General features: G+C 41.7%; 52 protein-coding genes and 3 tRNA genes (2 of these 55 running past the window's edge). 22 read left to right on the top strand and 33 right to left on the bottom strand.

The window, feature by feature from the left end; all coding sequences use genetic code 11:
- A protein-coding gene (locus PSH41_RS09460) for an SIMPL domain-containing protein (protein ID WP_004586831.1) crosses the window boundary here: on the bottom strand, positions 1-44 show its 5' end (the start). It extends 673 nt beyond the left edge of the window; only the first 44 of its 717 coding nucleotides appear in the window; the start codon lies at positions 42-44; its stop codon lies beyond the left edge, outside the window.
- A 114-nt stretch (positions 45-158) separates the two neighbouring features.
- Between PSH41_RS09460 and PSH41_RS09455 the strand changes: the two genes are divergently transcribed.
- Positions 159-2831, top strand: a complete 2673-nt coding sequence (locus PSH41_RS09455) for a bifunctional acetate--CoA ligase family protein/GNAT family N-acetyltransferase (protein WP_273588901.1) — start codon at positions 159-161, stop codon at positions 2829-2831.
- Positions 2828-3775 carry an ion transporter gene (locus PSH41_RS09450; protein WP_004586829.1) on the top strand — a complete coding sequence of 316 codons (948 nt, stop codon included), beginning with the start codon at positions 2828-2830 and terminating at the stop codon, positions 3773-3775. The genes PSH41_RS09455 and PSH41_RS09450 overlap by 4 nt, the downstream gene beginning before the upstream one ends.
- 8 nt (positions 3776-3783) lie before the next feature.
- Here PSH41_RS09450 and PSH41_RS09445 read toward each other — a convergent pair whose 3' ends face one another.
- Genes PSH41_RS09445 through PSH41_RS09435 form a run of 3 tightly spaced genes read right to left on the bottom strand, consistent with a single transcriptional unit; the run spans position 3784 to position 8918 of the window.
- Complete coding sequence (locus PSH41_RS09445; RefSeq protein ID WP_273588900.1) at positions 3784-8289, bottom strand: EAL domain-containing protein; 4506 nt, start codon at positions 8287-8289, stop codon at positions 3784-3786.
- A 20-nt stretch (positions 8290-8309) separates the two neighbouring features.
- Positions 8310-8711 (bottom strand): GNAT family N-acetyltransferase, encoded by a 402-nt coding sequence (locus PSH41_RS09440; protein WP_004586827.1) that lies wholly within the window; start codon positions 8709-8711, stop codon positions 8310-8312.
- 3 nt (positions 8712-8714) lie between these two features.
- Positions 8715-8918, bottom strand: coding sequence for a DUF3283 family protein (locus PSH41_RS09435; RefSeq protein WP_004586826.1), 204 nt, complete (start codon positions 8916-8918; stop codon positions 8715-8717).
- Between the two features lie 156 nt (positions 8919-9074).
- Here PSH41_RS09435 and PSH41_RS09430 point away from each other — a divergent pair, with 156 nt between their 5' ends.
- Positions 9075-9773, top strand: coding sequence for a substrate-binding periplasmic protein (locus tag PSH41_RS09430; protein WP_024031530.1), 699 nt, complete (start codon positions 9075-9077; stop codon positions 9771-9773).
- 15 nt (positions 9774-9788) lie between these two features.
- Here PSH41_RS09430 and PSH41_RS09425 read toward each other — a convergent pair whose 3' ends face one another.
- Entirely contained in the window at positions 9789-10034 is a 246-nt protein-coding gene (locus tag PSH41_RS09425) for a DUF1289 domain-containing protein (RefSeq protein ID WP_004586824.1), read from the bottom strand.
- A gap of 108 nt (positions 10035-10142) precedes the next feature.
- The gene (locus tag PSH41_RS09420) at positions 10143-11282 is read right to left on the bottom strand and encodes a 1-acyl-sn-glycerol-3-phosphate acyltransferase (protein ID WP_273588899.1); all 1140 of its coding nucleotides are present in this window, start codon (positions 11280-11282) and stop codon (positions 10143-10145) included.
- A gap of 430 nt (positions 11283-11712) precedes the next feature.
- On the opposite strand from PSH41_RS09420, the gene PSH41_RS09415 reads away from it, so the two are divergent.
- Positions 11713-12657: a D-2-hydroxyacid dehydrogenase gene (locus PSH41_RS09415; RefSeq protein WP_264390075.1), complete on the top strand. Its 945-nt coding sequence runs from the start codon at positions 11713-11715 to the stop codon at positions 12655-12657.
- Positions 12658-12951: 294 nt separating this feature from the next.
- Entirely contained in the window at positions 12952-13332 is a 381-nt protein-coding gene (locus PSH41_RS09410) for a DUF3192 domain-containing protein (protein ID WP_004585870.1), read from the top strand.
- An 88-nt stretch (positions 13333-13420) separates the two neighbouring features.
- On the opposite strand, the gene PSH41_RS09405 is transcribed toward PSH41_RS09410, so the two are convergent.
- The 3 genes from PSH41_RS09405 to PSH41_RS09395 form a co-directional block, all read right to left on the bottom strand.
- Positions 13421-14326: a diguanylate cyclase gene (locus tag PSH41_RS09405; protein ID WP_024031527.1), complete on the bottom strand. Its 906-nt coding sequence runs from the start codon at positions 14324-14326 to the stop codon at positions 13421-13423.
- Positions 14310-18101 (bottom strand): PAS domain-containing hybrid sensor histidine kinase/response regulator, encoded by a 3792-nt coding sequence (locus PSH41_RS09400; protein WP_064385726.1) that lies wholly within the window; start codon positions 18099-18101, stop codon positions 14310-14312. Before PSH41_RS09400 ends, PSH41_RS09405 begins: the two co-directional genes overlap by 17 nt.
- A 66-nt stretch (positions 18102-18167) precedes the next feature.
- Entirely contained in the window at positions 18168-19565 is a 1398-nt protein-coding gene (locus tag PSH41_RS09395; RefSeq protein ID WP_004585867.1) for a PhoH family protein, read from the bottom strand.
- A 306-nt stretch (positions 19566-19871) separates the two neighbouring features.
- Between PSH41_RS09395 and rapA the strand changes: the two genes are divergently transcribed.
- On the top strand, positions 19872-22766 hold the full coding sequence (gene rapA, locus PSH41_RS09390; RefSeq protein ID WP_096041176.1) for an RNA polymerase-associated protein RapA: 2895 nt from the start codon (positions 19872-19874) through the stop codon (positions 22764-22766).
- 116 nt (positions 22767-22882) lie between these two features.
- Here rapA and PSH41_RS09385 read toward each other — a convergent pair whose 3' ends face one another.
- Both PSH41_RS09385 and PSH41_RS09380 read right to left on the bottom strand, forming a co-directional pair.
- Positions 22883-23164: a type II toxin-antitoxin system RelE/ParE family toxin gene (locus PSH41_RS09385; RefSeq protein ID WP_273588898.1), complete on the bottom strand. Its 282-nt coding sequence runs from the start codon at positions 23162-23164 to the stop codon at positions 22883-22885.
- The gene (locus tag PSH41_RS09380) at positions 23164-23295 is read right to left on the bottom strand and encodes a hypothetical protein (protein WP_269083496.1); all 132 of its coding nucleotides are present in this window, start codon (positions 23293-23295) and stop codon (positions 23164-23166) included. Before PSH41_RS09380 ends, PSH41_RS09385 begins: the two co-directional genes overlap by 1 nt.
- 232 nt (positions 23296-23527) lie before the next feature.
- Here PSH41_RS09380 and rluA point away from each other — a divergent pair, with 232 nt between their 5' ends.
- Both rluA and PSH41_RS09370 read left to right on the top strand, forming a co-directional pair.
- Positions 23528-24181, top strand: coding sequence for a bifunctional tRNA pseudouridine(32) synthase/23S rRNA pseudouridine(746) synthase RluA (rluA, locus tag PSH41_RS09375; RefSeq protein WP_024031523.1), 654 nt, complete (start codon positions 23528-23530; stop codon positions 24179-24181).
- A gap of 81 nt (positions 24182-24262) precedes the next feature.
- Entirely contained in the window at positions 24263-25207 is a 945-nt protein-coding gene (locus PSH41_RS09370) for a DUF3530 family protein (RefSeq protein ID WP_273588897.1), read from the top strand.
- Here the strand turns inward: PSH41_RS09370 and djlA are convergent.
- From djlA to PSH41_RS09355, 3 genes are read right to left on the bottom strand one after another with little or no spacing between them, the layout of a single operon-like run.
- Positions 25190-26050 carry a co-chaperone DjlA gene (djlA, locus tag PSH41_RS09365; protein ID WP_029773301.1) on the bottom strand — a complete coding sequence of 287 codons (861 nt, stop codon included), beginning with the start codon at positions 26048-26050 and terminating at the stop codon, positions 25190-25192. The two genes, PSH41_RS09370 and djlA, sit on opposite strands and share 18 nt — an antisense overlap.
- Before the next feature lie 17 nt (positions 26051-26067).
- Positions 26068-26730 (bottom strand): N-acetylmuramate alpha-1-phosphate uridylyltransferase MurU, encoded by a 663-nt coding sequence (gene murU, locus PSH41_RS09360; RefSeq protein WP_273588896.1) that lies wholly within the window; start codon positions 26728-26730, stop codon positions 26068-26070.
- On the bottom strand, positions 26727-27728 hold the full coding sequence (locus tag PSH41_RS09355) for an aminoglycoside phosphotransferase family protein (RefSeq protein WP_273588895.1): 1002 nt from the start codon (positions 27726-27728) through the stop codon (positions 26727-26729). The genes murU and PSH41_RS09355 overlap by 4 nt, the downstream gene beginning before the upstream one ends.
- A 101-nt stretch (positions 27729-27829) precedes the next feature.
- Between PSH41_RS09355 and lptD the strand changes: the two genes are divergently transcribed.
- From lptD to PSH41_RS09320, 7 genes are all read left to right on the top strand, one after another.
- Complete coding sequence (lptD, locus tag PSH41_RS09350) at positions 27830-30082, top strand: LPS assembly protein LptD (protein ID WP_055254919.1); 2253 nt, start codon at positions 27830-27832, stop codon at positions 30080-30082.
- Between the two features lie 92 nt (positions 30083-30174).
- Positions 30175-31470 (top strand): peptidylprolyl isomerase SurA, encoded by a 1296-nt coding sequence (gene surA, locus PSH41_RS09345; protein ID WP_004585858.1) that lies wholly within the window; start codon positions 30175-30177, stop codon positions 31468-31470.
- Between the two features lie 2 nt (positions 31471-31472).
- Entirely contained in the window at positions 31473-32465 is a 993-nt protein-coding gene (pdxA, locus tag PSH41_RS09340; RefSeq protein ID WP_273588894.1) for a 4-hydroxythreonine-4-phosphate dehydrogenase PdxA, read from the top strand.
- Positions 32462-33268, top strand: a complete 807-nt coding sequence (rsmA, locus tag PSH41_RS09335) for a 16S rRNA (adenine(1518)-N(6)/adenine(1519)-N(6))-dimethyltransferase RsmA (RefSeq protein ID WP_004585856.1) — start codon at positions 32462-32464, stop codon at positions 33266-33268. Before pdxA ends, rsmA begins: the two co-directional genes overlap by 4 nt.
- Complete coding sequence (apaG, locus tag PSH41_RS09330; protein ID WP_004585855.1) at positions 33252-33641, top strand: Co2+/Mg2+ efflux protein ApaG; 390 nt, start codon at positions 33252-33254, stop codon at positions 33639-33641. The genes rsmA and apaG overlap by 17 nt, the downstream gene beginning before the upstream one ends.
- Before the next feature lie 11 nt (positions 33642-33652).
- Positions 33653-34471 (top strand): symmetrical bis(5'-nucleosyl)-tetraphosphatase, encoded by an 819-nt coding sequence (locus tag PSH41_RS09325; RefSeq protein ID WP_273588893.1) that lies wholly within the window; start codon positions 33653-33655, stop codon positions 34469-34471.
- Positions 34472-34583: 112 nt separating this feature from the next.
- Positions 34584-36599, top strand: coding sequence for a methyl-accepting chemotaxis protein (locus PSH41_RS09320; protein WP_273588892.1), 2016 nt, complete (start codon positions 34584-34586; stop codon positions 36597-36599).
- Positions 36600-36685: 86 nt separating this feature from the next.
- On the opposite strand, the gene PSH41_RS09315 is transcribed toward PSH41_RS09320, so the two are convergent.
- Together PSH41_RS09315 and PSH41_RS09310 are read right to left on the bottom strand one after the other, a co-directional pair.
- A complete protein-coding gene (locus PSH41_RS09315; protein ID WP_024031514.1) occupies positions 36686-38872 on the bottom strand; it encodes a YgiQ family radical SAM protein in 2187 nt (728 codons plus the stop codon).
- Between the two features lie 105 nt (positions 38873-38977).
- Positions 38978-41179, bottom strand: a complete 2202-nt coding sequence (locus tag PSH41_RS09310; protein WP_273588891.1) for a bifunctional diguanylate cyclase/phosphodiesterase — start codon at positions 41177-41179, stop codon at positions 38978-38980.
- 141 nt (positions 41180-41320) lie between these two features.
- Here PSH41_RS09310 and PSH41_RS09305 point away from each other — a divergent pair, with 141 nt between their 5' ends.
- Together PSH41_RS09305 and PSH41_RS09300 are read left to right on the top strand one after the other, a co-directional pair.
- Positions 41321-41902: an SRPBCC family protein gene (locus PSH41_RS09305; RefSeq protein ID WP_273588890.1), complete on the top strand. Its 582-nt coding sequence runs from the start codon at positions 41321-41323 to the stop codon at positions 41900-41902.
- Positions 41871-42758, top strand: a complete 888-nt coding sequence (locus tag PSH41_RS09300) for a TIGR03899 family protein (RefSeq protein WP_273588889.1) — start codon at positions 41871-41873, stop codon at positions 42756-42758. The genes PSH41_RS09305 and PSH41_RS09300 overlap by 32 nt, the downstream gene beginning before the upstream one ends.
- A gap of 24 nt (positions 42759-42782) precedes the next feature.
- Here the strand turns inward: PSH41_RS09300 and PSH41_RS09295 are convergent, their stop codons facing one another.
- From PSH41_RS09295 to PSH41_RS09260, 8 genes are all read right to left on the bottom strand, one after another.
- The gene (locus tag PSH41_RS09295) at positions 42783-43553 is read right to left on the bottom strand and encodes a TIGR04219 family outer membrane beta-barrel protein (RefSeq protein WP_004585848.1); all 771 of its coding nucleotides are present in this window, start codon (positions 43551-43553) and stop codon (positions 42783-42785) included.
- 3 nt (positions 43554-43556) lie between these two features.
- Positions 43557-44543 (bottom strand): DUF2333 family protein, encoded by a 987-nt coding sequence (locus PSH41_RS09290; RefSeq protein WP_004585847.1) that lies wholly within the window; start codon positions 44541-44543, stop codon positions 43557-43559.
- Between the two features lie 8 nt (positions 44544-44551).
- Positions 44552-45064, bottom strand: a complete 513-nt coding sequence (locus PSH41_RS09285) for a copper chaperone PCu(A)C (protein WP_029773289.1) — start codon at positions 45062-45064, stop codon at positions 44552-44554.
- Positions 45065-45143: 79 nt separating this feature from the next.
- The gene (locus PSH41_RS09280) at positions 45144-45470 is read right to left on the bottom strand and encodes a hypothetical protein (protein ID WP_024031509.1); all 327 of its coding nucleotides are present in this window, start codon (positions 45468-45470) and stop codon (positions 45144-45146) included.
- Between the two features lie 9 nt (positions 45471-45479).
- On the bottom strand, positions 45480-45686 hold the full coding sequence (locus PSH41_RS09275; RefSeq protein ID WP_024031508.1) for a PspC domain-containing protein: 207 nt from the start codon (positions 45684-45686) through the stop codon (positions 45480-45482).
- A gap of 10 nt (positions 45687-45696) precedes the next feature.
- Positions 45697-46389: a PspA/IM30 family protein gene (locus PSH41_RS09270; protein ID WP_273588888.1), complete on the bottom strand. Its 693-nt coding sequence runs from the start codon at positions 46387-46389 to the stop codon at positions 45697-45699.
- Positions 46390-46634: 245 nt separating this feature from the next.
- Entirely contained in the window at positions 46635-47624 is a 990-nt protein-coding gene (gene dusA, locus PSH41_RS09265) for a tRNA dihydrouridine(20/20a) synthase DusA (RefSeq protein ID WP_095206773.1), read from the bottom strand.
- Positions 47625-47705: 81 nt separating this feature from the next.
- Positions 47706-48326 carry a MarC family protein gene (locus PSH41_RS09260; protein ID WP_004589061.1) on the bottom strand — a complete coding sequence of 207 codons (621 nt, stop codon included), beginning with the start codon at positions 48324-48326 and terminating at the stop codon, positions 47706-47708.
- Positions 48327-48420: 94 nt separating this feature from the next.
- Here PSH41_RS09260 and PSH41_RS09255 point away from each other — a divergent pair, with 94 nt between their 5' ends.
- From PSH41_RS09255 to PSH41_RS09245, 3 genes are all read left to right on the top strand, one after another.
- On the top strand, positions 48421-48855 hold the full coding sequence (locus PSH41_RS09255) for a transcriptional repressor (protein ID WP_029773280.1): 435 nt from the start codon (positions 48421-48423) through the stop codon (positions 48853-48855).
- Positions 48856-48927: 72 nt separating this feature from the next.
- Positions 48928-49395 (top strand): chemotaxis protein CheX, encoded by a 468-nt coding sequence (locus PSH41_RS09250; protein WP_029773279.1) that lies wholly within the window; start codon positions 48928-48930, stop codon positions 49393-49395.
- Positions 49392-49820: a secondary thiamine-phosphate synthase enzyme YjbQ gene (locus PSH41_RS09245; RefSeq protein WP_054983902.1), complete on the top strand. Its 429-nt coding sequence runs from the start codon at positions 49392-49394 to the stop codon at positions 49818-49820. Before PSH41_RS09250 ends, PSH41_RS09245 begins: the two co-directional genes overlap by 4 nt.
- Before the next feature lie 183 nt (positions 49821-50003).
- Here PSH41_RS09245 and PSH41_RS09240 read toward each other — a convergent pair.
- The 4 genes from PSH41_RS09240 to orn all read right to left on the bottom strand — a co-directional run bounded on the left by PSH41_RS09240 (position 50004) and on the right by orn (position 51273).
- A tRNA-Gly gene (locus tag PSH41_RS09240) sits at positions 50004-50079 on the bottom strand.
- A 42-nt stretch (positions 50080-50121) separates the two neighbouring features.
- A tRNA-Gly gene (locus tag PSH41_RS09235) sits at positions 50122-50197 on the bottom strand.
- A gap of 195 nt (positions 50198-50392) precedes the next feature.
- Positions 50393-50468, bottom strand: a tRNA-Gly gene (locus tag PSH41_RS09230).
- A gap of 259 nt (positions 50469-50727) precedes the next feature.
- Positions 50728-51273 carry an oligoribonuclease gene (gene orn / locus PSH41_RS09225; RefSeq protein WP_004589057.1) on the bottom strand — a complete coding sequence of 182 codons (546 nt, stop codon included), beginning with the start codon at positions 51271-51273 and terminating at the stop codon, positions 50728-50730.
- 285 nt (positions 51274-51558) lie between these two features.
- On the opposite strand from orn, the gene rsgA reads away from it, so the two are divergent.
- Positions 51559-52617, top strand: coding sequence for a small ribosomal subunit biogenesis GTPase RsgA (rsgA, locus tag PSH41_RS09220; RefSeq protein ID WP_004589056.1), 1059 nt, complete (start codon positions 51559-51561; stop codon positions 52615-52617).
- A 15-nt stretch (positions 52618-52632) separates the two neighbouring features.
- Entirely contained in the window at positions 52633-53511 is an 879-nt protein-coding gene (asd, locus tag PSH41_RS09215) for an archaetidylserine decarboxylase (protein ID WP_273588887.1), read from the top strand.
- A 592-nt stretch (positions 53512-54103) separates the two neighbouring features.
- Here the strand turns inward: asd and PSH41_RS09210 are convergent.
- The 5 genes in view from PSH41_RS09210 to PSH41_RS09190 are tightly spaced (at most 13 nt apart) and all read right to left on the bottom strand, a layout consistent with a single transcriptional unit that may run on beyond the window.
- Positions 54104-54853, bottom strand: a complete 750-nt coding sequence (locus PSH41_RS09210) for a HesA/MoeB/ThiF family protein (protein ID WP_273588886.1) — start codon at positions 54851-54853, stop codon at positions 54104-54106.
- Entirely contained in the window at positions 54846-56372 is a 1527-nt protein-coding gene (thiE, locus tag PSH41_RS09205; RefSeq protein ID WP_273588885.1) for a thiamine phosphate synthase, read from the bottom strand. The genes PSH41_RS09210 and thiE overlap by 8 nt, the downstream gene beginning before the upstream one ends.
- A 13-nt stretch (positions 56373-56385) precedes the next feature.
- Complete coding sequence (locus PSH41_RS09200; protein ID WP_004589052.1) at positions 56386-57177, bottom strand: thiazole synthase; 792 nt, start codon at positions 57175-57177, stop codon at positions 56386-56388.
- Between the two features lie 4 nt (positions 57178-57181).
- Positions 57182-57376 (bottom strand): sulfur carrier protein ThiS, encoded by a 195-nt coding sequence (gene thiS, locus PSH41_RS09195; RefSeq protein WP_054982299.1) that lies wholly within the window; start codon positions 57374-57376, stop codon positions 57182-57184.
- 7 nt (positions 57377-57383) lie between these two features.
- Positions 57384-57671, bottom strand: partial view of an FAD-dependent oxidoreductase gene (locus PSH41_RS09190; RefSeq protein WP_273588884.1) — the 3' portion only. It continues 714 nt past the right edge of the window; the window shows 288 of its 1002 coding nt (coding positions 715-1002); its start codon lies beyond the right edge, outside the window; its stop codon occupies positions 57384-57386.

Here is a 57671-nt window from a genome sequence, read left to right as displayed (position 1 = left end):
CAAATTGCGGCTATAACGGTATAAAAACCGGGTGTTTTATTCACAAAAAACTCCTTGATTGATATCAATAATAAGTATCTATGCGCTCGAAATAACACAGCAAACAGGGTACATTGAGACTATGAATAACGCAAAATATAATCAGCCAAGGATATGCCATGAGCTTAAAGCGCATCAGCCAATTTTTTAATCCGGCCTCGGTAGCCGTTATTGGCGCCTCGAATACCCCCACACGCGCGGGGTTTGTGGTTATGCGCAATTTATTACAAGGTGGGTTTAAAGGGCCAATCATGCCCGTAACCCCTACCCATAGTGCGGTGCACGGCGTGCTTGCCTACCCTGATATTGCCGCGCTGCCCAAAGTGCCCGACTTAGCCGTTATTTGTACAAATAAAAATACCTTACTGAGCATTATCGAGCAGCTAGGTGAGCTTGGCTGTAAAAGTGCAATTGTGATTGCTGATGGGATCTCATTGAGCCAAAAAACAGCCTTAAAGCGCGCTGCAAATGCCCATCACGTTACTTTGCTTGGGCCTAATTGTTTAGGGCTGCTTATTCCGCATATTGGCCTTAATGCCAGCTTTTCTCACACAGTTGCAGCACCAGGGAAACTGGCATTTATATCGCAATCCGCAGCGGTGTGTTCCACTATTTTAGATTGGGCTAAAAATAAAGAAATTGGCTTTTCGTATTTTGTTTCGGTCGGTGATTGCCTAGATATCGATTTTGACGAGCTGCTCGATTTTTTAGGCCGCGATGCTAAAACCAAAGCGATTTTGCTCTACATAGATAATATTGAGGATATTCGCGGGTTTATTTCGGCAGCACGGGCAGCAGCCTTTAGTAAACCGGTTATTGCCATTAAAACGGGCAAAACCGGAGCAGGCGCACTGGCTGCTGAAATTCATACCGGTGGCAAGCAAAGTTCAGATGCAGTGTACGATGCGCTTTTTCAACGCGCCGGTATGCTGCGTGTTAGTGATCTGCGCGAACTTTTTGCAGCCACGCAAACACTTGCTATCCACCCTAAATTACTAAAAGTTGAGCAGTTAACCATTTTAACCAACGGCGGCGGCCCGGGGGTTATGGCGGTCGATGAGCTTATTTTAAATTCGGGTAAACTTACCCAGCTTAGCGAGCAAACGCGATCCGCACTCAATAAAGTTATTCCGCAGTCGGATACTACATCTAACCCTGTCGATATTTTTGGCGACTCTGCTCCGGCGCGTTACAAGCAAGCATTAGAAATTTTACTTCGCGCCGAAGAAGTTAAAAACTTACTTATTATTCATACCCCTTCGGCACTTGCACCAAGTGAAGACTACGCCGATATGATAGTGCAAACCTTACAAAAAATACCAAAGATGGCACGCCCTTATGTAATGACCAACTTTATGGGTGAAGATGCGGCTTATGCCGCGAGGCGTGTTTGCTCTAACCACACTATTCCAACCTATCGTACGCCTGAGGGTGCGGTTGGCGCATTTATGCATTTAGTTAGCTATCGTCGTAACCAAAAACATTTAACGCAAACACCCGAATCAAATACCGATGATGCAAAAATAAATAAATCAGCGGCCACTACGCTCATTAACGAATTTTTAGAAGAAGAGCAAAGCTACTTACCCACTCATCAAGCAAGCCAAATTCTTAGTCATTATGGTGTTGAGTGTATTCAAACAGAAGTAGCCTACACGCCCACAGAGGCGCGTGAGCAAGCAATTGAACTAGGTTTTCCGGTAGCGTTAAAGTTGATTAGCCCAAGTATTGCCTCAAAATCAGAAGTAGGGGGCGTGGTTCTTAACTTAAACGATGCAAACGAGGTTGAACAAACCGCCTTTGCCATGCTGATACGAATTAAAAACACCTATCCAGATGCTGTTATTGAAGGGTTTTCATTGCAAAAAATGGCGCCGCGCGCCGGCGCTAATGAACTGCGAATCGCCATTAAAACTGAGCCTAATTTTGGCCCTGTTATATTACTTGGTGAAGCGGGTAATGGGTTAGAGTATGCCCAAGCAGCCGTTGCTTTGCCGCCGCTTAATATGAACTTAGCTAAATACCTCATTGCAGCCGCAAACGATAAAGGCGTATTAAAAGATCGCATTTTGCCAGAAAAAGTCGATAAATATCGCTTGTGTGCCCTGCTCACACGTATATCTCAACTTGTTGTCGATCAGCCCGATATAAGTGCCATGGAACTTAATCCTATTTTAGCCAGTAATGGGCAATTTTTGGTGCTTGATGCCACTATTAGTGTAAATCGCTATCAGGCACGCAGCGATCGTAAACGTTTATGTATTCGCCCTTACCCTATTGATCTTGTAGAAGAAGTAACCCTTAAAAATAATACACGAGCTACATTAAGGCCTATTCGTCCAGAGGATGAAAAAGCCCACCAAGAGTTTGATCAATCACTCAATAAAGAAGATCGTTACAAACGCTTTTTTGGTGAGCTGCCCCAGTTTAACCACGACCAGCTCGCAAAAATGACGCAAATAGATTACGACCGAGAAATGGCCTTTATTGTATGCCAGCGCTTTGAAGGTAAAAGCCGCACCCTAGGTGTAGCACGCGTTATTATGGACCCTGATAATTTACATGCTGAGTTTGCAACCGTGGTTCGCTCTGACTACCAAGGCTTAGGTCTTGGCAGGCTGCTTATGAGCGCTGCAATAAATCATTGTAAGCGCCAAGGCGTAGAAGTAATTGAAGGCATAACACTGCCTGAGAACACCGGCATGATTGAGCTTGCCCGTAAGTTAGGTTTTACAATTAGCCGTGATTTTGAAGAAGGCAGTATTAATATGCTGTTAAAGCTAAACACATGAGCAGTACAGCAAGACAAACGTTAGCGCAGGTATTTGAAGGGACTGGCGATTACCGAAAAGCGGGGCATATACTCGACACCGCGCTGATTGCTTTAATTATGCTTAACGTTATTGCCATTGTGTTGGAATCAGTACCGAGTATAAACAAAGTATATTACCCGCAGTTTTTACTATTAGAGGTTATTTCGGTGGCTATTTTTAGCCTTGAATACCTTGCAAGGCTTTGGGCCTGTGTTGATAAAAGCAAATACGCAGCTATAAAAGGTTCAAACGCAAAACGCCGACTGCATTACTTTTTATCACCTTTGGCTCTCATCGATTTAATAGCCATTTTACCCAGCTTGTTAATGTTTGTGTTTCCTCTGGATTTGCGTTTTTTACGTGTATTAAGGCTTTTAAGAGTATTTAAACTTACTCGTTATTCACGTGCAATGCAGTTGTTATTACAAGCATTTAAAGACGAAGCGAGCTCGTTACTGGCCGCGTTTTTTATTATGTCGGTACTGCTAATACTTGCCTCCTGCGGTATTTATTTATTGGAGCACGATATTCAGCCAGATAAATTTGGCTCTATTCCTGCGGCTATGTGGTGGGCTATGGCGACCCTCACTACGGTTGGGTATGGTGATGTTGTACCGCTAACGCCACTTGGTAAACTATTTGGTGGTGTAGTTACTTTGGTGAGCATGGGAATGGTGGCAATTCCTACAGGCTTGCTTGCCTCAAGTTTTTCGGAGCAAATACGTAAACGCCGGCAATTTTTTGAAGATGCCGTACATGAGCAAATTCACCAAGGCAGTTTAGATGACTCACAGCGTTTGCACTTAGAGGAGCTGCGCTACAAGTTAGGTTTAAGTAAGCTTGAGGCCAATAAAGCAATTAAAACGCAGCTTAATCAACGCAACAGCCATTTATTTTGCCGCCACTGTGGTAAACGCCAATAAGCTTATTTTTACTGGTTAAATATGTTGCCCCAATCTTGTTTGATCAGTGCGGGAACAGCTTCTTTAGGTACTGGCTTACTAAATAAATAGCCCTGAAAATGCTTACACCCTAACTGCTTTAAAAACTGCAGCTGTTGTTTGTTTTCAATGCCCTCAGCCACGCACTCTTTACCTAAGCTATGAGCTAAGGTAAGCGTTGATTGAATAATGGCTTCATCATCCGAGTCCACGCCAATATCTTGCACAAAGCTTCTATCTATTTTTAGTACATCGATAGGAAAACGCTTTAAATACGTTAATGAGGCATAGCCTGTTCCAAAGTCATCCATGTAGAGCTTACAGCCAAGCTTTTTCAGCATTTCCATACTGTGCAGCGCATGTTTAGAGTCGCGCATTAAAATAGACTCGGTGATTTCAAACACTATGGCTTCTGAGGGCACATTAGCGTGGCTCAGCGCTTTATGTATGTCGGTTACAAGCTCTTCGTATTCAAAATCAAGTGCTGAGAGGTTTATCGACAAGTACAGCTGAGGTGAAATCTCACGCCATTGTTTAAGGGCTTGCAACGCACGGGCAAAGGTTTGCAGCATAATTTTTGTTATTAACCCTATGCTCTCAGCCGCTAAAGAAAACTCTTGCGTGGGCACTAAAGTGTTTTCTGGCCAGCGTAACAACACTTCAAAACCTTCGGTTTTTTGAGTGTGCGCATTCACTATAGGCTGGTAGTAATTGCAAAACTCTTGCTCTTGATACGCTTTAGTTAGCAAAGACTCTAAATGCAGGGCTTTTTGTACATGCTGATTCATCTCCTGCTTGTAAAACTTATAACTGCTTTCGAGCGACTCTTTTGCATGGTACAAAGCTATACTGGCAGCTTTTAACAGCGCAGCATGATCTGCGGCGTCATCAGGCGCTATTGCTACCCCGATACTTAAATTAACGTTTACCACCTGGCCATTAAATTCCATATTTTGGCTTACAGAGTCTATTAATTTAGAGCAAATAAGTAATACTTCTTCAATTTGCTGCACATCTTCCACCAGCACCACAAATTCATCGCCACCAAAGCGCGCAACACTTGCAGAAGGACGCAAAGAGCGCTTAATGCGCTTAGCCACTTGCTTTATTAGCTCATCAGCCGCTTCACGTCCAAATGAGTCGTTAAAGTATTTAAACCGCTTAATGTTTATGTGCAGCATAGCTACTTTACATTGATGATTTTGCGCTTGCTCAATCGCATGCTCAACCCTGTCGTTAAACAGCATACGGTTAGGCAAACCGGTTAATGAGTCATAGTTGGCTAAAATATGAAGCTCATTTTCAGCCAATTTTTGCGCATGAATGTCGGTTAAAATAATAACGTAGCTGCTTAAACGGTGTTCAGTGTCGGCCACTGCACTTATTTTTACTAACACATGACGCTGCTCACCATTGGCTAGGGTGACTAAGTCTTCACAGGAAAAATGCTCACCCACATTTAGCTTTTGCATTATCCGTAAGTAGTCAAAGCGATTACTTCGCGATATACCTAAATTAAGGGCGCGGCTAGAGCGTGGCTCACTAGGAAAGTTAAAGGCCGTTTGCAACGATTTGTTAGAGGCGCGAACCGTAAAGTTTTTATCAAGAATAAATACCCAATCACGGGTTTGCTCAAACGCAGCGGTAAATAAACGGGCATGCTCTTCAAACACCATTTCGCGGGTCATATTGGTGTAAGTACCCGCTACTTTTTTAGGAAGTTGTCCGCTCCATTCCACCACTTTGCCAAAGTCTTTATACCAACGCCAATAGCCTTTAGCATGGCGTAACCGATAAGTGCAATTAAAGTAGCCTTTATCGGTCGATAAAAATTCTAACCATTCTAATCTGAAAAGCGCTTTATCTTGCGGGTGAATTTTAGCTAGGTAGTCATCTAGGCTCACGCTTTCTTGATCATACCCCAGTTCATTACATAAGCGCGGCTGGTAAATACTACTCGATGTAGACTGCCAATCCCACATGCCCGACTCGCTGCCCTCTAAGGCTAGTTTTAATCGCGCTTCACTTTCTTTACTTTCCTTATTAGCGGCCAGTAATATGCGCTGAATTTTGTTACGGCGCATTACCCAAAAAGCAATAAATGCGATAAACAAAACACCATAAAGCACCATAAAATATGGCGCTCGCCACAGGGGATACTTAACACGAATTTTTAGCGCTGCTGGCGGCGTGTACTCGCCGGTTAACGGATCTTTAGCCCATACTTTGAGCTGGTAATTACCTGGATTTAATTTAGGGAATAACACCCGATTATTATTACGGGTGTAGGTTTTTTGGCCGTTATCAAGCTGGTACTCATAAATTATGCGCTCTTGATAGCTAAACGCCATCGCCGAAAACGCCACCTCTAAACCGATATCATCATGGTTGAGGACTATTTCATTTAATGGCTGTTTTAAATCGATAGATAAGTCGCGCGACATTAAATCAACTCGCGTTATATTTACATGATCAATTAATGAGTGGTAATTTTGATTTTCCATCGGATGAAAATATGTAATGCCCTTTAAGCTGCCATAGGCAATACGCCCATCGCTTAAATGCGCCATGGCACTGCTGTTAAACTCAGCAGAAAGCAGCCCCTCAGATGTAGTAAACTGCTGAAAATGAAGTGTTTCTGGGTTTAGTCGCCATATGCCTTTATGGCTACTCATCCAAATCATGCCATTATCATCAAGCACCATGTCATAAAGTAAGGTACCTAACTTATTTTTTTCTAAGTCAATCGTGTGTACCAATTTGTAACTGGCTGCATCAAGCCCAATCAAGCCAAAATTAGATAGTGAAATCCATAAAATATTGTTGTTATCGACCACGTAAGAAAGCACATTAATAGCCACGTTATCGTGCTGTTTTGGCACTTTATAAATGGTGTTTAACGCTAATGTGGTTGGGTTTACCTGGTATAAAATACCCGCATTAAAAAACAGGGGCATATCAGGCTTGGTTGCCAGCGCTGGCGAAAAACCATGCGCCAAAAACGGCTCTATTTTGCTAAAGGCCCCTTCTAATCGGGTGATCTGCTGAGTATCAATATTATATACAAACATACCGTGATCTGAGTGCACATAGTACAAATCACCGTTAGGCATTAAGGTTACGCCGTGTACCCAGCCTTCTATGTAGGCTCTATTGTTGGGGTTTGTTATTGTTGGCTCGTTAATTTGATGCGTTATGGGGTCAAACTCAAACAGCCCACGGTTTGTATGTAACCAAAGCTTTTGTTTATAAGGAATAATTTCATACACGCTAAATTCGGTAGTCAGTAAGTCTACTTTGTGGTTTTTTAAGTAAACTTGGCTGGTGTTAGTGGCTAAATCAATTTCGGTTAAGCCATTATGCGTTGCCAGCCATAGGCTGTTGCCATACTCCGTAATGCCCCAAACCGAAGGATGAGAAAGGCCATCGCCACCCAGTTTACTACCATCTATATTGCTAAAGTGATAGGTATTATTAGACAGATAAAATGCACCATCGGTTTTAGTAGCGAGCCAATACCCTCCCGATTTATCTTTTACCATGTCTATCATACTGGTATCAGATAGGCTGTATTTACTTTGTGTAATACGTGTGTTTTTTACCAACTCTTTGGTATTTAAATCAAATTTAAAGAGCCCTTTATTAGTCGCCAGATCTAGCTTTTCGCCTTCGTTAATGATGCGCCATACATTTAAATCGGCAATAACGGCTTGGTTTTTAAATGCTATGTCGGGGCGTTCAAACATGCCTGGCAAGTCGCTAATATCAACTTGATACAAGCCTTTAACGGTGCCTACTAACAACTGATTATTTTTAATGACCGAAAACGATTTAACGTTGTTTTGATAAATATGCTCAGCTTTGCTTTTTAAATGCTGCAGCGGCCTAATTTGCTCAGAGGCGATATCAAATACAAACGCCCCATGGCTTGTGCCTATAAAAATATACCCATTGTAATGAAAAAGCTCTCTGACTAAGGTGTTTTCGTATTCTTTAGGCAGCTCAAATAGGCTGGTTATTTTACCTGTTTCAATATCTAATTTAGCAAAGTCGCGACCACGCCCAATCCATAAGGTTTTGTCATCAACCGCTGCCATACTAAATACCGACTGGCTTAAAATTTGTTTTTCGCTGGTAGGTTGAGAAATAAATTGCTGGTAGGTGTCGGTACTTGGGTCGTATTTAAATAAGCCGGCAAGTAACGAGGCTATCCAAATATTGCCTGCGGGGTCTTGGTAAATACAATCAATTATGGCTTCTTCAAGCTCGCCATTAGGGCCATTAATTGAAACAACTTGATAACCATCATAACGGTTTAACCCCCCTTCGGTAGAGAGCCATAGGTAACCGTTATCATCAAGCAGCATAGTGTTCACATAGCTTTGCGACAGGCCTTCACTGGGGGATAAACGTTTAACCTGTGCGCCAACATGGCAACTAAATATAGCGATTAAAGCTATACAGCAACTAATGATCCAATGAACGCCTTTACTCATGGCTTGATCCGTTGTTTTTGTTATAAGTATTCGAGAGCGACTATATTTCGATGCGTATAAATATCAAAAAGTGCTTTTAAACCAGGAGTATATGTTAATACTTGGTTAAAACCAAGACTCGTATATAAAGCTGTAATATTTTTATAAGCAAAGGTGTAAAGCGGCATGCTTTGCTGTTTTATAGCGGCGCATACAAGTTGCTTTGCCAGCCCTTTCGCACGGTGCTGCGGGGCAACAAATACGGTCGATAAAAATAAAAAGTCGTGTTTATTTTGTATTCGACACGCCGCAACTATCTGCATTTCACTGTAAACAACCCAAACCTGATCTTGCTTATTAGCACGTCCTCTTACGCTATACAGTGCATAAAACTTATTAACTAAAGGAATCTTAAGTGTGTCTAACTTTTGTACTGTGTACATATATTAGCTTAGCATTAACGCCAAATACTGCTCAAACTGTTGCTTTAAAAACGTTTGCTCTGCCACTGGGCGGCTATGAATCGTGTTATAAACTTGCTCACGTGTCTTTTTATTACGTTTAATTTGATAAGCCCAAAATGAGGCTTCGTAATCTAATTGAATCTGGTATTTTTGCTCTCGGGGTAAAGCACATAAATTAAAACTCACAACCACTCCTAAGTACGGTTAGTTATCCGCATTTATTATACGTATATTTGAAACCATTTACTGTTTAAAAAGCAACAAACATGGGCAAAAACCAGACTATTTTGGTATTATTCGCTGCGTTCATTTGCCCTGTCCTCATTTTAAACGGAAGTAACCTTGCAGATACAGCTCAATGCTTTGTTTTTATTAGTCGTTTTATTTTTTAGTAAAATTACACTCGCCAATCACAATAGCGTTATATTTAACCGCCCGGCCGACTCAGCTCAAGCAAGCTATGCGCTCGCTTTACTCACATTAGCCTATAAAGAACTTAATTATGAAGTACACATAATTGATTTTAATCGCCAAAATGCCTTATTAGCAGCCAATAATGGGGTATTAGATGGCCAACTTGGCCGCGATATAAGTATAGAGGCGGACAATAAAAACCTGATCAGAATTAACTACCCACTGTTTGACTATAAGCTTTTACTGTTTAAAAACTGCCAACCCAATACACTCGATAAGCTCGATAGTATTGCGGTTTTATCAGGCTATCCAGTTCAGCACCATTACTTAAATGAGCATAAGTTTAACGGCAATATTATTGAAGTAAAAAATATTACGACCCAACTTAACTTACTAGCCCAGCATAAAGTTGATGGGGCAATTATGCTCGACTTTGTGCTTAAAGCCGATAACTTTTCCCTGCCAGAGACCTGTATGCAAACCCAGCTGCTAAGTACGTTTTCGCTCTATCACTATGTACATAAAAAGCACGCGGCTTTGGTAAGTAAATTATTGAATGCTTTAAATAAACTACACGATAACGGCACTAGCCGCGCATTGCGCGCAAAATACAATTTAAAACTCTAGCATGTACAACAAGGTTTAAAATTCAAAGCCTTGTTGTTTATCTAAAGTGGCTTGTGATTGCGCAGCTTGGCGCTTTTGTAAATACCGTTTGTAACGTTGCTGGCATAAGCTAAGTACTTTCTTTTTTTGCGCATTGCTTAACGCATTCCAATTAAAACGCTCATCCCGGCTTCGGTAGCAGCCTTTGCAATAACCTCGGTTGTTTACTTGGCAAATACTTTTACAGGGGCTTGGAATATCAAATATTTCAATTTGTTGCATTGCACCCCCTAAGTAGATTAATTGCTTTGTATGAGTATAGCGTTATTTATGCACAAAAAAAAAGCAGCGTTTACGCTGCTTTATTACGCTATTTGCCAACGCAGATGCCTAATGGCTTTGCTCACATACTTTGTTTGTGATTTCAGTTTTGCGTTGAAATGGCTTTGCATACATAGCTAAAACAAGTGGCTTTAGCTCTTCTGGCACTAAGGCTAAACGCTGCTCAAAAGTGGCGGTATCGGGCTCATCAATAACTGCTTGCTTGCACCCACCGGCAATGTAATTTCCTGGGTGTAAGTAAAAAGACTCAACAATGTGCTTATCAATTGTTTGCGCCAGCTCATCAGCATCATCGCAACCGCTTTCAACCGGTTGTCCAAATGCTAAATGCACATGCCCTTTAGCAGAGCTAAATCCTTCAACAATACTTGCTATGTCTTCGCCTGCTGATTTTACGTATTCACCGTGCTGCTGTTTATGATAAAGCTCTTTTGCTTTAGAAATTGCACAAGGCTCATACTGATAAGAAATAGACACCGGAACAATTTTTAACTCTTTAATGTACTCGCCAAATTCTTTCTTTTGTTTACGACCATTAAGTTGCAGCATTTTTAAAAGCGCCGGATCTGTTTGATCAAAGCCGTCTTTTGCACGCCCTTCTTTTTGCGCAATCCAAATAGAATTTCCTGCTGTTAACGAGTCATAAATATACGACGACAACTGCGTAAGCGCCTTAAGCATCTCTTTAGGTGCTTTGGCTGAGCGCTTAACGATAAAGCTTTTATTTAAACGCATCAGCTCGGTTATATACGGTATTTGCAATAAGTTATCACCAATTGCTATACGCACCGTCTTCATTTTATATTGATACAAACCCCAATTAACAAGTGCAGGGTCCAGCACTATGTCGCGGTGGTTTGATATAAATAAATACGCCTGCTGCGGGTCTAATTTGTCTAAACCCGAAAAGGTAACTTTTGAGGTAGTGCGTTTTATAAGTTTATCTAAATACTTTGCAACTTCGTTTTGTACATCTTCAACGCTCGTAAATTTACCCCATTTTTTTCGTAACTGGCTTCTCACCAGTGTACGAGCAATAAAAGGCATAGCGGATATAAAGCGCGGTAAGTTGTACTTTGCTATTACATCTATAAACGCATTATCGTTAATTAAACGCGCTAGCGAGGCCGCAACTTCATCGTCGTTGTAAGGTCTTATGTCTGCGTACTTATCTTCTAATTCACTCATTACTGCATCTACAATGTTAAAAAAACGGCACGCAAAACGTACCGTTTATATATAATTTTGATTATAACTCAGCCACTCTTAAATAAGAAATAGCCATTTGGTTATGCTTATTTGCGAGCCATTTCAGTCTATGACCACACAAAAAGGGGTTGGTGCATTGTTTTTTAGTTTTATCAACGTTAATAAGGCTTGTTGACCTTTCACAGGAAAGTGAGTTCAACCTCAATTGATAAACAGGCCCCAGCGATATAGCCCGCTAAAATATCATGTTATTTATATTTGAGTGGGCAGACCAGCCAATTTAAACTTTTATCAGCAACCTGACTTTTTGTACTAAGCATTTGGTAGTAATAGCATTAACAAAGGTGTGTATTCGTAGTACCTTAAACGCTCTTGCCATTTTACGGTACGCATTTAGATAGGACACACAATGAAAATCACCATTCTCGATAACGCTACTTTAGCTAAAACCTCGTTAACTTGCATTGAAGAACTAGGTGAGCTAACTACTTACGAACTTACGTCACCTGAGCAAGTTGTTGCTCACAGCCAAGGCGCGGACGTCCTTATTACCAACAAGGTTGTGCTAAATCGCGATACGATAAGCCAACTTAAAACGCTTAAGCTTATTTGTGTAAGTGCAACAGGCACTAATAATGTTGATTTAAACGCCGCTGAAGAATTTGGTATTGCCGTTACCAACGTAGCAGGCTACTCAACCCCTTCGGTTGTACAGCACACGTTTTCGTTAGTGACTAATTTATTAGGTAATACACACCGCTACCAGCGCGACTGCCAGCAAGGCGCTTGGCAAAAAAGTGAGATGTTTTGCAGATTAGATTACAGCTTTAATGATTTACAAGGTAAAACATTTGCCATTATAGGTGGCGGAACGCTAGGTAAAGGTGTGGCGACAGTAGCGCAAGCTTTTGGAGCCAATGTAGTGGTTGCAGAGCGTAAAGGCGCCTCTTGTAGAGAAGGCCGTACACCTTTTGAAGAAGTATTAAAAACCGCTGATATAATTAGCGTGCACTGCCCGCTTACTGATGAAACACGTGATTTAATTTCGTTAGATGAGCTAAAAATGATGAAACCCAGCAGTATTATTATCAATACCGCCCGTGGTGGCATTATAAATGAAGCCGACTTAGCCACAGCCCTAGAGCAAAATTTAATTGCCGGTGCGGGAGTGGATGTACTTACTAAAGAGCCGGCAGAGCCTTCTAACCCGCTAGCTAATTACACAGGCGAAAACTTGCTTCTTACACCTCACATTGCATGGGCCAGCACAGAGTCTATCGTGCGCTTAATTAATGAGGTAAGTCTAAATATTGCAGCCTTTACTAACGGCGAGTCTCGTAACCGCTTGGTATAATAGCAATTTGCAATAATAATTAGCGCATTGAGGCTAGGTTTTACCTGCCTCAAAGTCGCTCATCCTATTTAGTAAATAGCTGTAACGTGTTTTCGCTATGCTAAATAAACGCAGGCTAGCTTAATCGTTAAAAAACCTAAAAAGTGGCTGTTTTTGCTAATGATTTTTATAATTAATCACTTAAAAACAGCCATCACAATCTAACCCTATGAATTTTATAACTTTGTTATATTGGCCTATTACTTGCTCCTGATAAGTAAATAATTAAATTAAAACTCATCAAGGACTATAACAATGAAAAAATCACTTTTAGCTGCTGCACTTATTGCTCCGTTTTTAACAGGCTGTGTTATTGCCGTATCAGATGGCGAAGCAGAAACGCACTGGGCAGGTAACGACTCATCAAGCTGGCAACATCAGCATAAAAAAAACCGCGAAGCGATTGCAGATTTAACAATGGATAGCAGCTACCAATCTGTTTTAGCGCAATTAAAAACGCCAAACTTTACCGAGCTATTGAAAAAAGACGATGATGTGTATCAGGTACTGTTTTACGTGACTAACAGCATTCACTCTGATGGCAAAACAACAAAAGATGAATGCACGCCATTGGTATTTAAAAATGATAAATTGGTGGGTATTGGTGAAAGCGCACTGGGCATGATCACAAAATAATCGCTAGTAGCGTAAAGCAGCCCTACTTGGTAATAACATTAACGTGTGGGGCCGATTTAAATAACGCTTTAATATAAACACAGCCACATTATAAGTTAAGCGCAACCACCTGATCTCGCCCTGCATCTTTTGCGGCATATAGCCCTAGGTCAGCTTGTTCGAGTAAGGCTTGTTCGGCACTTGCATTGCCGTTTTCCATACTGGCAATGCCAATACTGATTGTTATGTGATCTGCATTTAACGAAGCTTTGTGCTCTATATTGAGGCTGTTTACTGCTTTTCTTAACTTTTGGGCAAATGCTAATGCCTGTTGTTTATTAACATCGGGTAATACCGCAGCAAACTCTTCCCCCCCGTAGCGGGCAATAAAGTCAGTACTACGCTCACATTGCGCTGCTAACGCCTGGGCAACCTGCTTTAAACACTCATCCCCCGCTCGGTGGCCATAGCAATCGTTGTAACGCTTAAAGTGATCTATATCCATTAATAAAACAGACAAACACGAGCCATTACGTTTACTTCTGCGCCATTCACGAGAGAGGTTTTCATCTAAATAACGCCTGTTGGGTATTTCCGTTAAACCATCAATTGAGGCAAGCATTTCTAACAAATCATTTTTTTGCTTGATCAGTAATTGGTTGCGTACCCTCACTTTGACTATAGACGCATTAAAGGGTTTAGTGATGTAATCCATTGCACCTAACTCAAGGCCTTTTGCTTCATCGGTGTGGCTATTATTAGCCGATATAAACACAATAGGAATAGACTGAGTAATAGGGTTTTCTTTAAGCTGTACAAGCACTTCATAACCATCAATGCCTGGCATCACCACATCTAAAATAATTAAATCGACCTGATTAGATTTAATAAAGGTGAGCGCTTTTTCGCCGCTTTCGACTAAAAATACGTCATGCTCCGTGCCCAGTGTTTTTTCAAGCACCAGCCGGTTAAGGGGATCATCATCCACAATCAGTATTTTAGCTTTTTTCGACATCCCGTCCCCCTAAGGTTTCAATAAATATAATCACTTGCTTTAGCTGAATGATTAGCTCTTTTAAAGTGTGCTGAAGCGGCTCGTTAGTTGTTTTAAGGTGCGTTTCACATTGTTTTGCACACAATGAAAGCCTAATAAAACCTAAGTTACCCGCCACGCCTTTAATGCTATGCACTAAGCGTACCACTTCATCTCGCTGGGTGTTTTCTTCAATTTGTTCTAACTGCGTTTCACACAGCTTCGCAAACTTTCCGACCATGGTTGCCAGTAAATTTTCATCAAAATTAAACTGGGTGAGCGCAAAGCTTTGGTCATAAAACTTAGGTTTTATAAAGTCTACGTCTCTAATTGCATCTAACAGCACAGCTGCAACCACAGGTTTAGTTAAATGCTTATTCATGCCGCTACTAAGTGAGCGCTCAACATCTGCAGGTTCACAATGTGCTGTTAAAGCAAAAATAGGCAGCTGGCGCGCGTCAAACTGTTGGCGAATCAATTGCGTTGCTTGGCAACCATCAATATGCGGCATTTGCACGTCCATCAAAATTAAATCTGGTTTTAATATTTGTAGCAGCTCTATTGCATCTGGCGCATTGGTAACCGTTATTACATTTATATGGGCCTGTTTTAGCACACTGCTAATAATGTCTAAATTAAGCGGGTTATCATCAACCGCCATAATAAGTAGACCCGATATATCTTTTTTTACTTCTTCATTATTTTCAGCGGCTTTAGGTGGCTCTGCCCCCGCATTAGCATTTAAGCTAATCAAGCGCTGAGCTAACGCCGTAGCTTTAACATGTTGCGCGTTAATTTGCGTGGTACAAGGCAATGCTAAAGTGTGTTCGTGATTCACCACAACCACAGGGGATGAGTTGCCACTGAGCGTTTCGTGTATAGATTCAACCTTTAATAAATCGTTCAATGTGGTTTCATCAATAATCAGTTGCTGTGCATCAGCAAGCTTTATTGGGTAGCGAAGCGCCTCTTCTAAATCAATAGCTACCACTTGTGAGTAGGCATTAACCACTTCGTTTAGCTGTACAGTGTCATCGCTCACAATGGCTAACGTATTAGGTATAAATACACTATTTTTAGCCGTATCTACCGCAAGCGCTAGAGTAAAGAAAAACTCACATCCACGGCCTTTGTCGCTATTAATTGCAATTTCGCCGCCCATTAAGGCTACACCATGTTTAACTATAGCAAGTCCAAGCCCGACCCCTTGGTGAATACGCGTAGAGGATTCATCGCCTTGAGTAAAAGCATCAAACAGTCGTCGTTGGTCAGCTTTAGCAATACCTACACCACTGTCTATTACGTGAAAACAAATACGTTGCTGATCTAAAACGTCATTTTCTTCAAGCACCATTTTTAAGGTAATACTGCCTTTATTAGTAAACTTAACGGCATTGGTAAGTAAGTTACCTAATATTTGTTGCAAACGTATTGAATCCCCCACCAGCGCGGGGTTAATGAGTGGATCTATTTCAATATTAAAGCTTAACCCTTTGTTTTGGCACAATGGCGCTGTTAAGCTCTCGCAAATATCAATCAGTTCAACTAAGCAAAAAGGCACCGGTTTTATTTGCGCTTGCGAACTTTCTACTCGGGCAAAATCGAGCATTCTGTTTAGCATTAATAATAAGCTTTGAGCTGCGTTTTTAGCCTGCTTAGTTTGTTGCAGCTGCTTATTTTTTAAGCCTTGCTCTACTATCATATCTAACAGCCCTAACACAGCGTTAAGAGGGGTGCGGATCTCATGGCTTAGATTAGCAATAAAGCGGCTTTTAGCTATTGTTGCGCGTTCTGCGTCATGCTTAGCTTTAGTCAGCGCACTTACATCTTGAATATGAATAACATAATAAGAGGGATCACGGTTTTCATCCCACACCAGCGACACACTCAGCTGCAGCCAACTTGTTAGCTTTCCTTGTGAGAGCGTTAAATGATAAACCCGTTTTTTATCATCTAATAAGTGACAAAGCGCATTTTTTATTTCTTGCCACTGCGCCTCATCAAACAGCATTTTTAGTGGCTCACCAGTTAAAATATCTTGCTGTGAAAATAACTTACGAGCCGCTTTGTTAACTTGCAATATGGTGTGCTCAAGCGAAAGTAACACCACACTGTTTGCTGCAAACTCTATTGCACTTCTAAATTTAGATTCTGACGCTTTTAACGCCGATAGAGTTTGCTGCTGCTCAGTAATGTCTCGCCCAATTCCCATAGTGCCTAATAAGTGCTGGTGCTCGTTATAAAATGGGGCAATCGTTAATTGATACGATTTGTCGGTGCTATCTATGCGTTGCTCAATGCTACTTTTGGTTTGTAAAACTTGCTTTTCTAGTAGGCTTAACTGTAAATCGTCGCTGTCTAAATCTTCAATACGCTTACCGACGAGGATGGCTTGCTCTTTGCCTACATAGGCTTCAAATGCTTTATTACAACCTAAAAAAGAGCCATCAATATTTTTAAAGTAAATAAGATCAGGCACACTATTTAGCATGGTATTTAATAGCGCTAGGTGTCGCTCTTTTGCTTCGTAGCTGCGTTTTAGCTTTTGAGATTGCAACTGTAATTGCTCATCGAGTTCTTTATTAGCCTCTTGGAGCGACTCAACTAACTGTGCATTTTTATCAAATACATATTTAACGCGAGAAAACCAAGGCTGCCAATTTAAAGGAATGGGGTAATTGGAAAGCGCAGCTTTAGGGGCATCATTTTGTTCAAAATATTGCATTAAATGAGTCATAGGTCTAACAAAAATACGTTGGCTTAACCAAAAAAATACCGCAAACATTAAGCTTAAAAATAACGTTAAAAACGCAAACTCTAAAAGAACCTCATACCTAATTGGCGTGATCACTTTTATTTGCGGCTCATAAAAGGCGGCATGAATGGGCAGGTTCCCCATTGCTTGCATAAAAAACTGCGCATTTTTGTTATTAACTAAGTTTATTTTTTCATTGTTATGGGCTAATTCAGGCCAATAATCTTTTAGGGCTGTTGCTTCATTTAACTGCTTAACAGAGCTGGCTATTACTTGATGCGACTGGTTCATAAACACATATTCGCCTTCGCTTGGTGCCACCTTTTTAAGCCAGCTAGACATGGCCTCTAAATCGTATATTAAAATGATGTAGTCTGACGAGTTAGGTTGTTTTTTACGGCCAATAGCAAAATAAGCGCTATCGCGTATTTTAACAATGGCGCTTGAGGTAAGCTGGCCGGGTATAAATGTGGGCTTAAAATTACCATTTAAAATTTTATTAAGCATAGTGCTTTGGCTTTTATTACGCCTTACCACATAGGCAAACCCCGAATCATCAACATAGGCAACGGCCGATAACGATTGCATAAGCGATAACGCGGTATTAAACGTTGGGCTTAGGGTTGTAGCTTGCTGCCATTGGATCAACGCACGGTTAGAAAAAGCAAACTGCCCTTTACCGACTATTTCGCCTTGGCGCTCGCTAAAGTGGCGGTAGTAGTAATTGTCGTATTGATTAATACCTTCTAGTAAGTTGCGATTGAACTGCTCAACACTAGGCTGCTGATACGATATAAAGGCATTGTCAAAAAAGTCGTTTACCGAGCTCATTATATGGCTAACTTGAGCCGACACTTGTTCAAAATCGGCTTGACGTTTTTCTATGGCGCGCTCAACTTTTATATTATACAAGTGCAAACACAGTAAAAATGCCACAAATAAGGGAACAAATAATGCTACAAATAAAGAGCGGTAATAGTCTTTTAGAGGTAAAAATTTCAACGTTTTGCCTAAGTTTTGGCCCGATAGTCAGCCACTAGACTATCGAGCCAAATTGTTCTGCGCAAGTTATAAATTTTCTTCTGCAAAGGAGGCTAAACGGCTGCGCACTACCCCGTTTAAATTAACTGTTGCACTGCCTTCAAAGTCTTTAAAACGCTCAACAATATAAGTAAGGCCGGAGGTAACGGGGGTTAAGTAATTGCTGTCTATTTGCGCTAAATTACCGCTACAAATTAGTTTTGTTCCCTCGCCACAACGGGTAATAATAGTTTTAAGCTGAGATGCCGTTAAGTTTTGGCTCTCATCCAAAATTACCACTGCATTTTGAATACTACGCCCACGCATAAAGTTCACCGACTTAAACTGTACATTGGCTTTTTCCATTATGTAATTGCGACTCGAAATTGGGTTCTCGTCTCCTTTGTGTAGTACCTCTAAGGTGTCGGTAATTGCAGCTAGCCACGGCGCCATTTTTTCTTCTTCGGTACCGGGTAAAAAACCAATAGACTCAGCTATTTCGGGGGTATTACGCGTTACAATGACCTTGTCGTAAATACCGCGCTCAATCACCATTTCAAGCGCACTGGCCAGTGCCAGTAATGTTTTACCGCACCCAGCTGGACCGGTTAAAATAACCAGCTCAATACTAGGGTCAAGCAAAGCGTCGAGAGCCATACCTTGGTAAATATTTTTAGGTTTTACGCCCCACGCTTGCTGGTGCATTAAACGCTCAACACTAATATCTTTTAATTTAATACGCTCGTTATCGTAAGATTTGACCCGCGCAGCAAAGTGCTCGCTGCCATCAAGTATGTACTCATTGCAAAACACATCTGGAATTAAGTTTTTAGCCACATAATGAAACGTATCACGGCCGTGCTGCTGTGTTTCGCATTGCCCTACGTGCTGCCAAAAATCGCCCTCTATTTTTTTATAGCCGCTAGTTAATAAAGCAATATCATCGATTAATTGGTCGGTACGGTAATCTTCAACATATTTAAGGCCTGCACCTTTTGCTTTAAGGCGCATGTTTATATCTTTTGTCACTAATACAATTTTTGAATCGCTGTGCTGTTTTTGTAAATACACGGCGCAGTTAATAATGCGGTGGTCGTTTTCATCCCCCGGTAAACCAGAAATAGAATCTGCAAAAAGATGGTCATTAACAATAATGAGCGTACCGGTTGAATTGGCATTTGCCTTTTTATTGCTAGGCAGTGCAACACCCTGCAACATTTGCTCTGGAGTTGCATCTTTTAGTACCTCATCTAAGCCGCGAATAGCCACTCGTGCATCACGGCTTACGTCGTGTTTTCTATCTTTAATGTGGTCAAGCTCTTCTAAAACAGTCATGGGAATGACAACGTTATGTTCTTGGAAAGACAAATAAGCGAGGGGTTCGTGGAGTAATACATTGGTGTCTAGCACATACATTTTACTTTCAAGGTTCGAAGCTTTTTCCATAGCACTTTCCTTACGTTTTATGATTTTTATGCTATACCAAAATAACTAAGTAAAACGGGCCTAAATTCAAACCTGCAATACTTAATTGCTAAGGCATAATCTAAGTTTAGTCTATTTGTCATAAAAGTCCGTTTTATTACAAACACGATATAGTTTTTATTTACCTAAAAAAGAGCCATTTGTTAGCGCTGTTAATGGGATTAATTCGCACTTATAAAATTAATTAAAAGTGAGTCAAATAGCGCCTTGCAGTGGTGTTATGTAACAGGTAACATAGCCGCCTTTTTCTTCATAGACGAGACATACATGAATTTTTCCTTAGGTCAGCGTTGGATCAGTGATACAGAGTCAGATTTAGGATTAGGCACCGTAGTTGCCATTGAAGGCCGCCAGGTCAGCATTTTATTTCCTGCCAGTGGTGAAAACCGTGTTTATTCTAGTGCAGAAGCACCGGTTACCCGTGTGGCATTTAATCCAGGTGATGTGATCAAAAGCGTTGAAGAATGGGAATTAGAAGTAGAGTCTATTGAAGTGCAAGGTGAACTACTTTGCTACGTAGGTACTCGCGTTGATACCGGCGAAGAAGCAAAGCTAAAAGAAACCTTTTTAGATCATTTTATTAAGTTTAATAAACCGCAAGATCGTTTATTTGCAGGCCAAGTAGATCGCTTTGATCGCTACACCTTACGTTACCAAACATGGCAACACCAATTTGAGCGCCAGCAATCGCCTATTAAAGGCTTAATTGGCCAGCGCGCTAACCTTATTCCGCATCAGCTTTATATTGCACAAGAAGTAGGTAAACGTTTTGCCCCACGTGTACTGCTCTCAGACGAAGTAGGCCTTGGTAAAACCATCGAAGCCGGCATGATTTTGCACCAACAAATCATTAGTGGCCGTGCTAGCCGTGTACTCATTGTGGTGCCAGAAAACCTGCAACACCAATGGTTAGTAGAAATGCTACGCCGCTTTAATTTACGTTTTTCTATTTTTGATGAAGAGCGCTGCGACGAAGCCTTTGCAGACTCGCCAAACGTATTTGATACCGAGCAGCTAGTGCTTACCAGCCTTGAGTTTTTAACCAAGAAAAAACGCTGGTTTGAACAAGCAACACTTGCTGATTGGGATTTATTAGTTGTTGATGAAGCGCACCACCTAAGCATTAACAATGGTAAGCCGAGCACCGAATATCAGCGCATGGCTGAGCTTAGCCAAGATATTCCGGGTCTTATTCTATTAACAGCAACGCCTGATCAACTTGGTCACCGTAGCCACTTTGCCCGCTTGCAATTGCTCGACCCAGATAGATTTTACGACTACGACGTATTCAAAGAAGAAGAAGCTAATTACAAAGACGTTGCCGAAGCGGCAAATCAGCTGCTGCAAGCACAAGCCCTTGATGATACAGCCAAAGCCACACTTATTGAGTTATTAAAAGAAACCGATATTACTGATGTGCTTGAAAAAGCTCAGCAAGGTGATTTACCGGCGCGTAAAGAAATACTTAACATGCTGCTTGATCGCCACGGCACAGGTCGTATTTTGTTTAGAAACAGTCGCAGCGGAATTGATGGCTACCCTAGCCGTAAATTACATGCTTACCCAATGGCACTGCCAAAGCAATATAAAACAGCAATGTCAGTACTTGGCAGCATGAGCGGTATACAAAGTGCTGAGTTAAGCGCACAACGCGCTCTGTTTCCAGAGAAAATCTTTCAAGAGTTTGAAGGTGAAAGTGCCAGCTGGGGCGCATTTGATCCGCGTGTAGATTGGTTAATCGAAACACTTAAAACCCTAAAGCACGAAAAAGTACTGCTTATTTGTGCCAAAGCCGAAACCGCTATTAGCCTTGAGCAAATTTTGCGTGAGCGTGAAGCAATAAAAGCATCTGTGTTCCACGAGGGCATGTCGATTATAGAGCGCGACCGCGCAGCAGCCTTTTTTGCCGATGAATACGACAATGCACAAATACTGCTGTGTTCAGAGATTGGCTCAGAAGGACGTAACTTCCAGTTTTCGCATCACTTAGTGTTATTTGATTTACCACTAAACCCTGACTTACTTGAACAACGTATCGGCCGATTAGACCGTATTGGGCAAACAAAAGATGTTAATATTCATGTGCCGTATTTTGAAAATACAGCGCAAGAAGTATTACTGCGTTGGTACAACGAAGGCCTTGATGCATTTGAAAGCACATCAACCACTGGCCAGCTATTGTATAAAGAATTTAGTGAAGACCTACTTGATTACATTGCTGCCCATAATTGTGATGAAGAAGAGCTCGACCCTCTACTTGAGCAAGTAGCCAAGCAAAATGCCGTGCTACGCAAACAAATGGAAAGTGGCCGTGACCGTTTATTAGAGCTGCATTCATCTGGCCAAGGCGCTGCCGATTCATTGGTTGAAGAAATTGAAGCACTTGATAACCAATTTGAGTTACCAAGTTACATGATCAACGTATTCGACACATTTGGAGTAAGCCAAGAAGACAAAGGCGAAAACACCATTATTTTAAAGCCAACAGAGCATATGCTAAGTGCATCGTTCCCAAGCTTAAAAGAAGATGGCATGACGGTTACCTTTGACCGCGATACCGCCCTTTCGCAAGAAGACGTACATTTTATTAGCTGGGATCATCCTATGGTGCAAGGCACAATGGACATGATTTGTGATGATGACTTTGGTAGTGCCTCTGTTGCTTTACTTAAAAACAAAAAATTACCACCAGGTACCTTTTTTGTTGAGCTAATATTTGTAGCCGAAGCTATGGCACCAAAAGCCCTGCAAGTAGGTCGCTTTTTACCGCCAACGCCTATTCGCATATTACTTGATAAAGCCAGTAATAACCTCGGCGAAAACGTGGCGTTTGATAGCTTTAACCAACAGCTTTCAGCCGTTGGTCGTCAAACTGCAAGTAAATTAGCAGGCGCTTTACAAGGTGCGGTTCACCCAATGATCAACACCGCAAAAGAGATGGCTCAGCAACAGCTTGAGGTTATACGCAGTGCGTCACTTGAAAAAATGCAAAGCACCTTAGGTGAAGAACAAGCTCGCCTTGAAGCGCTTAAGCAAATTAACCCTAATATTCGCCAAGAAGAAATTACCTTCTTCGATAAGCAGCGCAGCGAGCTGACAACGCATATCGAAAAAGCCCAGTTAAAACTTGATGCGATACGCTTAATCGTAGTTTCACACTAAAGGGTGTTTGAGCGTTTAGTTTATAGCTATCAGCCGTTAGTTAGCTCAAGATTTAACTAAACTACACTTCAAAAAGCACGGTTTACAGGCCGTGCTTTTTACATTCACCTCTACAATTACTCATCAGTATCTTGGCCACCTAATGTAGCCATTATTTCAATACCTATTTCTGTAACTCTGTAATAAATGCTGTCTGAGCAACAAACGTCAGGTCGACAGCCTATACGTATATGGTCAACTGATTGGTAGGAATAGGGGTTTGCTGCTAGTTTTTCAAACATAGAGAAGAAACTATAGAAGTAGTTGTCCGCTTGCTGTTGTGAAAATGCTTGGCAGTCATATTGATAAATGCGGCGCAAATCCTCTTTGCCATCGTTTGAAAGTTTAAATGTGAGCACTACTTAATGCTTGATTTGAATTCTGCTAACATTTGATCGGCCGATTGATCACTAAAACCGCTTTTTTCTGAGTTAGCAAGCTTACCATTTATCGCTTCTGCTCTTCTTGCACGGCGAATTAAATCATTCACCAATTCACTTTTATTTGTGTAATCCCCCCACGTTTTCAACGTGATTACGAAGCCATAAATCATTCTGTTCAGTAAGTGAAATACTTTGCCTTGCCATAATGTGTTCCTACAACTTTAAGCTGGTGCAATTTCACACCAGCATGAAAAATACGCAATTAAACTTTTATCTTTTCCTTGAGCCTTTGCTCTCGCTCCCCTAAAATAGCGCCCTGCAAAATTACTGAGGTCGGCCGTGTTAGTTAATTACAATCCCCCAATGAGTCCGTATTTAACAATACTGCACCAAGATGACGACTTGCTCATCGTTAATAAACCCAGCGAACTTTTAACCGTCCCAGGTAAAGATCCAAAACATGCCGATAGCTTAATTAATCGTGTTAACCGTGTTTTTCCTACAGCTAAAATAGTGCACCGCCTAGATATGGCAACCTCGGGCATACTTTGCCTTGCTATGAATAAGGCAGCTCATAGGCATTTAAGTATGCAGTTTCAAGAACGTGAAACTGCAAAACGCTATATTGCACGTGTATACGGCCAACTTGAGCAAGATACCGGTTCAGTTGATTTGCCACTTATCTGTGATTGGCCTAATCGTCCTAAGCAAATGGTTGATTATGAAAACGGTAAGCCCTCGCTAACCCACTTTAAAATACTTGCACGAGAAGCGGGCGCAACACGTGTAGAGCTCACGCCAATTACGGGGCGCTCGCACCAATTACGCGTGCACATGCTAAGCCTTGGCCACCCAATACTGGGCGATAGACTTTATGCCCATAAAGAGGCCCTAGCCGCGGCGCCACGTTTACAACTACATGCGCAAATGTTGCAACTAAAACACCCCGTGACAGAGCAAGTACTGACCTTTGAGGTAGAGCCCGACTTTTAATAGGTAAAGCCCGCAAAGTTAGTACTAAACTTTTACCTTATCGCGCCGATACTTAGTTATTACTCACGTTTTGGGCTTACTATGATATCTGCGCAGCTAATCAAAAAAACGCTACAAAGTGTATGCTGTTGCTCTGCGTTATGCTTAAGCGCATATGCCAGTGCTGCAGAGCATATAGCCCCACCTTCTTTATCAAGTATCGAAAATAGCGATATAAAACGTCTACTACCCAATGATGAAGTTAAACCTATACTTGCTGGCGATACAGAGTTTTTAAGTTTGTATAGCGAATACATGAGCAGCGATTTTAGAGGTATTGTATTACTCATCCCTGATTGGAATTCTACCCCCACTAGCAATGCGGGCATGAGTTACTTGCGAAAAGAGCTTACTAATTTAGGTTACACAACCTACGCCATGACAGTACCCGATATAGATTGGCAAGCAAGTGATATGGCAGCACAAGCAGCTGCCCAATTAAGTACTCAAGCGCAAAATGAAGATCCAACAAAAACGGCGCAAAGTAACAGCGACGGTGCTGTTACAACGGCTCAAGAGCCACACTTTGTTAATGCCATTGATTTGGTGAGTAACGAGGTACTAAGTCATTATAAAACTAATTTAATAATGCGTTATGAGGCGCTCTATCAAAACGCGATGAGTGAGCCAAATAATATTGTCGTCATAGCACAAGGTACCAGTGCGGGAGTATTGCTAGAATACTATGCCGATTTTCCTGACTCGCGAATAGATGCGTTTATAAGCTTAAGTAGTTATTTACCTAATACACAGCGCAATAAAGGTTTAGCGCAAACCACATCGCTGGTGACCCCCGCCTTGCTTGATATTTACTATGCAAATGACAATACCGATATACTTATGAGCCTTAAAAACCGCCAGCGCTGGGTAAATCGAAATGCTAAATTTGATTACCGCCAGCGCCAACTCTTTGGCCTGCGCGATGCGCCAGAGCAGCATGCACGGTTAACTAAAGTGATAGACGGTTTTTTACGCCGCCTTTTTTAAATACTCGTAAGCCGCTTGAATATCTTGGCTTTTTTTAACTGCCACTTCCATCATGTGTTTAGGTAGCCCTTGAGATACTAATTTATCAGGGTGATGCTGCGCCATTAATTTACGATACGCTACTTTAATATCTCGTTGCGTCGCGTCACTACTTAATCCTAATAAAGCCAAGGCCTGTGAGCGGTTCATGCTGTTATTAGGGGGCACATGATGACCAGAGCCTTCACGGTAACTGCTACTTTGACCTTGCTGCTGTTGTCTATACTGTTGTTGCTGCTGTCTAAAACTAAATTCAGCTTGGTAACGCTTAAGAATAAAAGCAAAATGAGTTTTAGAAATACCTAATTGCTTACTTACCTCTTGTAACAGCTGTTTTTCTTGCTCTGCGAGCACGCCATCAGAAAACGCCATTTGAATTTGAATTTCTAAAAACAGTTGCAGTAAGTCGTAACGTTTTGCAAAGCGTTCTTTAAAGTCGTGTACTGTTTCTTTAATCGAAAAGTCGCTGTCTTTACCTGATTGAAATGCATGCTGAGCTTCGCGGCGCTCATCGCCCTTTAGCCCCATTTCATCCATAAACATACTTGCCGCTTTTATATGCACCTCGCTTACGCGACCGTTCGACTTTGCAATATGCCCCATAACCGCAAAGCAGCTCGAAAAAAACAACGCTTGGCGCTCGTTTACATCATCACCTTTAAACAAACCTGAAAAGCCTCCGGCTTTATCAAAATCGTTTTTTAAGCTTTTATCAAATAAATGGCCGAGGTATAAACCTAAAATGGCGCCAAAAATTTTGCCAAACATAAAGCCAAAACAAAAACCGAGTATTTTTCCCCACATCTAATTAACTGCCTCTATTAAAGTGTGTTTTGTATGCGCTCGTTGAGCTGCGCGAGTCGCTGTGGTGTGCCTATATCGTCCCACTGACCAATATAAAGCTCAGTTGAGATAACTTGTTGGGCGAGTTTTTCTCGCAGTATTGGCCCAAGCGGGCGTATGCCAGGCTCTAAACCTTTAAAAAAATTAGCGTGGTAACGGCTAATCCCCGAAAATGTATACTTTTGACTCTCAGCCGATAAGTGACTTAACGCAAAATCCCCTTTTTCATTATGAGGTGGGTTTTCTACTAACACTATGTGGGCCTCGCCGTCTTGCAGGTGCAATTGTGTAAGCGCACTCACATCGTAATCTGTGTATACATCGCCATTAATTACAATAAATTGATCACCCAGTAATGGCAGCGCCTGAATAATTCCGCCTGCGGTTTCAAGGCCGCCCTCAGCCTCTTGGCTATATTCAATACGCACACCAAACTCAGCGCCATTTTTAAAATAGCTTTTTATTTTATCCCCTTGCCAAGCTAGGTTTATAACAATGTTAGTAATGTCAGCGGCTTTAAGGTTATTAATATGGTGCTCAATCAGCGGTTTACCCGCCACTTTTAGCATAGGTTTAGGCATAGCTTGTGTAAGCGGCATCATTCGCTGGCCGCGCCCGGCAGCTAAAATCATGGCTTTCATGTGCGCTCCTTAGCTAATTTTAGTGTTACCTGCGGTATTACAGTGCTGCTTACCCACTCACTTAACGCTGCAAGCTCTGGATAGGTTTTAGCAACATCAACAATGTAATCCAACGTCGGTAAAATATTATCAAGGTAACCGGTTTTGCCATCGCGTAAATAGAGCCGGCAAAATATTCCCGCCGCCTTTAAATGGCGCTGAATACCCGTTAAATCAAACCACTGTTTAAACTGCTCAAAAGAAGTATCTGTTATTAATTTTTGCGCTGTAAATTCTTCATATCCGTACTCAAGCAGCTGATTAAGCTGTGCTTGTGGCAACTTAAAGTAGCAATCACGTAGCAGCGACACTAAGTCATAACACAGCGGCCCGCGCACGGCATCTTGGTAATCTATAATTGCCCACTGCTCATTGCTATACATAATATTACGGCTGTGATAATCACGATGAACCGTCACCGTAGGCTGCGCTAGCATAGCGTTCGTTAATAGCTCACAGCTTTGCTGCCAAAGTGTTTTTTGCTCAGTACTCATTGTTAAGCCAATAAAATCAGTAACCAGCCATTGGCTAAAAATATTCAGCTCAAGGTGAATAAATTCTTTATTATAATTTTGCATAGCTGCTGACTCAGGTGTTTTGGCCCAGCTTGCCGCTAAACGGATTAATTGCTTGTAATATTCATCTCTATTTGGTTCATCGAGCTTATCGGCTAAATGTGTATTTCCTAAGTCACTTAACACAAAAAAGCCCTGTTCTTCATCGCTTGCAATTATTTCAGGCAATAAAAAGCCGTTGTCGGTGAATACTTTATTAAGAGAGATATACGGAGCGTTATTTACTTTTTGTGGGTCGGAGTCCATCACAATAAACGCTTTTCCGGCACAGCTTAAACGGTAATAACGGCGAAAGCTGGCATCCCCAGTAATGGCTACTAAGGAGTGTGGTTTAGCATCAAAGTGCGTATTTATAAATAGTTGTAAATTATCAAAGCGTGTCATTATATAAGATGTCTATTTTTATAGGTCAATTACTGTATTTGCCATTGTTTTCCTTTATTATGTCTAGCTTATAATAAACCAAAGAGCATTAAGGTCGATAAATGAGCAAAACCTGGGGCATATTGATGCTAGGCGTAATTAGCGCACCATCGCTTGCCGAAACTGAACTGGCACACAATTTATGTGGCATTTCAATGCAAACCAGAGCTTGGCAACCTCTACCAAATTTAGCGGTAGGATCGGTTGATATACAAGCTGACGATGTAGAGCTCTTAGGCACACAAAGCGCTGAATTTACCGGCAATGTTGATATTAACACCCTTGATATGAGTTTGTCCGCACAAACTGCGCTTATAGATAAACAGCGCGGTTTACTTAATGCAACAGGCCCTATTACTTATCAAGACCGTGTAAGCCAAGTAAACAGCTCAGGTTTAAATGCCGATTTAAATAATTCAGAAATAAGCCTACTAGGTGCCGATTACAGCTTAACAGCGCAACAAGGCAAAGGTGGCGCCGAAAAACTCACCGTCAACGAGTCTGGCTTATTGTTAATGAATGCAAGCTTTACTACTTGCCCAAGCGATACACCCGTGTGGGAAATAGAAGCCGACGAAATTAACCTCTCTCGTGAAGAAGGCTGGGGCGAAACCTATAACGCCGTTTTACGTATTCTTGACACTCCCGTTTTATATTTACCTTATTTCACGTTTCCATTGGATGAGCGACGCAAGTCGGGCTTATTAACACCAAGCATTTCGAGCTCCGACCGTTACGGCCTTGAAACTGTTACGCCTTATTATTGGAATATTGCGCCTAATTTTGACGCCACTATTACACCACGTTATATGTCGCGCAAAGGCTTACAATTGCAAACTGAGTTTAGATACCTCACGGAGCAACATGAAGGCTTAGTCGGTATTGAGTATTTAGATAGCGATGATTCGGAGCCAAGCCTTGATGAGCGCTATATGTTTCATTGGCAGCAACAAAGCTATTTAAGTGAAGACTGGCGCGCCAATATTGATGTAACTAACGTCAGTGATGACAACTACATCACCGATTTAAGCTCTAATTACGCAAATAAAACCGATACCCAACTTTATCGTACCGGCTCTGTGACTCACCTTGGTGACACATGGCGTACCGATATTAAATTTCAAAACTTTGAAGTACTGGGCGATCACTTAGAGTCGTATGCCGCGGTCCCACAAATTAGCTTTACACAAACCGCCCCATGGCGTTTTGATAACTTTGACTTTAGTTTGTCGGGTGAAGTAAGCCACTTTACCAACGACTCTTCAGAAATAGCCATAGACAGTGCTACCCGTGTACACGTAGAGCCAAAAGCGCGCTTTAACTACGCAACACATGCGTGGTCGTTTCTCTCAGAAGTGAGCTTATTGCAAACTAACTACAAGCAAAGTGGTAATTTAACGGGCACTCAATATAGCGATAGCGTTTCGCGTACCTTGCCAAAAGTACGTTTGTACTCGCAGCTTAACTTTGAACGTGACACCTCGACCTTTTTTGAAGATGGCATTCAAACTCTTGAGCCACAAATACAGTATTTATATACCCCTAATAAGGATCAATCTGAGATAGGTCTATTTGACACCACTCGCCTACAGGATGACTTTTTTGGCCTATTTAGAGATACGCGCTTTTCGGGTGTAGACCGTATAGCCGCAGCTAACCAATTTACGTTAGGTGCAACAACACGCTTATTTGATAATAAACACGAAGAAGTGTTTAACTTTAGCGCGGGTCAAATTTTTTACCTAAACGACTCGGCTAAACCTACCGAGCAAGATTTAGACTCAGAGACAAACTACAACGCCCTTTTTGCAGCGCAAACAATGCTACATTGGCACCGCCGTTGGTACCTCTCAGCGGGTATGCAATACGACACGGATGGTAAGCAAATGATCCAGTCAAATGTCACCCTCGATTACAAAGGTGACAATAATGAGCTAGTTCAATTGAACCATCGCTATGCAAATGATGTCTCAGGAAATACAATCGAGCAAACGGGTGTATTTACAAGTATCCCAATTAGTGATCAGTGGCAATTTATTGCAAGCTACCACCGGGACCTTGAAAATAATCGAAGCATCGAATTTTTAAGCGGATTACAGTATGAATCATGCTGTTGGGCAATCCAAATTACTGGTCACCGTCAGATTGAAACCGATTTAAATCAGTCTATCGGGCAGCAACAAGCCACTTTTGATTCAGGTATTAGTTTAAACTTTGTATTAAAAGGACTTGGCAGTAAGAGCCGTTACGATGCACAAAAATTATTACAACAAGGTATTTTTGGCTACCGTAGACCGTATTTTCTTAATAATTAAGGCAAACGAGCAATTAAGGTGATACTTTAAAGCCCTAAAATGCAGTACGCCCTGTTTTAAAGCAGTACTATTAGAAGAGTAGTAAAAAAAATATGAATTTAAAAAAACTATTATCAACAGCTATTTTAAGCTTAAGCTTATGCCATGGCGCATTTGCCGCCCCACAGGAAATCGACAAAGTAATTGGTGTTGTAAACCAAGGCGTAATTTTAAAAAGTGAAGTAGACACCATAATTAATCGTGTTAAAAAGCAAGCCGCAGAGCAAGGCCAACAACTTCCTAAAGACGAAACGCTTCGCGTACAAGCCGTTGAGCGTTTAGTTAACCAAACGCTTATGATGCAAATGGCTGAACGTATGGGCCTTGAAATTTCAGACAGCCAGTTAGACCAAACACTCGCGAATATGGCAAAAGATCAAGGCGGCAGCATTGCCGATCTTCGTCGTACCATTGAAGCCGCTGGCGAGAGCTTTCAAGCCTACCGCGAAGAAATTCGTAAAGAGATCACCACCCAACAGGTTACCCGTGCCAATGTAGATCGTCGAATCTATATTAGCCAACAAGAAGTAGATAACCTGTTAAAAATAATGGAAAGCCAAGGTCAAAACTCTGAAGAGTATGATATTGGCCACATCCTTATTGATATTCCTAACGATGCAACAGCAGATGAAATCACCAGTGCTAAAACCCGTGCTGACAAAGTTATTGAGCTATTAAACGATGGCCAAGAGTTTAAACGCATCGCTATTTCATCATCAGGTGGCTCAAAAGCGCTTGAAGGTGGACAACTCGGTTATATGGGTATCAACGAAATGCCTTCGTTATTTGCCGAAGCTGTAAAAGGTCAAAAGAAAGGCGCTATTGTTGGCCCGCTTCGCTCGGGTGCTGGCTTTCATATAATTAAGGTGCAAGATGTACGTGGTCGCCAATTAGTAGAAACTACAGAAGTACGCTCACGCCATATTCTTATTAAGCCTTCAATTATTTTAAGTGAAGAAAAAGCACGTAGCATGCTAGCAGGATTTGCCAAAGATTTACGCGCAGGAAAAGCAGACTTTGCTGAGCTTGCTAAAGAATACTCAGAAGATCCAGGCTCAGCCCTTAAAGGCGGTGAGTATGATTGGACTGACCCAACAACGTATGTACCGGCGTTTAAAGATACTTTGTTATCACTTGATAAAAATCAAATTAGTGAACCATTTAGAACACAATTTGGTTGGCACATAGTACAACTTTTAGATAAACGTGTAGCAGATAAAACCGAGCTAGCTAAACGTAACCGTGCGCACGGCATGTTGTTTAATCGTAAATTTAAAGAAGAAAGTTTTAACTGGCAGCAAGAAATGCGCGAACAAGCCCATGTTGAAATTTTCCCTATAGACGAGTAATTATGACATTACGAATTGCAATTACCCCGGGTGAACCCGCGGGGATTGGCCCTGACTTGCTGCTGCAATTAGCGCAGCAACCATGGCAAGCTCAACTGGTCGCTATCGCCGACAAACAGTTATTAAAAGAACGCGCTCAACACTTGGGCCTTAATATTGAGCTAATTGATTTTGATGAAAATGCCCCTGCAGCTATAGCGCCTGCAGGTAGCATTTATATTCACCAAATAGATTTAGGCACTGACGTTAAGCTAGGTAAACTAGACGACTTAAACGGCCAATACGTGCTTGATACCTTACGTATTGCCAGCGAAAAGAATATGGACGGTACCTTTGATGCCGTTGTCACGGGCCCTGTTCACAAAGGGATTATTAATAAAGCCGGTATTTCCTTTAGTGGCCACACTGAGTACTTTGCTCAGCAGTCGGGCACCTCTGATGTCGTAATGATGCTAGCAACTGAAGGCTTGCGTGTTGCCCTAGTAACAACGCATATACCACTGGCTTATGTATCGCGTGCAATTACACAAGAGCGCTTAACCAAAGTTATTAGTATTTTAAACCACGACTTACAAACTAAGTTTGGTATTGAGCAACCAAAAATTTTAGTGTGTGGATTAAACCCCCATGCCGGCGAAGACGGTCATTTAGGCACAGAAGAAATAGAGACAATTTCACCTACGCTTGAGCTCTTAAACAGCCAAGGCATGAATTTAATTGGTCCGCTTCCTGCCGATACCCTATTTCAGGATAAATACCTCTCTCAAGCCGATGCCGTGCTTGCTATGTATCACGATCAGGGTTTACCTGTGCTAAAATACAAGGGATTTGGTAACTCGGTAAATATAACCTTAGGTTTACCATTTATCCGCACTTCGGTTGATCACGGTACTGCGCTTGATTTAGCAGGCACCGGTGACGCTGAAGTTGGCAGTTTTGAATTAGCGATCCGCGAAGCAATTAAGCTCGCCCATGAAAAAGCACAGAATCAATGACCGATAAAGTACATTTAGGACACCGCGCCCGTAAACGTTTTGGGCAAAACTTTTTATTTGATGAATCTATCATTGATAAAATAGTGACTGCAATCGATCCTAAACCACAAGACAACCTAGTAGAGATTGGCCCAGGTTTAGGCGCAATTACCGAGCCTGTTGCCGATTTAAGCGGCCAACTTACTGTTGTTGAGCTAGATAAAGACTTAGCTCAGCGTTTAATTGAGCACCCTTTTTTAGGTCCTAAATTAAACGTAAACCAAGGCGATGCAATGAAGTTTGACTTTGCAAGCCTAGTACGCGATGACAAAAAATTAAAAGTGTTTGGTAACCTGCCTTACAATATTTCTACGCCATTACTGTTTCATCTTTTTGAGTTTGCTGATCATATTGAGCACATGCACTTTATGCTGCAAAAAGAAGTAGTAAAACGTATGGTTGCAGGCCCAGGCAGCAAAACTTTTGGCCGCTTAAGCGTGATGACACAATACTACTGCCACGCAATGCCCGTGGTTGAAGTACCGCCAGAGTGTTTTAAACCAGCACCTAAAGTAGACTCTGCGGTTATTCGTCTGATCCCTAAAAAAGCCGAGCAACGTACCGCTAAAAGCGTGAAAATTTTAAACACCGTGTGTTTAGAAGCCTTTAACCAACGCCGTAAAACATTGCGTAACAGCTTAGGCAACTTACTCACCGCAGATGAGCTTACCAGCATTGGTATTGATATTACTTTGCGTGCTGAAAGCCTAACGTTACAACAATTTATTGATATAGCTAATTGGATTTATGACAACAAGCAGTAATATTGGCTCTCCTGTAAAAGTCTCTGTAGAGACTTTTTATGTTGAAGGGCAATCTCAGCCTGAGCTAGAAAAGTACGTTTTTGCCTACTCAGTGACAATTAAAAACCACAGTCTTTGCAGCGCTACACTTTTAAGCCGTTATTGGTTGATCACCGATGCCAATGGTAAAGAAGTTGAAGTAGAGGGCGAAGGCGTTGTGGGCGAAACTCCCGTTATAGGCCCAGGCGAAACTTATAAATACACCAGTGGCGCAATATTAGACACCCCTGTTGGCACCATGCAGGGACACTACACACTGCGCAATGAGTTTGGCTCTGAGTTTGAAGCACCTATAAGCGTATTTCGTTTAGCGTGCCCTAACATTTTACATTAGTAAAAAGCGCCATGGCTGATTACGCAATTGGTGATTTACAAGGCTGCTTTAAAGAGTTTAGCCGCTTGCTCAAACGGGTTGACTTTAACCCAAGCAAAGATCACCTTTATTTAGTGGGCGATATCGTCGCACGTGGGCCGGACTCCCTAGCCTGCCTAGATTATATTTATCGCCATCAAGACAGCATGACTGTTACTTTAGGCAATCATGATTTACACATGGTTGCCTGTCACTATCTTAATAAGCCAATAAACCCCAAAGATAAACTTGGTGCTATTTTTGATAGTAAAAAGCTTCCTCACTATATCGCCTATTTGCAAACTCAGCCGCTTGCTATTTATTTAGCGCAGCACCGCAGCTTTATATCGCATGCAGGGCTTAACCCTAATTGGTCTATAGAAAGCGCACTTAAACACGCACAGTTTGCTCAGCGTTGTTATGAATCGGCTAATGCTAAGCACTTTTTTGAAAAAATGTATCAGCCCCACCCCGCGATATGGCATGACGATTTAAACGAATTTGATAAGTTTAGATACATTGTTAACTACTTTACCCGCATGCGCTTTTTAACCAGCAACAACACGTTAGAGCTTAGTGCGAAAGGCGCAATTAACGATAATAAAACGTTAACAGCCTGGTTCACCCACCCTAATATAAAAGCATTAGAAAACAACCTTATATTTGGCCATTGGGCCGCCCTTGAAGGGATTACTCAGCTCAAGCACATACATGCGCTCGATACCGGATGCGTATGGGGCGGTGCTTTAACGATGATGGACTTGCAAACTAAGCAAAAAATAGTAGAAAAGCCGACGCTTTTATCTAAATAAACTGTAAAACCCCAGCACATATGTTAAATTTAAATTAATATATATTAATTGCTTAACTTATTGGTTAAAAAGCCGATAAGATGTGATTGAAGTACTTTAATTGGAAATCCATATGAATCTGACAGTAAGCCAACGAATTTGGTGTGGTTTTATATTTATCACCTTATTACTCATAATCATTGGTGGTAACTCTTTAATAAAAATTGCGAGCATTGACCGCTCTACCCAACAGGTAAACCAGTTATCACTGCCCGCGCTTAATAAAAGCTCAGAACTACAAGCTGAATTTATTTTAATGAGTAAAGCAGCCCAAGCTAGTTTTTATACCACCTCAAGCGCACAGCTCACCCCTATAAAACAAAAAGTACTTGAGCAAAAAGACAAATTCAACTCGCTGCACGCCGACCTTCAACGTGTAGTAAAAAACGATGCATCACTGAGTCAAAAAAGCCAAGCTGTAGAAAAAACCTACTTAAGCTTTTTAGATACGGTCGAAAACCTATTAGCTGATAAAGATAAACAACTAGCACTTAATAAAACCCTCACAGCACAGCTTGAAACAATTGAGATTGCAGCTGAAGATGCCAATTCAGTCGTGCTTGATATCACAGATATTACTAACTTTGAGCAAAATCACCCACGCGCTTACCAAGCCGCCAATAACTTAGAAAACAACTTTATGTCTGTGGTGAGTAACAGTACCGATATGCTCACGGTTAAGACGACAAACACCTTAGATATTGTAAAAAATGAGCAAGCTTATTACCTTGACGAAGTAATTCGTACTTTAACGTTAATAAAGCCAGCTATAGAGCAAGATAACAACGACCTATACAGTGATTTACAAGCATACGTTGATACCCTGATAGAAAATATCAGCGGTAATAATAGCCTAGCGGCCAATAAGCAGCGCCTTATTGACGCTATCGCACTTACCGAAAAAGAACTTGCCCAATCAGAGCAAGCGACCACTATGGCACTGTCGCAAATTGATGATTTAGTAACACAAGCAAGTACTGTAGCTTACAAATTACAAGAAGGTGTTCGCGAGGATGTAGACTCAGCGACGCTCTGGACATGGGCAGGTATGATCATCGCAACGTTAATTGCAATTGCGATTGCGATTCTTACCGTTAATAGAATCACTAAGCCACTGGCTGAGGTTAATCGGATTTTAGATATTGTTGCCAGCGGTGATATGACCCAACGCTTAGATGACTCTGCAAAAGATGAATTTGGCGAGCTATCAAAAAGCTGTAACACCCTTATAGATAGCTTACGTAGCTTAATTAAAGGCATTATTTCACGCTCAACTCAATTAGCAGCGGCGTCTGAGCAAACATCGGCCATTACCGGTGAGTCAAGCCAAGCTATTCGTAACCAACAAGCACAAGTAGAGCAAGCGGCAACCGCCACAACCGAAATGAGCAGCACGTCGCAAACAGTAAGCAACAGCGCACAGCAGGCACTTAACGAAATAAAAAATGCCGATAAAGAAGCTGAACGTGTAAAAGGGATATCTCATCAAAACAAAGCCACTATTGAGCAACTTGCTCGCGAGGTGGACGATGCATCAGGTGTTATTAATAAGCTTCATCAAGACAGCGCATCTATAGGCAGTATTTTAGATGTAATACGCGGCATTGCAGAGCAAACCAACCTATTAGCACTTAACGCTGCAATTGAAGCAGCACGTGCCGGTGAATATGGCCGAGGTTTTGCGGTAGTAGCGGATGAAGTACGCTCACTGGCAAGCAAAACGCAAGAGTCGACCCAAGAGATACAATCTATGATTGAATCGCTTCAAAGTGGCGCAGAAGCGGCTGTAACAGCAATGGATAAAGGTAAACAGCAAGCAGAATCATGTGTTGAACAAAGCGACTTAGCAAGCAGCGCATTAGACTCAATTACACTTGCCGTATCGCAAGCACACGATGTAAGTGAAGAAATCTCTACCGCAGCTCAAGAGCAACAACAAGTATCACAAGAAATTAGTGAACGTTTAGAATCTATTGTAGCCATAGCCGAGCAAACAGCTGAGGGTGCAAATCAAACAAACATTTCAAGCTCAGAAGTAGCCAAACTTGCTGAAGAGCTAAGAATATCGGTAGAAAACTTTAAGGTGTAATGCACACCTAACAGCAGTAAATTAACGCAATAAAAAACCCGATACTGTTACTCAGTATCGGGTTTTTTGTGTACTTGTTTTAACGCTTAGCGAGAAGCACGCTGGCGATTGCCGCCTACTTTAGGTTTAGTGTTAGCCTTTTTAAATTGGCTAAACCCAGTATGGCGCGTTAAGGCTGGGCGCCCTCCTTTACCTTTACCAGCGCCTTTATGTGCTTTTTCATCGCGGCCTTCTTCTGGCACTAAGCAATTTGGGCCTTTACCAATTAAATTGGCTTTCCCCATACTGCGCAGTGCATCGCGGATCATTGGCCAACCCGATGGATCGTGATAACGCAATATTGCTTTGTGTAAGCGACGTTGGCGTGCTCCTTTTGGCACGGGTACTTGCTCTTTATTGTTTTTAATATTACGCAACGAGTTCATTTCTGTATGGTAAATGGTGGTTGCATTGGCCATAGGCGACGGGTAAAAGTTTTGTACTTGGTCTAACTTAAAGTCGTTAGATTTAAGCCACAATGCCATATTAACCATGTCTTCGTCTTTGGTACCCGGGTGCGCTGAAATAAAGTACGGTATTAAGTACTGCTTTTTACCCGCTTCTTTTGAGTACTTATCAAATAACTCTTTAAATTGATCGTAAGCACCCATGCCCGGCTTCATCATTTTAGACAAAGGGCCATCTTCTGTGTGCTCAGGGGCAATTTTTAAATAGCCACCCACATGATGTGTCACCAGCTCTTTTACATAGCGAGGGTCTTGTACGGCTAGATCGTAACGAACGCCAGAGGCGATCAAAATCTTTTTAATGCCTTTCACTTCACGGGCTTTTTTGTATAAATCGATAGTAGGTGTATGGTCTGTATCCATGTGCTTACATATATCAGGGTAAACACATGAGAGTCGTCTACAGGTACTTTCTGCTTTTTTGCTCGTACAGCGTAATTTATACATGTTGGCCGTTGGGCCACCTAAATCAGAAATAACACCGGTAAAACCAGGTACTTTATCTCTAATTTGTTCTATTTCATCAATAATCGACTCTTGCGAGCGACTTTGAATAATACGTCCTTCATGCTCGGTAATAGAACAGAACGAACAGCCACCAAAACAGCCACGCATAATATTAACCGACGTTTTAATCATATCGTAGGCTGGTATTTTTGCATCACCATAACTTGGGTGCGGTATACGCTGATAAGGCAAACCAAATACATCATCCATCTCATGGGTTTCGAGCGGAAATGCCGGCGGGTTAACCCAAATAGAGCGATCGCCATGGCGCTGAAATAACGCACGAGCACAACCTGGATTGGTCTCTTGGTGCAAAATGCGCGAGGCATGAGCATAAAGCGGTTTATTAACGCTTACTTGCTCAAATGCAGGCAGTTTAACGTATGTTTTTTCCCACGGTTTAGGGCGCGCAGGCTGAATGGTAATGGGTTTAGCGGCCTCGGCTTTTAAATCAATACCGGCTTGCTTAAACTCTGATTTACTACACCCAACATCATCAGCCCCATAGGGGTTTGGGATAGGATCAATTTTGCCTATTTTATCAATCGCTGTTGAATCACTTCCGCGCCAGCCCGGTATTGGCTCTTTACGAATAACCGCTGTACCACGAATATCCTGAATTGTATCCATAGTTTCGCCAGCGGCTATACGGTGGGCTACTTCCACCAGCGGGCGCTCTGCATTACCATAAATAAGGATGTCGGCTTTGGCATCAAATAAAATACTACGGCGTACTTTTTCTTGCCAGTAGTCGTAATGAGCAATACGGCGCAAGCTTGCTTCAATACCACCAATAACAATAGGCACACCTTTGTAGGCTTCGCGTAAGCGCTGAGAGTAAATCATCACCGCACGGTCAGGGCGCTTACCACCCACATTACCTGGTGTATAGGCATCGTCATGGCGCATTCGTTTTTCTGCCGTGTAGCGGTTGATCATCGAATCCATGTTGCCGGCTGTTACACCAAAAAATAAGTTTGGTTTACCAAGCCCCATAAAGGCATCTTTTGATTGCCAATCTGGCTGAGCAATTATACCCACTCTAAAGCCTTGCGCTTCAAGTACACGGCCAATTACCGCCATACCAAAACTAGGGTGATCAACATAGGCATCGCCGCTAATAATTATAATGTCGCAGCTATCCCAGCCAAGAGCGTCCATTTCTTCGCGAGTGGTAGGTAAAAATGGGGCGGTGCCATAACATTCAGCCCAATATTTGGGGTATGAAAATAGCGCGCGTTCAGCTTTAAGGGAGCTCATAGTTTTGGCCGTAGAATAACAAAAGGCGCGAATTATATCCTAATACATTGCTTATTTATACAACATTGCCTAGAGATATCGCGCCTACTGTAAAGTCTGTTGATATTAAGTTTTTTTATTTCGCTCTTTAATAAACTCTAAAAGTTCGTGCTCAGGCATTGGCTTAGCGTACATAAAACCCTGTACTTCATCACACCCTAAGTTTTTCAAAAACTCTGCCTGCTGCTGTGTTTCTACACCTTCAGCAATTGTTTTTAGTCCTAGTTTAGCACCAAGCGACACCACCAAAGCAGCAATAGCACCGGTATCGTTATCAGGTAAATCTTTTACAAATGCGCGGTCTATTTTAAGCCTATCAAGCGGTAAACTTTGTAAGTAACTTAACGAAGAAAAGCCCGTTCCAAAATCATCAATCGCTACTTCTACGCCTAATTCTTTTAACTCTTTTAGGGTATTGATCACGGTTTCTAATTCATCCATTACCACGCTTTCAGTCACTTCTAACTCTATATTGCAGGGTTTAACGTCGTACTTTTGTAAGGTGTTTTTTACTGTTTTAGCGTAGCCTTTAACCTTAAATTGCGGCACAGATACATTTACAGCAATGCAAATTTCTTCACCGAGTGCCTCTAAGCGTTTTTGCTGTTGGCAAGCTTGTTCTAAAACCCATTGGCCAATATCAACAATTAAACCGGCATCCTCTGCTAAAGGCACAAACACCGCAGGAGATATAAACGAGCCATCTTCTGATGGCCAGCGCAGCAATGCTTCACAGCCAATCAAAGATAAATTATCAAGTGAAAGCTGAGGCTGATACCACACTTGGAGTTTTTGCCGAGCAAAGTCATGACGTAACTGCCTAATAATACCTAAGCGCCAAGCCATTTTGTCTTGCATATCAATATCGTAGTAAATACCCTCTTTGCATTTAAGCTTTTTAGCTTGGTTTAATGCAATATAGGCAACTTTGAGTGTATCTAACCCAGTACTTTGAAAGTCTTGCTGCTGACATAAACCAATTCTAAAATCGACAGGCAAAATATGCTCGCCAGCACTAAAAGGCACACTTAGCACGTCGTTAAATTGTTCTAGGTCAAACTCCGTTTGGCGAATAATAAAGCCAAATACATCTGCGCCAATACGCGACAATAACTTTGCGTCTGGGTAAGCATCTTTAAGCCGCTTTACAATCTCGATTAACAAATGATTACCAATTTCTTGTCCTAAGCCATTGTTAATATCTGCAAAACCAATCACATCAATTAATACAAAAACGTAGTCATTAACATGTGGTTTTTGATAACGCACCACCCGCTCAATAAAATTAGTACGATTAGAAATACCGGTCAGTACATCTTTGTAGGCCGCATCTCTTAGTTTTACAAACAGCCTTACGTTATCAAGGGCTACACTCACATTAGTAAGAAAAATCTCTGCAAATTGCAGCTGCGCATCACTCGGTTTATGCTCGCACTCTAAATAAATAGCAGCCTGGCGGTGCTTACTTTTAACAATAAAAGTTACGCTCGAATCGGTTTGGCAATGCTGAGCCGACTCAAAACACTGCTCTACTTGTTCAAGCGCAACGCTATCAACATTAACAAGCTTTTCACCAAAGTAGCTCTCATAATGGCCACTGCCACCCAATACTTGAATAAAGTTATCGCCATCTAGCTTACTGCATACCAACCCAACTTGTTGGCACTCTAAAATAATGCCCAAGTGTTTAATAATCTCTTTGCACAACACTTTAATATCGGTAAGCCCTAAAATAGACTTTGAAGCCGAAACAATGGTGTTCATTGCATCACTTTGATACTCAAGCTGGCATACTTGCTCGTACGAGCGAATAGCGGTAATTAAAGAAGTTACTAATTTAGAACGAGTTAACTCTGTTTTTGTTTTATAGTCGTTAATGTCATATTCGCGAATTACTTTTTCTTCTGGGGTGTTGCCCGCTTGGCCGGTTCGTAAAATAATTCGCACATGCTGATTGTTAAGCTCTTCGCGTACGCGTTTTACAACTTGCAAACCCGCATCATCAGATTCCATCACTACATCTAAAAAAATAACGGAAATTGTATTATTGTTTTTGAGTATTTCGATGGCTTCGCTGCCAGAGTACGCATCGTGAAAACGCAGCCCTGCCTCCCAAAACTCTACGCCCGATAACGCAAGCTTAGTCACTGAATGTATTTCAGGATCGTCATCAACGATCAAAACATCCCAAAAATCAGATAATTCTTGGATTATTTCTTCTTCGCTGTCTGGCGCTAAAAATAAAAAATCGCTTTGCTCTGACGACATTATCTACCCTTTATCAGTTTTAATACTTATATAAGCTCATACCTATGTGCTAAAAATATATTTTTGGTTTATAGGCTAATTCATACTATAGTCGATTAATAAAAAGTTGTTATATTTCAAACTAAAAAACTCGTAAAAGGTGTGCCTATTAAATTTTTTAAAAACCTTATAAAAACGCTCTTATTGTTAGTTTTAGTGGCTATTTTGATTGGTTTAACCCTGCCGCAAAATTACAGCGTAAATAAAAACATACAAATAAATGCCAATGTAGCGACCGTTAAATCGCTGGTCTCTGACTTTAGCCTTTGGCATACATGGTCGCCCTGGGGCAAAGTAGATCCGTCTATCACTTTTACTTTAGGCGAACCTAGTCGCGGTATAGGCGCGCATCAATCGTGGCAAAGCGACTGGGGGTATGGAGAAATGACCATTACTTCGCTTTCGCAAAATAAAATGACCTTTAATGCGCTTTTAAAAAATGAGCATATTATTGAAGGTGAAATTACATTTACCGAAGTAGAAGGTGTGGTAAATGTAACGTGTAATATTAATGGCCAAACCAATACCCCGCTAATTTCGGGTTATCTATCAATTTTTAGTGAGTATGTATTAAGCAATACAGTGTCACTTGGCTTAAATAACTTACAAACAGTGGCGCAATTACGCGACCAAAAAACACAGCTGGATAACGATGACAGTAAAATCAGCCCAAGCGAGAATTAACCTCGCCAATATAATTGAGTCTTTACTTGGCTACCCCGTAAAAAAAATAACCACAAATACTGGGCAACTAAGTACAGATCAAAGTTACGGCTCTAAAGGCGATCTAAACCCGCTTTATCACATAAATAGCGATAACCCTATTTTAACGCGCGCCCAAAAGCGCCAAGATTTACTGCTTATAAAACAGCAGCAAAATATAGAAACCATTTTAGCTAAAGCAATGGGATTTTGCCCCGATGTGGCAAGTAATAAGCAACCAGATGCCGACTGGATAGAACGCTTTATTGCCCTATGTGAAGACACCTCAAATGAATCGATGCAAACACTGTGGGCTAAAATTTTAACTGGCGAGACCCTCAACCCCGGTACATTTTCTATAAAAAGCTTACAAACACTCAAGCATATGACCCAACGCGAAGCTGATGCATTACAAAAGTGTGTATCGCTGAGCAGCTACAACGCAAAAGACGACAGCCACTTTATTTTATTGGGGTTTTATAAAAAGCCTTCGCTTTTCGACTTACTACGAAAAGGCAATAAGGTATCGCTAAATTTAGGAAAAACGGGGATCAGCTTTCCTGATATTTTAACGCTTATGGATCTTAATTTACTCTACAGAAAAGAAATAGAATCGGCGGTATTAAAAGCAGGCCAAGAACTCACCCTGTCGTTTTTATCGCAAAAAGTGACGTTAAAAGCTAAAAGCAGTGACTTAGTATTAAGCTATTACAAGTTTACCCAAACAGGCGATGAGCTTTCTAAGCTTATAAATTACCCTGTAAATAAGGTGTATAAGCAATTAATTAATAATGCATTGGAGGGAGAATTTGATTTAACGTGGCATGTTAATAAATAACACACCACGCTGTAAGCTCACTAATTAAAAGTGAACTTGAATACCCGCAAATGGGCCTGATGCGTCAATATCGGTGTTAATATCATCAACATCATCTAGCTCTAACGTCATTGAGCGGTAACCCGCTTTAATAGCTACATCTACCGCTAGGTTATCAATAAGCTCATACGCTACGCCTACTTGGTAGTCTTGTACTTTACTATCGTCGATAGCTAAAAAGCTGCCTTCAAAAAACACGCTTAAACCCGTAAATGGTAAGCCTGCTTCAGCACGGCCATACGCAAGTGGAACGAAGCCCGAAAAATCTTTAGTTTCAGAGAAGTTAGTGCCACCTTGTTGAGTGGTACCAGTTACAACAATGTCACCGTCAAACTGCTTTGCGTTTAAACCTAAATCAATTGAAATTAAATCGTTATCAAAAATTTCGTAATAAAGAATGTAATCAATGTGAGTTAAATCACTTAATGTATTTGCAGTTGTACCAACCACGTAATCTGAGCCATTAAAGCTAAACGTATCAGTAAGGGTAGCTGAGCCATTAAGTTCAAGCTCTGTGTATTTAAGCTTAAGGTTAGGAACTAATGGCACTGGGTGCTCTAGTGCCGCGTAGTAGCTTATAAAGGTTTCGTCTTCAAAATTAAAATCTTGTGGTGCGTTATCTTTGTAAGAAAACTGACCGTCGTTGTCTGACTGCCAGCCATCAACACCTACATATAAACCTAATAGAGTGTCTGCCTGTGCTGCAGGGGCTAAACATGCCATTGAAAGGGCAGCTGCTAAACAATACTTTTTCATTTTTTATCCTTGAGCTAGTAGTTCGCTAAGTTCGATTAAAGCCGCATTGGCTCTTGAAATATAATTTGCCATAACTAAAGAATGATTTGCCACAAAGCCAAAACCATTCCCGTTTAATATAATTGGGCTCCACACGGTTTCTTGTGTTGCCTCAAGCTCACGTATAATTTGCTGTAAGCTTACACGTGCATTTTTCTTTTCTAATACATCAGCAAAGTCATACTCAACCGCTTGTAAAAAGTGTAATAACGCCCACGTTGCACCGCGCGATTCGTAAAACACGTCGTCTATTTCCCACCACGACGTTCTTACTTGTTGCTGAAGTGGTGTATAGGTCGCTTGCGTGTTTGAAGAATTACCAGCTAAATCGGTATTTACTTTGTCTTGGCCAACACTTGCACTTAAACGCTGACTTAAACTGCCTAAACGCTTTTCGGCTTCTTTTAACCAGCTACGAAGATTATCTGCACGTGAATAAAATTGGCTATCGCGCTCATGCTCGTTAGCAATTTGTGAGCGGTACACAAGAAGGTAGTCTATTCCCTTTTGGTACTCTCCCTCGGCACTTGGCCATGCCCATGCTTCAGAGCTAATATTAAATTGTGGCTGCGCTTTTTTAAGGGCTTCATGTTCGGTAGATTGCGACTGTGAGCGGCTAAAGTCTTTACGCATTGATAGCGCTAAATCACGCACCATTTCAAGCGCGCCATATTCCCACGCAGGCATGTCATCCATTATCACACTTGGCGGCATCACATCGTTTGATAAATATCCACCTTGCTTATCAAGTAATGTGCTAGCAACGGTAATAAGCGTTGAGGTGGTTGTATAGCCTGTTACCATTTTTTCGTTGCGTGCTTGCGCGGTTTCTTTTGCATTAGTTACTACGTTAAAACGTGCCGGCTCAATGCTCCAATAAACTGCAATAGCGTAAAAAATAATAAGTAGTACCACCAAGGCACCAGCTATTTTTCCTTTATGTTGCGACATTTATCCTCCTAGTGATGAGCGTGTTGTTTTTTAGATGGCTTTGAATGCGCAGCTTGCGCTTCAAGCGAAACCACTTGAGCATTAGTAAACAAGCGGTTACCGTCACTAAAATATAGCGTGAGTTTACGTTCTTGCCCTACTTTTAGCGGTTCTTGTGGATCAAATACCATTAAATGGTAACCACCAGGCTCAAAGCTTAGGCTTTCATGGCCCTTAATAGTAACGGCTTTAACCTGTTGCATTTTCATCATGCCATTGACATGTTTGTGCTCATGTATTTCTACACGCCCTAAACCTTCGATGGTTGCTTTAGTTAATTTAGCAACACCACCACCGTGGTTAGAAATTGTTAAATAGCCAACACTCGACTTACTACCAGGCAAAAACGCCCTTACTTGTGCATGGCTTACTTCAAGCTTAGCTTCGTCTGTATCGTGGCTGTGCCCAGCATGTGCAGCAACCGATGACGAAAACACATTAATCATTAACGCCGAGGCCATAAAAAAGCACTGCTTCATCATCGCTTTATTCCTTGTGAAAGCATAAAATTTCACTTTAAATTTAACATAGTTAACTAATAATAGTCAGTTAAATTAAGGCTTAAGAGGTTACTTTTTTGTTATCGAGCACCAACCAGCACAGTACAGCTACAAATAATAATGGCCAGGCTATCATCACTGAACCAAATAACAGTGCCAAAATGGTGCCAACCAGCGCGACAATCCCTGCGCCTATTAATCCCATAGTCACTAATGCCATTACGGCTACCACTGCAATAATAGCGACTAATACGCCAGCCAGCTCCAGTCCTACCCAGCTCATATCTGCAATCCACAGTGGAAACTGCCATGAATCAAAATGTATTAGCGACACAGTATCAGTAAAAAGTAACACATATACGACAACACATATTGCTAAGGTTTTCATATCCCTCTCCTAATACGCACGCTCTTCAAGGCAGCAGTGAGCAATCAAATAACCAAGCGCTACTGCAAACGGAAAACTTATAAATAATAAAATTGTTACTAAGCGTGTTGACCACACTGGAAAATCAAGGCGACGCGCTAACCCACTGCATACGCCCGATATTTTTTTATTCAGTGAATCTTTGTACCAACCACGCTGTGTTTTAAAGTTATTCATACTCTACTCCTTAAGCGCTTTGCGCAGTTGTATTGGTATTACTTTGCTTAACACTGGCTTTTAAACGAGCCAGCTCTGCATCTATTTTTTCATTTTTAACTAAAGACTCAATTTGCTCAGCGGTTGATTGCGCTGTATTTGTAAGTTCATAAGCATCAACCTGTGCTTCTATGCCTTCCACTTTTTGCTCTATCATTTCAAAGCGAGACAAAGCATTTGCGACGTTGTCACTGTGTAATTGCATGTTCACTTTTTCACGTGCAGCAACAATATCGTGGCGTTTTATTAATTGAGCTTGTTTGCTTTTAGCTTGCGCCATTTTTTGCTGTAAACGCTCACAATCTGCCGTAATTTTCTCTATCGACTCTTTTAGAGTATTTAGCTGAGTGTTTTTTGCTGCAATTTGCTCATCTACTCGCTGTTTTTCTACTAACGCAGACTTGGCTAAATCGTCACGGTTTTTAGCAACTGCCAGCTCAGCTTTTGTTTGCCACAAAGTTAAGTCTTTTTGTTTTTGTGCAATTTGGCGTTTAAGCGTTTTTTCTTCGCACAGCAAGGCTGCGGCTGTGCTTCTACATTCGTTAAGCGCTTCTTGCATTTCACTTAGCATAAGGTTGAGGAGTTTTTCTGGGTCTTCTGCTTTATCCAGCATGGCAGCAATATTGGATTGGATAACATCATTTACGCGATTAAATATACTCATTGTTTTGTCCTGTTGTTTTTAATTGATAACAACAACAGGATTCCAAGAGTTATGCCAAGTAACAAAAAGTTATTTATAAGCATTTAAATTCAATTAGTTAGACAGCTAATAAGTTATTTTAAACTGACTAAAAACTGAATGTTAATAAGCGAAAATCACTAATTTATTTATCTTTTGACTAAATTTTAGTTATAAAAAAACCACTTTAAAAAGTGGTTTTTTTATAACTGCTCAGCGCTTTAGTATTACTCAGGCACAAAACTTAATGCTTTATCCATTACCGACAAATCAGCCTGTTTACCGTGACCATTTTCTGAAAGGTGACGTCTAAATCCGCGCGCCCCTGGCTGCCCCTGAAAAATCCCCAGCATATGGCGTGCTATATGCCAAAAGTTAGCACCTAAACGCATTTCCTCTTCTATGTAATCATACATAGCGCGCACCACATCGTGACGAGTCTGAGTATTAGCCACCTCACCGTAAATCTTTTCATCCACCTCATTAAGTATAAATGGATTACTATATGCTTCGCGACCAATCATAACGCCGTCTATATGCGCTAAATGCGCTAGGCTTTCTTCAATTGTTTTAACGCCGCCATTAATGCTTAAATCGAGCTGTGGGTAGTCTTTTTTTAGTTGGTAAACGCGTGGGTAATCAAGAGGCGGTACTTCACGATTTTCTTTAGGGCTTAAACCATTTAACCACGCTTTACGGGCATGAATAATAAAGTCATCACAGCCAACTTTATGGCTGGCTTCAATTAATGCGCATAAAAATTCATACGAGTCTTGCTCATCAATACCGATGCGTGTTTTTACCGTAACAGGAATACTAACTTCGCTTTTCATTGCCGCAACACACTGGGCAACCAGCTCAGGCTCGGCCATTAGGCATGCACCAAAGCGCCCGTTTTGTACTCTATCTGAAGGGCAGCCTACATTTAAGTTAATTTCATCGTAGCCACGCTCACCCGCAAGCTTTGCACACTTTGCTAGCGCCTCAGGATCAGACCCCCCCAGCTGCAAAGCAACCGGCCCCTCGTGCTGATTAAAGTGTAGGTAATCGCCGCGACCAAATAAAATCGCCCCCGTGGTGATCATCTCAGTGTATAAAACAGCGTGCTTAGTCATCTTACGATGAAAAGTGCGACAATGACGATCAGTCCAATCAAGCATGGGTGCAACAGAAAAACGTCTGTTTAACGTTGGATTATCTAATGTGCGTTTTTGCAATGTAAAAGCCTCGGGGATTATAAGTAAATGCGCCCATAAAAAGGCGCTGTATTTTACACAAAAGCCTAATTAGCATCAATGTTAGCTGTATATTTGTAAACCAAAATAATGCGCGATACCGTTGAGTATATTTGTAACTGCCACAGAGCTTAAAATTAACCCCATGATTCTACTTATAATACTTGCGCCACTGTCGCCTATTAATTTATGCACATGATTTGCGAGTAACAACAGCACAAGCACAACAACTAACACAACCAACATCATCGACGATGTAGTAACTTGCTCAACCCACGTGTATTCTTCGTTGCGAGTCATCAGTACTGCGCCAAGCATGGCGCCTGGGCTTGCTATAGAGGGAATGGCTAGCGGAAAAATAGCGGTTTCTGTGCTGTCGCGCACACTTTTAATCTCAGACTCGGGCTTACTTTCACCAAAAATCATTGAAAGCGCAAAAATAAGCAGGACTATACCCCCGGCTATTTGAAACGCCGACAGCGGTATTTCAATTGCATTTAATAGCTGCTCACCGGCAATAACAAAAAAGAGTAAAACCACAGCGGATACACCCACGGCTTTAAAAACAACTTTTCGTTTAAACTTTTCATCTTCCCCACGTGTCACAGCAATAAATACAGGCACTGTACCTATAGGGTCTATCACCGCAAAAAAGAAAATAAATATAGCTACCAGTTCATGCATTAATGGGGTTCCTAGATAAAAAGTGTTTAATAAAAACGCTGCAAGTACAACACAGTATGTTAGTATATCACGGTAGCGTAAGGATAAGAGAATGATGAATATAGAATCACTCGTAAGTAAAGCAAAACAAGTTTGTGACAACCGTGGTGCGCGTTTTACGCCTATCCGCGAAAAAGTATTTCGCCTATTAGCTAGTGCCCAAGGCGGCGTTGGGGCGTACGATTTACTTGAGCAATTAAAAGTAACAGAAACAGGCGCAAAACCTGCAACAATTTACCGTGCGCTAGACTTTTTATCAGAGCTGGGCTTTATTCACAAAATAGAAAGCACCAATGCATTTATGCTTTGCCATCACTTTGATCATATTCATCCTGTGCAGCTATTAATTTGTGACAGTTGTGGCTTTGTAAAAGAGCTGCACTCTACGGTTATTTCTCACGAGCTAAACAACTTAGCAGCAGAAAGCGGCTTTGTTGTATCAGGGCAAACTATTGAAGCACACGGTAAGTGTGAGTCTTGTAGAAGCTAAACCCAAAGTTTGTTTTAAAGCTATACTCATATTTAGATAGCCACTTTAGCACCAATTTTAAGAGTACCTAACATGAATGTTGAGTTCATTAATCCATTTTTATCTTCTTTGATCAATGTGTTATCTACAATGGCACAAACCGAGTTAAAACCAGGTAAGCCGCGTATTAAAACAGACGAAGTCGCCTGTGGCGATGTATCTGGTTTAATTGGCATGGTGGGCGCGCAAACTCGTGGCTCATTTTCAATTACCTTTGATGAAAACTTAGCTCTGACTATCATGGAACGCATGCTTGGTGAGCGCCCTGACAACATAGACGATGAAGTAACTGATATGGTTGGGGAAATTACTAATATGGTTACCGGTGGAGCTAAAAACTTACTCGGCGAAAAAGGCTATGACTTTGATATGGCTACGCCAATTGTAGTTGCAGGTAAAGGCCACACCATCACACATAAAAGTAAGGGCAAAAAAATAATCATGCCATTTAGCTGTGATGCAGGCGATGCAAATATAGAAGTTAGCTTTGATAAGTTATGAGCTGGCAACAAACTCAAATAACCTTAAAACCGCGTGCTCGAGGATTTCATTTAATTGATGATGAAATACTCGCGCAGCTGAGCGAGCTGGCCAATTATAAAGTTGGCCTATTACATTTGTTTATTCAGCACACATCGGCAAGTTTAACCATAAACGAAAACGCCGATCCAACAGTGCGCATGGATATGGAAAGCCACTTTAACCATTTCGTTCCCGAGCGCCAACCTTACTATCGTCACGATTACGAAGGTGATGATGATATGCCAGCCCATATAAAAACCAGTACGTTAGGGTGTGAATTAAGTATTCCTATAAGCAATGGGCGCTTAGCGCTAGGTACATGGCAAGGTATTTACTTAGGCGAGCATCGCGACGCTGGCGGTGCAAGACGTATTATAGCGACCTTGCAAGGCGAAACCTTTTAACCTTGTATTGACCTCCCCTCCCTAGCTTTTACTACGTCACTTCGCATTATTTAAAACCCTTTATATCGCGCGGTGGCATGCGGCCACTCGTGCGTTTAATATTTATAAATAATTTTCGTAGGTATAAATCAGATCAAAATATTGTTTTAGAGGTGTTTATTTTAGTGGGATATTTAGAGAGATTGGAGCGGCACACGAGGCTCGAACTCGTGACCTCGACCTTGGCAAGGTCGCGCTCTACCAACTGAGCTAGTGCCGCTTTACTTCGTTTACTATCACTACAATTTCTTTGGTGATAAATTGGAGCGGCACACGAGGCTCGAACTCGTGACCTCGACCTTGGCAAGGTCGCGCTCTACCAACTGAGCTAGTGCCGCTTCATAGTTAGTCAGTAATTTGTCCGTTGGTGCGCGACGGGTCGCGTCCTACGTTCTGGCAACTGAACTAGTGCCGCTTTATAGATTGTCAGTAATTTGTCCGTTGGTGCGCGACGGGTCGCGTCCTACGTTCTGGCAACTGAGCTAGTGCCGCATTACATTTCATTCAATACTCCAATTTCTTTGGTGAGAAATTGGAGCGGCACACGAGGCTCGAACTCGTGACCTCGACCTTGGCAAGGTCGCGCTCTACCAACTGAGCTAGTGCCGCTTCATATTTAGTCAGTAATTTGTCCGTTGGTGCGCGACAGGTCGCGTCCTACATTCTGGCAACTGAACTAGTGCCGCTTTAAAGATTGTCAGTAATTTGTCCGTTGGTGCGCGACAGGTCGCGTCCTACGTTCTGGCAACTGAGCTAGTGCCGAACTTACTGATGGTATTTAAACCACTCAAACACACCAACCCCGCGAGGGTTATCGTCTTGAGCGGGGCAGGATTCTACAATAATCTAATGTGTTTGCAAGTGTTTTTTACAAATTAAAGAATTTTTCTCTATACACCTTTAATTCCATAATAGAATCTTTAATGTCATCGAGAGCTAAATGAGAGCCTTTTTTATTTACCTGTTCTAGTACCTCAGGCTTCCAACGTCGGGCAAGCTCTTTAATTGTGCTTACATCTAAATTTCGATAATGAAAAAAGTCTTCAAGCTCGCGCATATACTTATTCATAAAGCGTCTGTCTTGACCTATTGAGTTACCACACATAGGTGATTTACCAGCAGGAACCCACTGCTTTAAAAAATTAAGCGTTTGTTCAACCGCATAAGCTTCATCATATGTACTGGCTTTACAACGGGCCGTCAGACCTGATTTCCCATGCTGTGTAGTACACCATTCGTCCATGCCATCTAACAACTCATCACTTTGGTGAATAGCTATAGTAGGCCCTTCCGCGAGTATATTTAAATCGGCATCAGTTACTACTGTTGCAATTTCGAGTATTTTATCTGTGGCCGGCTCAAGTCCAGTCATTTCCAGATCAAGCCAAATTAAATTAGATTCATTAATAGTCATAGTAACCTTAAACAGTGCTTTTCTTTAGATCCAACGCATTTCGATATATCATATTAGCATCAACCGTCGAGCTAAAGCTTTTTTTATACCATTTTGGTTAATTAAGTAATCTATTTTGAGGTAGTAAAACCTTGTCGATAGCAAGGCAAAAATTTTGTTATTTAGTTGTTCTAAATGAGAAATTTTTAACGTAGCTAGCGTCAGGTTTAGCCACTCAAAATGGTTAGGTATTGCCAACTGGTATTAACGCAAAGCCGACATTTAAACCAAGGTTATAGGCCAAAAGTGGCAAAACAGAAAAAATTAAGTAAAGGCCAATCTCGCAGGATCAAGGCTAATCATCAAAAGCGCTTAAATAATGCCGATACAAAATTGGCAAAAGGTGGCGCGCAAGAGTGGCAAACAGATAATCTGGGCGCAACCGAAAACGCTGTCGTGATCAGCCGTTTTGGCCAACACGCCGATGTAGAAACACAAGAAGGTGACGTATTACGCTGCAATATTCGCCGTACCGTTACTAACTTAGTGTGTGGTGATGAAGTACTATTTCGCCGCGCAAAAGTAAGTGAAGGCGACTTAGCAGGCGTTATTGAAGCAACACAAGAGCGCCGCTCTCAGCTTACGCGTCCCGACTTTTACGATGGCGTAAAAGTAATCGCTGCAAATATTGACCAAATTTTAATGGTCTCAGCGGTACTGCCAGAGTTTACGCCCAGTATTATCGACCGTTACTTAATTGCCTGTGAAGACATGGGTATAGAACCTATTTTAGTACTTAATAAAATCGATTTAATCGACGACGAAGGCCTAAATGAAATTCAAAAAGTACTCGATATTTATCGAGGCCTTGGTTATCAGGTACTGCTTGTAAGTAGTGTAACCGGCGAAGGCATAGATGATTTAAAAAACGTACTGGTTGATAAAAATAATATTTTTGTTGGTCAAAGTGGCGTAGGTAAATCAACCTTAGTTAACACTGTGCTTCCTGATGCCGAAATATTAACTAAAGAAGTATCAGAAAACAGTGGCTTAGGGCAACATACCACCACTGTATCGCGCTTACATCACCTACCAAGTGGTGGTAACCTAATTGACTCACCAGGAATACGTGAGTTTGGTTTATGGCACTTAGATGTTGAACGGGTAACCTGGTGCTTTAAAGAATTTAGAGAGTTTATAGGCGGGTGTCGTTTTAGAGACTGTAAGCATTTAAACGACCCAGGCTGTATAATTCAACAAGCGGTAGCCGATGGCGATATTTCGCAATTGCGATTCGACAGCTACCACCGTATTTTAGAAACAATGGCCGATGGCCGTGCTGGTGCACGCGCACCTCGCGTTTAATTTAGGAAACAATCTGTGAGTTTAGACAAATTTAAAATTGCAATGCAGTATGCAATGCCAAAGCACTTTATTTCACGCGTAGTAGGTAAATTAGCAGCAGCAAAAGCAGGTGCTTTAACTACAACGCTTATTAAACTATTTATTAAACAATATAAAGTAGACATGAACGAGGCTTTGTATGAAGACCCAGCGCACTACAAAACGTTTAATGAATTTTTTACTCGCCCATTAAAAGATGGTGTGCGTCCAATGGCGCAAGGCGAGAACGTAATTACTCACCCTGTTGATGGTGCAATTAGCCAACTGGGCGACATTGTTGATGGGCAGCTAATACAAGCAAAAGGTCATGACTACAGTCTACAAGCACTATTAGGTGGCTCTGAAGATGATACAACACCATTTTTAGGCGGAAAATTTGCTACCATTTATTTAGCGCCAAAAGACTACCACCGTATTCATATGCCTATAGACGGCACACTAAGTAAAATGATTTACGTACCGGGCGACTTATTTTCGGTAAACCCGCTTACAGCGCGCAATGTCCCTAATTTATTTGCTCGTAACGAACGTGTAGTGGCTATTTTTGAAACCGAAATTGGCCCACTTGCTATGGTACTAGTAGGCGCAACCATTGTTGCCAGCATAGAGACCGTTTGGGCTGGCACCGTAACACCACCAGCCGGTAGCGATGTGTTTAGCTGGAACTACCCAACTAAAGGCGAAAACGCCATCACCCTTAAAAAAGGTGAAGAAATGGGCCGCTTTAAACTAGGCTCAACAGTGGTATTAGCATGGGGTGCAGATAAAGCAGACATTTTAGACGACCAACTGCCAGAAACAGTAACGCGTTTAAACACCGCATTTGCAACAATTAAAGAAAGTGAAGAGGTTTAAGCTGTAAGCTGTAAGTAAAAATAAATATTAAGCACTGCGTTTACCATAAACGCGGTGCTTTTTTATTGGTAGGCGTGAAGCTTGCTCACGCAAAATATAAACATAATGTTCCACCTCTAAAGCAACCTACCTCTTAACCTTTCAGTGAATAAATAACTTAATATTTTGCACAAAGAGAAGTGAAAGAGGAGTAAATGAGAAAACATACAAGTAACAGCGAGTTTACCTCGCGTCAGACATTTTGCATTAATAATTGCCAAACGCGCCAGCAAGCAAGGCTTGCCTACAACGTTACCCTTTAGAGCACAGCGTCTCTTAACCTCTTTGTGAATAAATTACTTAATATTTTGCACAAAGAGAAGTAAAAGAGGAGTAAATGAGAAAACATACAAGTAGCAGCGAGTTTACCTCGCGTCAGACATTTTGCATTAATAAATATACAGAGCATAAACTCCAAATGCGCAAGCAAGGCGCCTATAGATTAATTAAACTACGATGCTAATTTTAGCTGTAGACGAATAGCTTGCTTACGTTAGAAGCGCAGCTTCTCATGGCTTAACCCCGAGTTTAGCCCCGCAAATTACCTCATACTTTATTCACCGCACTCTTTACAGTTTATATCTTTAATCATTTTAAAATGCTGTTGCTTTAAGCTCAGCGCATCAAAGCTGATAAACACACTACCTTTAACATGCCCTAGCAGCATATTAAGCGTAAGCTGTGCCTGCATAGAGCCTATAATTCCTAACAGTGGGCTTATTACACCAGCATTACTACAATTTACAGCGGGAGCGGCGTCACTTTTTGCAAAAACACAGCCATAACATGGGCTGTTGTTTTGCCTAAAATCAAAGCCCATAAGTTGCCCACTACTTGCAATCGCGGCACCTGCAATTAAAGGCAACTTATGAGTAAAGCAATAACGGTTAACACTGTAACGTGTGGCAAAATTATCAGAGCAATCAAGTACTATGTCGGCATTTTTGAAAAGCTCCCCTGCGTTGTTATCATCAAGCTTTTTACAATGCGTCACTATTTCTATTTGATTATTAAGGCTTGTTAATATTTTACCAGCAGCCGCGACCTTTCTTTGCCCTAAGTGATTAACTTTATAAAGCACTTGGCGCTGCAAGTTAGAAAGCTCAACCGCATCATCATCTATTAAAATAAGTGTACCAATACCTGCCGCAGCTAAATACAAAAGTACAGGGCTACCTAGCCCGCCAGCTCCCACTACTGCAACGGTGGCTGCTTTAAATGCTAACTGCCCTTCTAGCCCCACTTCTTTTAATAATAAGTGGCGACTATAACGCAGGGTTTCTTTATCACTAAGCTTATTCATTAGGCTGGTTTATAGCACTTTGTAGCGCACTAATTGCTGCAATATAATCATCCGCTTCACTAATCGCGCGTACAACCGCAACACTGCCTACTCCAGTACTTGCAACCTCGCTTGCGCGGGTTAAATCTATGCCGCCAATGGCAACAGTTGGGTAGCTTTGCATTAATGGCACACACTTTTTAAGTTTATCGAGACCTTGTATTTGGCCACTCATATCTTTGGTCGTGGTTGGGTAAATAGCACCAAATGCCATATAACTTGGTCGATAGTTGTGCGCACGTAACATTTCGTAAAAACCGTGGGTAGAAAGCCCAAGCCTTAGCCCCGCAGCTTTAATCGCTGCTAAATTAGCGGTTTCTAAATCTTCTTGGCCTAAGTGTACGCCGTAGGCACCGTGCTTTATTGCCAACTGCCAGTAGTCGTTTATAAATACGTGAGCGTGGTACTTTTTACCCAGCTCTACGGCCTGCTTAATTAACTCATCAAGCTCAAGGTCGGTTTTATTTTTAACGCGAAGCTGCGCCGTAGTAATACCTTGCTGCAAACATTTATCTAGCCAATCTAGGCTATCGACCACAGCATATAGGCCCAACTTTTTGCTCTCACAAGGTGCAAAATCAGCCGCCATATTAAATTCCAGCGGCACATCAAAATCAAGCTCATCACCAAGCCAGCTGCCAGGCTCAATTACTTGCGGGTAGTCATCTAACTGTGTAGGAAAAGCAGTATGCGCAACAGGGCCTATTCCTTCGCCGTATCTAACCGACTGCTTTAAGCCCTGATTTATATAAGCTTTAGCTAAAATAAAAGCATCTTTTAGGGGGTAGCCTTTTGCTAAACACGCGGCAATAACCGAGGCCATACTGCAACCTGTGCCATGGCTATGAGGGCTTTGAATTTTTTTATTCCCAAGCCAATACTCTTCGCCGTTTTGTGTGCAGTAATCAATACAATAACCAGTTGGGTAATCCCAGTGCCCGCCTTTAATTACAACCGCTTTTGCGCCCCAACTTAATAGCTTTTTAGCTGCGTCTTTCACGGCGCTTGGGCCAATTAAATACACCCCTGTTAGCAATTGCGTTTCGTGCGTGTTAGGCGTTATTACATCCACCAGCGGCATTAAGCATTCTTTAATGGCACTTACGGTATCTTCCTCTGTTAATACATCACCACTTGAAGCAATTGCAACGGGGTCGTAAACAATTACAGGCGGTACAGGCCATTTAGCTTTGTAATGTGCTATATGCTCGCTTATTAATTGAATTTGCTGCACATTAGCCAGCATGCCAATTTTAATTACTTTGGCTTTCATATCGCTTTCGAGTGCGAGTAATTGCGATTCAATAATATCGGTAGATACCGCGTTAATGGCCTCTACACCTAAGCTATTTTGCGCCGTAAGCGCGGTAATTGCAGTACAGCCATGCACGCCAAAACTTTGCATTGCTTTTATATCGGCTTGAATGCCTGCGCCACCACCTGAGTCTGAGCCTGCAATTGTCCACACTAAATTATTCATACTCTTTATTTCCTTACTGCTGATGCCAAAACGGCATACCCATTGTAGGGGTTGAGGGGGCGGCTAAGTCTTTTTCAGGCATTGCTTTGGCATTATACGCAAAGCGCCCAGCCTCTACCGCGGCTTTAAATGCACGGCTCATCGTAATTGGGCAGCCAGCCCCTGCTATCGCTGAATTTAATAATACCGCATCATACCCTAATTCAAGTGCTTGGCAGGCATGCGAAGGCAAACCAAGCCCTGCATCTACAATTAAAGTTGTGTTAGGTAAGCGCTCACGAATTGTTTTTAAATTATAACTATTTAAAAGCCCTTTACCGGTGCCAATAGGCGCCCCCCATGGCATAAGCACTTCACACCCTAGCTCATTTAAACGCTGGCAAAGAACTAAATCATCGGTGCAATAGGGCAATACTTTAAAGCCATCATCAATTAATATTTTTGTGGCTTCTAACAATGCGAATGGGTCGGGTTGTAAGTTGTAGTCATCACCTATTAGTTCAAGCTTAATCCAATCGGTTGCAAATACTTCACGGCACATTTTAGCAAGTGTTACGGCTTCTTTTACACTGTGGCACCCTGCGGTATTAGGCAGTATTTTAAGGCCTGTGTTTTTTATAAGCTGCCAAAAGTCATCCCCTGCGGCAGCGCTTTGCTGGCGCCTTAATGACACCGTTACTATTTGCGCACCAGAGGCTTTTATAGACTCTTCCATCACCGCTGGAGAGGGGTAAAGCGCCGAGCCTATTAATAAACGGCTATTTAGTTGCTCGCCATAAATAGTTAAGCAATCGTTACCTTGCATAATGCTACCCACCTTGAATAGGCGATAACAATTCAATGCTATCCCCTTCGTTAATTGTGGTGCTGGCGTGCAAACTTTGTGGAATAAATTCGCCATTTAGTGCCACCGCGAATGGAGGCTTTGCACCAAAATTTTGTAATACATCAACAAGCACTGCACTTTTAATAGTTAGCAGCTCACCATTAATTGTTATAGTCATTTATTACTCACCCTATTTGAGATAACGCATTAGCCACTAAGGCGGGCCCTAACATGTAGCCATGACGATATAAGCCATTAATGCTAATTACGTTACCTGTTATTAAAACCGCAGGGCGGTTATCGCTAAATGCGGGGCGTAACCCGCTTTGAATATTTAACAGCCGTGCTTCGGCAAACCCGCTGTGCACAGTGTAAGCCGCCGAAAGTAGTTCAAGCGTGGAGCGTACTGTTGCAGGGCCGCTATCATCAGACTCTATTTCAGTTGCACCAATTACATACTCATTATTAGGTTT

The sequence above is a fragment of the Pseudoalteromonas sp. CST2 genome (genome assembly GCF_028599385.1).
GTDB classification, from domain to species: domain Bacteria; phylum Pseudomonadota; class Gammaproteobacteria; order Enterobacterales; family Alteromonadaceae; genus Pseudoalteromonas; species Pseudoalteromonas atlantica.
Note: the sequence above shows the minus strand (reverse complement) of the source record. Positions and strands in the feature narration are given on the sequence as shown.

Coding starts and splice junctions, on each gene's coding strand:
- PSH41_RS09420 (WP_273588899.1), bottom strand. CDS start 11,282: ATGAGTGAATTAGAAGATAAGTACGCAGACATAAGACCTTACAACGAC.
- surA (WP_004585858.1), top strand. CDS start 30,175: ATGAATTTAAAAAAACTATTATCAACAGCTATTTTAAGCTTAAGCTTA.
- PSH41_RS09370 (WP_273588897.1), top strand. CDS start 24,263: ATGATATCTGCGCAGCTAATCAAAAAAACGCTACAAAGTGTATGCTGT.
- PSH41_RS09415 (WP_264390075.1), top strand. CDS start 11,713: ATGAAAATCACCATTCTCGATAACGCTACTTTAGCTAAAACCTCGTTA.
- PSH41_RS09325 (WP_273588893.1), top strand. CDS start 33,653: ATGGCTGATTACGCAATTGGTGATTTACAAGGCTGCTTTAAAGAGTTT.
- rapA (WP_096041176.1), top strand. CDS start 19,872: ATGAATTTTTCCTTAGGTCAGCGTTGGATCAGTGATACAGAGTCAGAT.
- PSH41_RS09300 (WP_273588889.1), top strand. CDS start 41,871: ATGACAGTAAAATCAGCCCAAGCGAGAATTAACCTCGCCAATATAATT.
- thiE (WP_273588885.1), bottom strand. CDS start 56,372: ATGAATAATTTAGTGTGGACAATTGCAGGCTCAGACTCAGGTGGTGGC.
- PSH41_RS09200 (WP_004589052.1), bottom strand. CDS start 57,177: ATGCAAGGTAACGATTGCTTAACTATTTATGGCGAGCAACTAAATAGC.
- PSH41_RS09260 (WP_004589061.1), bottom strand. CDS start 48,326: ATGCATGAACTGGTAGCTATATTTATTTTCTTTTTTGCGGTGATAGAC.
- lptD (WP_055254919.1), top strand. CDS start 27,830: ATGAGCAAAACCTGGGGCATATTGATGCTAGGCGTAATTAGCGCACCA.
- PSH41_RS09315 (WP_024031514.1), bottom strand. CDS start 38,872: ATGAGCTCCCTTAAAGCTGAACGCGCGCTATTTTCATACCCCAAATAT.
- PSH41_RS09450 (WP_004586829.1), top strand. CDS start 2,828: ATGAGCAGTACAGCAAGACAAACGTTAGCGCAGGTATTTGAAGGGACT.
- PSH41_RS09455 (WP_273588901.1), top strand. CDS start 159: ATGAGCTTAAAGCGCATCAGCCAATTTTTTAATCCGGCCTCGGTAGCC.
- PSH41_RS09405 (WP_024031527.1), bottom strand. CDS start 14,326: ATGTCGAAAAAAGCTAAAATACTGATTGTGGATGATGATCCCCTTAAC.
- PSH41_RS09250 (WP_029773279.1), top strand. CDS start 48,928: ATGAATGTTGAGTTCATTAATCCATTTTTATCTTCTTTGATCAATGTG.
- PSH41_RS09445 (WP_273588900.1), bottom strand. CDS start 8,289: ATGAGTAAAGGCGTTCATTGGATCATTAGTTGCTGTATAGCTTTAATC.
- PSH41_RS09270 (WP_273588888.1), bottom strand. CDS start 46,389: ATGAGTATATTTAATCGCGTAAATGATGTTATCCAATCCAATATTGCT.
- PSH41_RS09210 (WP_273588886.1), bottom strand. CDS start 54,853: ATGAATAAGCTTAGTGATAAAGAAACCCTGCGTTATAGTCGCCACTTA.
- rsmA (WP_004585856.1), top strand. CDS start 32,462: ATGACCGATAAAGTACATTTAGGACACCGCGCCCGTAAACGTTTTGGG.
- PSH41_RS09355 (WP_273588895.1), bottom strand. CDS start 27,728: ATGACACGCTTTGATAATTTACAACTATTTATAAATACGCACTTTGAT.
- PSH41_RS09425 (WP_004586824.1), bottom strand. CDS start 10,034: ATGCAACAAATTGAAATATTTGATATTCCAAGCCCCTGTAAAAGTATT.
- thiS (WP_054982299.1), bottom strand. CDS start 57,376: ATGACTATAACAATTAATGGTGAGCTGCTAACTATTAAAAGTGCAGTG.
- PSH41_RS09275 (WP_024031508.1), bottom strand. CDS start 45,686: ATGAATAACTTTAAAACACAGCGTGGTTGGTACAAAGATTCACTGAAT.
- apaG (WP_004585855.1), top strand. CDS start 33,252: ATGACAACAAGCAGTAATATTGGCTCTCCTGTAAAAGTCTCTGTAGAG.
- djlA (WP_029773301.1), bottom strand. CDS start 26,050: ATGTGGGGAAAAATACTCGGTTTTTGTTTTGGCTTTATGTTTGGCAAA.
- PSH41_RS09320 (WP_273588892.1), top strand. CDS start 34,584: ATGAATCTGACAGTAAGCCAACGAATTTGGTGTGGTTTTATATTTATC.
- PSH41_RS09245 (WP_054983902.1), top strand. CDS start 49,392: ATGAGCTGGCAACAAACTCAAATAACCTTAAAACCGCGTGCTCGAGGA.
- PSH41_RS09295 (WP_004585848.1), bottom strand. CDS start 43,553: ATGAAAAAGTATTGTTTAGCAGCTGCCCTTTCAATGGCATGTTTAGCC.
- PSH41_RS09310 (WP_273588891.1), bottom strand. CDS start 41,179: ATGTCGTCAGAGCAAAGCGATTTTTTATTTTTAGCGCCAGACAGCGAA.
- PSH41_RS09440 (WP_004586827.1), bottom strand. CDS start 8,711: ATGTACACAGTACAAAAGTTAGACACACTTAAGATTCCTTTAGTTAAT.
- pdxA (WP_273588894.1), top strand. CDS start 31,473: ATGACATTACGAATTGCAATTACCCCGGGTGAACCCGCGGGGATTGGC.
- PSH41_RS09280 (WP_024031509.1), bottom strand. CDS start 45,470: ATGAAAACCTTAGCAATATGTGTTGTCGTATATGTGTTACTTTTTACT.
- orn (WP_004589057.1), bottom strand. CDS start 51,273: ATGACTATTAATGAATCTAATTTAATTTGGCTTGATCTGGAAATGACT.
- PSH41_RS09290 (WP_004585847.1), bottom strand. CDS start 44,543: ATGTCGCAACATAAAGGAAAAATAGCTGGTGCCTTGGTGGTACTACTT.
- PSH41_RS09410 (WP_004585870.1), top strand. CDS start 12,952: ATGAAAAAATCACTTTTAGCTGCTGCACTTATTGCTCCGTTTTTAACA.
- PSH41_RS09255 (WP_029773280.1), top strand. CDS start 48,421: ATGAATATAGAATCACTCGTAAGTAAAGCAAAACAAGTTTGTGACAAC.
- PSH41_RS09395 (WP_004585867.1), bottom strand. CDS start 19,565: ATGGAAAAAGCTTCGAACCTTGAAAGTAAAATGTATGTGCTAGACACC.
- murU (WP_273588896.1), bottom strand. CDS start 26,730: ATGAAAGCCATGATTTTAGCTGCCGGGCGCGGCCAGCGAATGATGCCG.
- PSH41_RS09285 (WP_029773289.1), bottom strand. CDS start 45,064: ATGATGAAGCAGTGCTTTTTTATGGCCTCGGCGTTAATGATTAATGTG.